This is a genomic window from Paenibacillus sp. 2KB_20, assembly GCF_052115765.1.
Taxonomy (GTDB): Bacteria; Bacillota; Bacilli; order Paenibacillales; family Paenibacillaceae; genus Paenibacillus_AQ.
This window is the reverse complement of sequence record NZ_JBFRHH010000007.1, coordinates 575,992-633,662: the sequence shown is the minus strand read 5'-3', so window position 1 is coordinate 633,662 and position 57,671 is coordinate 575,992. Positions and strand designations below refer to the sequence as shown.

Below are 57,671 nucleotides of genomic sequence, written 5' to 3'. Positions count from 1 at the left end.
CGTGAACAGGACGAAGAACAGCACGGAAAACAGGATGCCTAGCACCGGCTCGGTCGGTTTAATCCGAGTGGCTGGTTCCGGAATTGCAGGCAATTCCGAGGGTTTCCATGGATCATTGGAGACTTGGCGAGCCCCACGGTATTCGATAAAGGCAAAAATAACGGTTACCCATGCAAATCCGTGGATTCCCACGCTAAGTAGCGAGACAAGGTATTCCAGCAGCTTCTCGGCAGTGGGTTCCGTGCTTGTAAAGAAATCAACGATATAGACGATGCCAAGAGCAACGGCTATCGAATACAGAACGATCCTCAGGACGGACCAATAGCTGTCAATCAAACCGGGACCAATAAGATAACGCTCTCTCCCTCTATATCTTGCTGCCATTTCCCCGGGTGGCCCGAGTTCCAGCAGCACCTGTTCTACAGCTTCAGTGCTTGCGATCTCACCACCAGCGCCCCTGTCTTCCAGCATATCTTCGATGAGTCCATGAAGTTCCTTTTCAATATCGGCCCTTTGCGATTCGGGCAGTTTCTGCGTCACTGCATAAATATACCTGTTAATCAGATCCATTACCTGAGTCCCCCTTGTCATCAACAAGTCCCTCCAGACTTGTCATCATAACCTTCCATTCATGATATAGCTGCCGATATATATCCTTACCTGTCTGACTTATGATGTAATATTTTCTCGGACGAGCCTCATTCGTATCCCACTCGCTATCCAGCAAGCCTTGTTTCTCCAACCGCCGCAGCAAGGGATACAGGGTACCCGCTTCCACGCTGATCCCCTTCTCCTGCAGTATGGTCACCAATGAATATCCATACTGAGGTTCCGACAATTGGCTGAGGACACCAAGAATGATGGTTCCTCGCCGAAGCTCCTGCACCAAACTGTGCAGAATGTCTTGATCCTCTGACATATCATCAACTCCTGAAAATTATTATACTGTATGCCACACACTAATGTAAATAAACCAATAATGTTTTTTTAACAATATTTTCGAGTACTGCATGTACAAAGACTACCAACTTAACAGCATGCCATTGTCGTGGGCCTCCCCCATGTAAGCAAAAAAAGTTATCCTACGGTCCGAACTGACCATAAGATAACCCTTCTATACGCTCCTCTAAATTACATGTTTACAGTGATGTTTCCTGCTGCAATCGAATCCCAATGTGCAAGCCATCGTTTCGTTTAGCTTATTACATGATAATCTGCCTTATCTTGATTTTCTGGGAAAACCGTTCTGGTATTGGGTGGGAATCTCAACCTCTTTTTGAAGAACTGTCGCGGCCTCCAATGCCCAGTACGGGTTGCGCAGCATCCCTCTTCCCACAGCGACGAGATCCGCGTCTTCGTTGCCGATCACCGCATTCGCCAGAGCAGGCTCATCCAAGCGGCCAACGGCAATGACCGGTATTTGCAGCGCTTCTTTAATTTGTCTGGCAAGCGGAACTTGATAGGCTACATGAGTGCCCGGTCTTCCTTCCGCCGCAATTGGTCCTTCACCGCCTGCGCTGATATGGAACATGTCAACGCCCGCAGCTTGATATTCCTTGGAGAACGCGATGCTCTCTTCGATACCATAACCGCCGGCTACATATTCTCGTGCAGAGATCCGCAAGATTAATGGCATGTCCGCAGGCATTTCGCTTTTTGCAGCTTGAATCACTTCTTTACCGAACTTGGTTAAATCCTGACCATACTCGTCCGTTCTATGGTTGGTCAATGGGGAATGGAACTGATGGATCAGATATCCGTGGGCACCATGCAATTCAATCGCATCAAAACCGGCCTTCACCGCACGTCGTACAGCCAAGCGGAATTTCTCCACCATCTGCTTGACTTCTTCCGTTGTAAGAGCCCTTGGCGTTTTGGAATTCTCGTCAAAAGGAATAGCCGACGGAGCCACTGGCGTTTCAGCGTCCTCCGCTTTCCGGCCGGCATGCGCAATCTGGATAGCTGCCTTTGCACCATGCTGGTGTATCGCATCCACGATGCGAGCCAGGGGCGGAATTTGATCGTCCGACCATAATCCAAGATCATAATCGGTAATGCGGCCATCAGCCTCAACGTCCGTCATTTCTACTATAATGAGTCCCGTTCCGCCGATCGCTCGGCTTGTATAATGCAAATAATGCCAATCGGTAGCGATACCGTCTTTGTTCGTTACGGAGTACTGGCACATGGGAGGCATAACCACCCGGTTTTTCAATTCTAAAGATTTCAATTTGTATGGACTGAATAAATGTTCCATCGAAGCACGCTCCCTCTATCCTCATAAAATTTATATCTTATAAATGCATGCGCATGCATTTAAATTATCAAAATAAAAGCCATTCGTCAAGAATGGTTGTTTGAAAATACGTCTAACCTTTGATCTGCTTTAAAACTTCCTGTAGCCCATGCTTCAATTTAGGCGTTGCGAACTGCTGCTCCAACACGTGTTGAACCGTGTTCTTGGCTTTGCGCAGCTTCTCTTCGCCAATGGGGGTCAGCGAGGTATAAATTCCTCTTCTGTCATTCTCGCATATGGCCCTTTGCATCGCCCCGCAGCCTTTGGCTTCAAAACGGCTGACCAGCCTCGACATCGCGCTTTGGCTCAGCCCCACCATCGTTTGCAGCTGCTGAAGCCGCAATTTTTGCTCGGGGGCCTCAGACAGAAATAACAGCACGTAAAATTCATTCAACGATAAATCGTGTTTCTGTTGAAGTGTTTGTTCCAGTTCGTTGGTGATCAACGCCTGAATCTGCGTCAAAGATAGCCAACTAGTTATAAGATGTTGCGTTTGATCGGCTGACATAAGGTCTCCACCTGTTCCGGTATTTTTCCGCCAGATGGTTCTTCACCATAAAGCGGGTCACTACTAGTTATTAATAATAACAAGCCCCTGTTTCCTTCGTCAAACCTGCCGCTTCAAAAAGATGCTTCAAAGCTGAAAACATGCCAGTCCTTAACGCCCGGCGAGGAGCGAAGACTGACACGCTGCATAACTTTTTATCACAATAAAACTATACGATCTCCTGCGCTTCCTTGCCAAGCAATCCCAACATACGAAGGCCGTACTGTATACCATCTTGATCAACATCCCGGGTTATATATCTGGCCGCCTGCTTGACAATCTCCGGCGCATTGCCCATCGCCACACCGTAGCCCACGTATGACAGCATCTCCAGATCATTCAGATAATCGCCAAATGCGATGCTATCTTCCAAATCGATCTGAAGCAGCTGAATCAATTGTTTGATCCCTCCGGCTTTGGAGCCGCCAGCCGGCAACACATCGATTCCATAAGGGCCCCATCGAACGAAATCGAACCGACCTTCGAATCTGTTCACGTAAGCAGCTTCCTCTTCCTCCGTGCAAAATACAATAGCCTGATAAATATCTCTGCCCAAGTAATATTCGGGATCATATTCCGGGATCGTGAGTTTCAGTTCCCCCCAGCTTGAATCGATATGAACATGCTGAGTTACGTTCATCTTCATGGCCTCACTGCCGGCATATATGATCGGATGATCAAGCTCCACGGCCTGCTCCGTCAGCTGCTGCAAGGCGTCTTGTGCTAATGGATTTCCATATATCGGTTTGCCTTCATGAACCACATACTGACCGTTCAAACAAACATAAGAATTGATACCGAGCTCTTCCCGCAGCTCTTCAAAATGATAAGGAGCGCGCCCTGTCGCTATGGCGACGATGTGCCCGGCTTCCTTTAACTCACGAATGGACTCCTTGGTTGTAGCTGGAACCTTCTTTTCATGATCCAGCAGCGTCCCGTCAATATCAAAAAATATGATTTTCTTATTCAATGAAACTCGCCCCTCTTCCGTATATTCTTGCCAGTAACCATATTGTAAATGATGAAAAGCATTTCAGAGCAAGCCATTATTTCTGCAAGGTCGATCGGACGCTTCCCGTTCATGCATAAAAACCGCGTCGGAGCGCGGTTTTTATGATATCAAAAATCGAATAAATATAAATAATTATTTCGCTTCCGAGCGAACCTCATCGAGCATTTTATCATTGAATCCGAACAACCAAGTCAACACAAAAGTTAGACCCATCGCTGTTAAGTTGCACAAAATGTAAAGTGGAAGCTGACTGTTCAAGTATAAGAGCGTACCGGGAATAACGGTAATCGCCATACCCGTAGCCTCAAGATGGAAGATGGAAGCCATGAAACCGCCCACGCCACCGCCGATCAGGGCGATAACGAACGGTCTGACGTAACGGAGGTTGACCCCGAAGATCGCCGGTTCCGAAATTCCCAGCATGGCCGAGAATGCGGATGGCAGCGATAATGCCTTTAGTTTTTTGTTTCTCGTCTTGAGTCCGACAGCCAGACAAGCTGCGCCTTGAGCTGCCATGGCGCTTGTCACGATCGCATTAAACGGATTGCTTCCTGTCTTTTCGAGAAGCTGAATTTCAAGAAAATTAAAAATATGATGCACGCCGGTGACCACAATAATCTGGTTGAAGAAGCCGATCACAAGACCCGCAATGCCGAACGGCAACTCCAGCAAGAAGGTGGTCACGTTCATGACTACCTCTTCCAGAGAGTGGAACACGGGTCCTATTGCGAACAGACCAAGGATGATCATAACGAGCAGGGTTAAAAATGGCGTAACGATCAAATCAATCGCTTCAGGAATACGCTTTCTCAAAAATCTCTCGAATTTCGCGCCCAGCAGTCCGATGAAGAAGGCTGGCAGGACCGAACCCTGATATCCGACAACCGGAATGAAATCGAAGAGCATGAGCGCTTCGGCCGAACCGTTTGCCACGCTATATGCGTTGGGAAGAGCCGGGTTAACCAGCATCAAACCCAGCACGATACCAAGCACGGGGCTGCCTCCGAACACCCGGAATGCGGACCATGCCACCAATGCTGGCAAGAAAGCAAAAGCCGTATCCGTCAGTACCTGGGTGAAAAGCAGAAAATTAGGCGAAATATCGTCGGGCGTCGCTCCAAACCAGGCGAGGACGGTTTCTTGCGTCAATAATCCCCGTAATCCCATGAACAAACCTGTGGCGACCAATATCGGGATAATCGGCACAAAGACGTCACCGAACGTGCGAATCGCCCGCTGAAACGGATTTCCTGATTTTTTCGCCTCGGATTTCAACTCATCCTTGCTTGTGCTCTCAAGCCCAAGCGATTCTACCGCTTCAAAAATCTGATTAACGGTTCCTGTTCCGAAAATGATTTGATATTGGCCGGAGTTAAAAAAAGCTCCTTTAACCTTATCGATATTCTCGACCTTCTTCTGGTCTATCTTCTTCTGATCGTGAACCATAATTCGGAGTCTCGTAGCACAGTGGGCAAAGGAAGCGATGTTCTCCCTGCCACCGATGGCTTCCACTACCTGCCTTGCAATTTTCCTATGATCTGCTGCCATGTTCATTCATCCCCTTCTATATCTTTTACGGCTTGGGCAAGATCCCACTTCGTGACCTTCAAGCCAGTGCTGCCGTTTTTTGCGAAAAATCGAATATGACGGCTGTCCTGCTTTGGAAATATCCGACTCGTAAACACTTCTTCGCCATCATTGACGAACACTTCTGCCGAAGAAATATCCACAAAGAGATGAAATTTGATTGAGTTTACTTTGGCATGCAGCATACAGGTACGTGTCGTTCCGTAATCACTCACAATCGTTGCACCCGATGATGAGCGATCTAGCGTAACCTTTTGCCTGACGGCGTCATACCAGATGACGGTCCGCTCCGTTTCGCCAGCTCGAAATTCAATGCCAACAACGTCCGCTTCGATCCCATGAAACTCGCATGTCATCTCGAATACGGTTCCCTCAACCCCTGCATAACTCTTCACTTCGCTGTAAAGCGTATCCGCTGCTTCCATAGCTGTCGTCTCACGAAGAAGTTCCAACTCGGGGACAGGCAGCTGAATCAGCTTACCCTCACGGAACGAGAGCGTACGTGGAAGCGTCAAACAATGCGCCCAGCCATGCGAGTCGGTTGGATAGACGACCTCCGGCAAGCCCATCCAGCCTACCATGATGCGCCGGTCTTTCTCATCCACCATGGTCTGTGGTGCGTAGAAATCAAAACCTCTGTCCAGTTCGTAAAAGGAGCCGTGTTCAAACTCCAGCGTCCCCCGATCCAGTGGCTTGCCCGCGATGTAGCCAGATTGGTAAACGTTCCGGAATTCGTCGCCTTGCGGACTCAGCCCCTGCGGCGAAAACAGCAGCACGCCCTGTCCTTCCAGTTCAAAATAATCGGGGCATTCCCACATATAGCCGAAATGTTCAAGACGGGTCTGGATTTCCCCTTTGCATGACCAATCCAGCAAATCCGGTGATTCATACACGACAGCCGTTCCTGTTTGATCGTCCCTTTGGGCGCCGATGACGAACCGGAACAGGTCTTCGTCTTTCCATACCTTCGGATCCCGGAAATGCTCGGTATATCCGTCCGGCACACGGTCAATCAGCGGCTTATCGAGCTTCGTGATGGTGCCAACACGGTCCATCACGGCCATGCATTGATAAGAATGCCTGTTCCATTCCTCATCCCGGGTATTCCCGGTATACATCAGATACAGTTTGTCGTCTTTCACGATCCCGCTTCCCGAATAAGCGCCATATGCATCATGCGAGTACCCGGGCTCAATGGCGATGCCTTTGTTTTGCCAGTGCACCAAGTCCGTGGAGGAGGTATGGTACCAGTATTTCAGGCCGTGAAACGTGCCCAGAGGAAACCATTGATAAAACAAGTGGTATTTCCCGTTATAATAAGAAAATCCGTTGGGGTCATTCAGCAAGCCCATCATGGGCTGTACGTGAAACCTCTGCCTCCATTCGCTTCGTTTTGCTTGCTCCTTCAAGGAGGCAATCTCTTCAGGAGAGGCCTGATCCAGGCGTCGGTATCTCCGTTCTCTGTCCATGTCTCTTCTCCTTGTATATAGGCTTTCTCAAAAAAACAAACGGATCATGCTATGCGTGAACATCAGCCTAACCCATTTATAACGGAACCGGTTCCAATCAGGGTTAAAAATAATGAACTCAGCTCCAATACCAAGCAAAAGTAGTATTGGAACCGGTTCCTTTTTTTCAGTATAAAATACCTATTTTAGATTGTCAACGCTTTCCCGATGAATCATATCGCAATTCATGACCGTCAGGAAATCCACAGGCTCGTCGTTGACCAGCTTTATGATATGCTGAGCGGCGAGGTGGCCCGCTTGGGAATATCCATATTTAACCGTTGTCAATCCGGGATGAATTACCTCGGTAACGTCGTATCCGCCAAATCCGGTAACGGAGAGTTCGTTGGGGATCTGGATGCCCTTCATATGAGCCGCTTTCATAACGCCTAACGCGATGTTGTCGGTAGCGCAGACCATTGCAGTTGGCAGCGTTCGGTTCAACTCAAAAATGGACAATGCGGTCTTTACACCATCCGACATCTTAAACCCACTCTCATAGAGAACCGCCTCCACCTCGTCATACTCGCTTAACGCCTTCAGAAACCCTTCCTTCCGCTGAACTCCGACAGCAACGTCTTTTTCCGTCACGCCGATATAAGATATATGACGGTGTCCCATGGACAGCACATATCGGCCCATGTCATAACCTGCGGCATAGTCGTTATATATCATGCTGTGGACATCCTTATGCTGTTGTCCGAGCAGGATGACGGGGATGCCGATCTCTTTAATCGCTGCAAGATGCGTTTCCGTCACCTGAGTGGCGAATAAAATAATGCCAGATATTTTTTGTCTGGCGAGATCATACAGCGCTTCAATCTCCCTGGATAAGTCCTGGCTCGCATTAATAATGAGAAGCTGATAACCGTGTTTCCTTAATTCTTCATCCATGCCGGCAACGGTCTGCGATGCTGAGAATGAATCCAGACGCGGCACAATGGTGCCGATCATGCTGGTTTTTTTCGCTTTCAAGCTCTGTGCAAACGAATTCGGAATATAACCGGTTTCCTGAATGACCAGCTCTATCTTACGGCGTGTTGCATTACTGACAGAACCTCCGTTTAAGAAACGGGAGACCGTGCTTTTGGCAACTCCGGCTTTTTTGGCAATATCTGCAATCGTGTTCTTCATTCGGTGCTCCCGGGAGCCGCTTGCGGCGCTGCAACGAACAGATTATCCTCCACAGCTCCTTGCTCCGCCACACAACTGGAAATGAGTTGTTTGTGCATGAATCTCTCCCCTTCGATTTTGCTTTTTCCTAACTATACCATGACGTCCAGGGATCCGTGAAATGCAGACTCCACCCCGAGCATTTGATGGGCAATACTTTTCTGCGTTCCAGACTCTAGCGAGGAACGAAGCGATTCAAAGGGGGATTCTCCATGCAAATCCCCTTTCGGGACGCGCAAATGGACCGTGCCTTATCCCGTTTTTACATGGTTACTGTTAACCTTGCACGGTTCGCTCAGCCGATTCAACGGTATGCTTCAGCAATGTAGCAATCGTAACGGGGCCTACACCGGCAGGTACCGGTGTAATCGCGGATGCCACCTTCGCGCAGGCTTCATAATCGCAGTCGCCGATATTGCCTGGATTATAGCCGGCATCCAATACGACGGCTCCCGGCTTGATCCAGTCCCCTTGAATGAAATTAGGCTTGCCTACGGCCGCAACCACGATATCTCCCTGGGACACAATCTCCCCAAGGTTCTTCGTTCTCGAGTGGCAGATCGTAACGGTAGCATTGCGATTAAGCAGCATCATCGATACCGGCTTACCCAGAATCGGACTGCGTCCGACCACCACGGCATGCTTCCCTTCGATCGGCAGATCATAATAATCCATAATCGCAATAATCGCAGCAGGCGTACAAGACGGATAATCGGCAAAACCAAACGCATTCTGCGAGAAACCGAGCGTGGTTACTCCATCCACGTCTTTTTTAATGTCAATGGCATCAAAGGCTGCCCGTTCATCGATATGATGCGGTACCGGATGCTGCAGCAGAATACCGTGGACATTCGGATCCTCGTTCAGCTCTTGGATCGCGGCAATCAGCTCCTCGGTCGTTGTCGATGTCTCCAGTACCACTTTTTTGGATATGATGCCAAGCCGCTCGCAAGCACTTCCCTTCATCCGCACATAGGTCGCCGAAGCAGGATCATCGCCAACCAGAATCGTTGCCAGACAAGGCGTTACCCCCTGCAACTTCAATTCCTGTACCTTTACAGCCAGCTTGGCCTTGATATCGTCGGATACCTTTTTTCCATCTAAAATTACGGGTTCCTTACTCATACTAATCCGCTCCTTCGCCATTGTATTAAAAAACATAAAGAGGCAAGGCGACTGATCGTCTCCTTACCTCTTGCCCAGGCGTACGGCATATGATCCTATGTGCTCCCTCTTGGTACCCCAAGCTACGCCAGTAACACATAGATAACTTTTTTTAATATACCACGACTTTGGACATCGCGCTACCGGGTATGAAGCCGACCGCTTTAAATCACAATCTCTTTGATTCATTTGCGGGAAGCACACATGATTCTGATTAGTCTCTCGGATAATTCACTTCCATAATGTCCATAAAAGGAACCTTCGTAATAACGCCATTCTGTTTCATATGTACCTTCCCTGTTCGGGAGTCCATTTGATCGATTTGCCCGCGGACCGCCTCTTCCCTTCCCCAGACCGTCAGCACGATAACCGATTCCTCCTGGTAAGCTTCGGTAAGCTGATTTCCGAGTTCTTCCAGTACAAACTCATCTCTAGTGGGTCTCTTTGGAACCTTTGCTTTTGCCATTACCTTGTCCTCCTGATTGATGTTGCTCATGCGTCAGCATTACATTCTGAAATACGTTAAAGCTATCATCGAAACATGAATTGGGAATCTTCTTCCTATTCTTCCTATTATACAACAAATACAAAACAGGTGCTCTGGACTTGATAGGTATAAGTTCTGGACAGATAAATAGATTGACCACATCATTAAATGATTTTTTAAAACCCGGTCCTTCTGAAGGGCGCTTTCTAAACAGGGTAATAACTTTTCCTGCAATTGAGTTTTTAAATGATGAATTTCTGCATATTCCCCTGCTTCTTTCGTATTCTTCTTTTGAACTTTTCCATGACAAAAATCCCCTTAAGTAAACTGTAGCGCTCTTCTTCAGCACTGTCTACGCAAAGGGGATTATATTCTAGAAAACCTGTAAAGCCCTCAAGTGGCTCTTTATCCATTCGTAATTATTACGATTAATTTTAATCAAAAAAATATAACCTTACAGTGATAGCTCTTCGATGGCCATCCATGGCAGCGGATTGTTAAACGTCGACCAATCCAGCTGCATTTCCTGATCGGTCAACAGACAATCGTCCAGCTCCTGCTCGATTAGTGACTGTTCCATCCCAATCCCGATCATCACGAGCTCGGTCATCCGATCCCCCCAGACGGCATCCCATTTTCGCTGCACATCCGGCTCACTCAGAATCAGCTCCTGCTGTTCCTGTTCGGTTAAAGCAGCCACCCAATATCCAGCTGGCCCGAACTGAATCGAAGGACCCGCTTGACTTAGACTTGCCGCAACATCCTCAAGCACTGCCAGCCAAGCGATCCCTTTCGCGCGTACGACCTCTTCCGGCCAATAACTCATGAATGCTGCCAGCCGTTCCGGATGAAACGGTCTTCTTCTCCGATAAACAAAAGAGCTGATGCCGTATTCATCCGTTTCCGGTACATGCTCTTCCTTCTGAAGCTCCTGAATCCAGCCGGGGGACTGACTGGCTTTCTCAAAATCGAATAAACCGGTATTCAGAATTTCTGCAGGAGCGACTTGTCCTTTCACGGTACGTATGATTTTGGCGCTTGGCTGAAGCTTATGAAGTATGCCTTCCACCTTGGCCAATTCGTCATCGCTTACCAGATCACATTTGTTCAACAGCAGCACATCACACGTCTCAACCTGGTCGATCAACAGATCCACGACTTCCCGTGTATCCTCTTCGCCAAGCGCTTCCTTCCGATCGAGCAGGCTTTGGCCCGAAGAGAAGTCTTTCCAGAATCGGTTCGCGTCTACAACCGTCACCATGCAATCCAGCCGGGCTAGGTCGGACAGCTGTACACCGGATACCTCATCTGGATAAACAAAGGTCTGCGCAACAGGCACGGGCTCGCTAATCCCCGTCGATTCAATCAGGATATAGTCAAAACGGTTTTCTTGTGCCAGCTTCTGAACTTCCTGCACCAAATCTTCCCGGAGGGTGCAGCAGATGCAGCCATTGGACATTTCGACCAGCTTCTCATCCGTTCGGGACAGGCTCCCTTCCCCTCGAACCAAATCCGCGTCAATATTCACTTCGCTCATGTCGTTCACAATGACCGCAACCTTCAATCCATCACGATTATGAAGCACATGATTCAGCACGGTCGTTTTGCCTGATCCGAGGTAACCGCTGAGTACTGTAACTGGAATCTTATTGTTGTTATTCATCTACTGAACTTCCTCCATTCCTTAATCGTAATAATTACGATTTATACGGTATGATATTATATCTCCTTCAGCGAATTGTCAATCCTTCCGTGCAGAAAATGATCCGGCCAGCAAAATAAACCTCCGGCACTTAGGTACCGGAGGTTTATTTCCTCACCATTTAACTTATCTTGGTAGCCCATTTTCTTATGGTCAAGTGTCACTAATCGTTTGTATACATAATATGAATTATCTCAAGACGAAAAGGAGAAATTCGATGAATCAACAAAACTATAACCTTCAAGAAACTCAACAAAGAGAACCTCAGCCTTATCATCATCATCATGGTCATGGTCACGGTCATGAGCATCACCCCCATTTTCATCCATATAGTTCTCCATCAGGCCATCATATGATCCATCATCATCACCATCACCACTATCACCATCACTATCAAATGAGGAGAGAAGAAGAGTAGTATTAAAAATTAATAACGAAAAACGCAAGGCGAGAAGATCTACGCCACGGTTGCATGTAGCGTTCATGCAGCCGTGCGTGTCATTCTCGCCTTTTCTATGCTTACATAGCATTACGGTAAAACTATCATGTGATGCTCAACATACGGTTAAACTACTCTCGAATTGTATTGTCAAATTACGTTCAGTTACTAACCCTTTGAGGAAAGGCAAGATTCATTTCCGAATATTCCTTTACAAGAATATTCTCATCATGGTATATTGTAACCAATCGTTGGTTAATATTCACAAATTAGGAGGGCAAGATATGAGCCAAGAAGTAATTTCGTTCATCGAAAACCTTAGTCTGCCTTGGCAAGTAGACGTCAGCAAAAAGCTTCGACACATGGTCCAAGAAGCAATTCCGGAAGTAGAAGAACGAATTCAGTACAAAAAGCCACATTTTCTAAAGAACGGACAATATGCAGCTGTGATTTCACCATCAAAAGATGCAATCGCCTTTATGATCATGAACACAACAAATCTAGAAGTCCCCAAAAATTTCGATGGTCCACCCGAACGAAAATGGCTTAAAATTCGAGAAGATGATACTCCAGACTATGAGCTGCTAGCAGAACTTTTAGTTCAAGCATCGAGTTCGTTGTAATAACAAGATCGGGGGTAAGGTCATATGAAACAGACAACTTTGAACGCACTAGCCGAACCTAACCGATTGCAGATAGTCGAACTATTACGAGACGGTCCCTTAACTGTCAGTCAGGTTGCTGATCGCCTTAAAATCCGGCAGCCGCAGACTTCCAAACATTTAAAGATATTGCATGAAGCAGGATTGGTAGAAGTTCAGGCAGAGGCTAATCGACGGATATATAGACTACGACCTGAACCGCTACAAGAGATGGACGAATGGTTGGAATCGTTCCGCGGTATTTGGGAACAGCGCTTAGATCAACTTGAGGATTATTTAGACAAATTACAAAAGAAAGGGTAGCAGCCGCAACCTTTCATATTAGGAGGAATTCAAATGACCGAGCAAAGCAAAAGTGGCTTACTTCTAACCCGTGTTTTCAATGCCCCTCGAGAACTGGTTTTTAAAGTTTGGACGGATCCAGAACACTTCGGTAAATGGTGGGGTCCCCAAGGGTTTTCACTAGATGTTATTAGAATGGATGTACGTCCAGGTGGTATGTTCTTAGGTTGTCAGAAGTCGCCAGATGGTACCCAGGCCATGTGGGGTAAATTTGTATATCAAGAAGTCATAGTTCCTGAAAAACTGGTATTCATCCAATCATTTTCTGATGAAAATGGTAACACCATACGTGCACCTTTTAACGCACACTGGCCACTTGAAATTATGAATATCATCACACTTGAAGAAACCGATGGAAAAACTACTCTGACTATGCAGGGTGGCCCTGTCAACGCAACTGCAGAAGAACAAGCAGCTTTTGATGAAATGGCCCCAATGGTGAAACAGGGATTTGGCGGTACATTTGACCAACTCGCTGAATACCTTGAAAGCCAGCAATAAATACATTGATCAAGGAAGCGCGAAAACAGCGGCGGCGAACCTATTTGTTCGCCGCTTTTTAATTCTTCAGAGCTCAGCGTCATCTTGCTCGAAAACCCCCTTAAGTTTAAGGGGGTTTTCCATACTATCAGCGTCTTAATTATTTTACAACGAATCGTACTGTCACCAGATCCTGCCGAAAAAACAACAAGTTTCCTTGTAAAAGTAACCCGGGCAAATGTATGAATCCGCTGATTACAGCTCGATGCATTTGTGACGACCGCGTTGCCCATGCATTCGCATACATTTTCGTGAAATTACAGCTTCTGGACAACTGCTTGTTCCGTTGCCTGTTCATCGTCTTTATCCTCAGGCTTCTCACCGTCTTTCCAGATGACCCGTTCGCCGTAATCTTTTCCCCAATCGTACATCAATTTCAAGATCGGCATAAGACTCTCCCCGTAGGGCGTGAGCGAATATTCGACCCGAGGCGGAACCTCGGGGTAAACTACACGATGGACCAGTTGATCTTCCTCCAATTCGCGGAGCTGATTGGTCAGCATTTTTTGCGTGATATGAGGAATCATTCGATTTAGCTCACCGAAGCGTTTAACGCCCTCTAAACCAAGATGCCACAGGATGATCAGCTTCCATTTGCCGCCGATGACCGCCAGGGTTAACTCTTTATGGCAGTTTATTTCCTTCAGATTGATTCGCTGTTTGACTTCACTTGCCATAATGCATCACCCCTTCTTCCCTACAGTATACAACGGTCGCGGTTATATCAACAAAGTGGAAAATATCACATGACAGCACCCTACTCCAAATTGGCGTGCAGGCCAAACATTTGGTCCGAGTGGAGCTCACTCTTCTCCATCAATCTCAGGATGACCGCATCCAGCACAATCAGCATCGTCTGTTCAAATAAAGAGGCCATCGGTTGAACAGTGACGAGTGTATCTTGATTCTGATCCTTGGTGCTTCCGGGGAGCTGAACGATCGCATCGGAAAGCTCTCCGATACGCGATTCGGGCTTCACCGTTACGACTGCTATGGCTGATCCGATATCCTTGGCTTTTCGGGCCATAGACACCAAGCTTTGCGTTTCGCCTGAACCTGAACCGATAACAAGCAAGTCACGAGCTCCGATCGCCGGCGTTACCGTTTCACCGACGATATGAACCTTATATCCCATCTGCATTAACCTCATGGCAAAAGCCCGGATCATCAGACCGGATCTGCCGCCCCCTGCCAAGAAGATAGCGTCGGATTGCGCGATCCGTTCAATCAATCCCTCGACCTGGGCAGCATCGACCTGCTGTACGGATTCCGATATCTCCTTGGCAATGACTGCTGCATGTTGAAATATGCTATTGCTCATTGTGACTTAAGCCTGCTTCACAAGTTGGTTCATTTGAGCTGCTGCGGCCTTCTTGTCGGTTTGGCTCGTAATTCCGCCGCCGACGATCACGAGATCGGGATTCGCTTGGATCACCTCAGAGAGCGTCTCCATTTTGATGCCCCCCGCAACGGCGGTCTTCGCATGTTTAACGACACGTTTGATCGCCGCCAATTCCTCGAATGAGTTTTTACCTTCCGCCTGGTGGTCATAGCCGGAATGAACGCAAATGTAATCCACGCCAAAAGCGTCAATCTCCCGTGCTCTTCCTTCAATGTCCTTCACGTTGATCATATCCACCATGACCTGTTTGCCTTGCTTGAAGGCCTCCGCCACCGCGCCTTTGATCGTGGAATCGTCGGATACGCCCAGCACCGTAATAATATCCGCACCGGCTTCGGATGCCTTCATCACTTCATAACCGCCGGCATCCATAATTTTAAGGTCGGCCAGCACACGCAAATGCGGGAACTCCTCTTTAATCGCTTTTACGGCATGAAGCCCTTCATTAATGACAACGGGCGTTCCGATCTCCACGATATCGATAAACTCGGCTACTTCAGCCACCACTTGTTTTGCTTCTGGAATATTCACCAAATCCAATGCTAATTGAAGTTCCATATTGTTAATCTCTCCTTATGAATGTATTGTTTAATGACTACACGATCATTGTAGAGCGACAGTTTACTTTACGGAAGTACGTACTTATAAGTGAGATACTTACGTGGAAGTAAGTAATGTGGAGGGACAATGGGTTAGTTGCTTCATTTTTTTCTGTTAAGCATGCTGTCTCAATGCGGCTGGTAAAAAACAATTAAGCCTGTTTGTTCACTTTCGACTGACATCCGGCTGTGGTTTAATATAATTGTCAGGCCGGACAAAATGATCGGAAAGGAGGCTGAACGAATTGATTCAGAATATGGAGGTGGCATCCGCATAAGCGGGTGTCACGTATAGGGGAGCCCCATATAGGGCTCCCCTTCATTTGCAATCCTATAAAATTGGAGGAAACGCGATGTCATATTTACGTCAACCAGCCGTTATCGTCGTCACTGGCGTCATGGCCTCTGGTAAGTCGACGATAGCCCAGCTGCTAGCGGAGAAGTTTGAACGCGGGGTCCATTTGCGAGGGGACTCGTTTCGGAAAATGATAGTCAGGGGCAGAGAAGAAATGCTTCCGGATGCTTCGCTAGAGGCGGAGAGGCAGCTCGCATTACGGTATCAGCTATCCGCCTCCGCTGCCAGAACCTATGCTGAAGCCGGTTTTCATGTCGTTCTGCAGGACGTCATTCTCGGCCCGGCGCTGCACCAAATAACCGAAATGCTAAACGGCCTTCCTGTTTTCGTCGTTGTGTTAAACCCATCCGAGAATGCCATTAGCGCACGAGAGCAGATACGTGACAAAAAAGGCTACGGGGTATGGACCATCCACGAGCTGAACCGGCGGTTGACTATCGAAACGCCGAGAATTGGCCTGTGGCTGGACACCTCCGATTTATCTCCTGAAGAAACGGTTGAAGAGATTTGGAAGCGGATGTGGGACGAGGGGCAGATCCGTTAACATAAACATGGGTATCATTCATGACCAGGCTTCCTGGTAAAAAACAATTAAGCCTGTTTATTCACTTCATTCCCGCCGCCAGCCATGGTTTAATATAGATGTCCGGCTGGACCAAATGATCGGAAAGGAGGCTGAACGAATTGATTCAGAATATGGAGGTGGCATCCGCGTAAGCGGGTGTCACGTTTAGGGGAGCCCCATATAGGGCTCCCCTTCATTTCATCTTACTCGTAAATCACGGCTTTGATCTCGTCGCTATCGATATTGTTTTTGTCGTACCAGTAGAATCCCGTATCGATCTGCGGTTCAACCTTCTCCCCTTTGATGGCTGTCACAGCGGCTTTTACCGTCTCGTATCCGATGCCGACCGGATTTTGCGTGATGGCTCCCGCCATTGTCCCGTTCTTGATTGCGTCAATCTGTGCTTTTCCGGAATCGAATCCGACCACGATGATCTGACCTTCCTTTTTCATCTCCGTTACTGCGTTAATGACGCCAACCGCAGAACCTTCATTCGCCCCGAATATCCCTTTCAAATCCGGATGCGCCTGCATCATCGCCTTGGCCAGGTCCGTCGATTTCAGGTGATCCCCGCCTCCATACTGGATGTCAACGATTTCGATATTCGGGTACTTCTCTTCGATCTGCTTCTTAAAGCCGTCGCGGCGGCTAACCCCCGTTACGCTGGTCTGGTCATGGACCACCATCGCGATTTTGCCTTCATTTCCGATGAGCTCCGCCATTTTGTCTGCCGCAAGCGCGGATGCAGCCATATTGTCCGTCGATGCCGTCGTGACCGGAATGTCGCTTTCCACGCCCGAATCGAAGGCGATGACAGGGATGTTGTTTTCCTGGGCTTTTTTCAGATAAGGTATGGAGGCCTGGCTATCCAATGCGGCAAAGCCGATCGCGCTTGGTTTCTTATCGAGTGCTGCCTGCAGCATTTCGATCTGCTTATCCACCTGGGATTCCGTCTCCGGTCCTTCAAAGGTAATCCGTACGCCCAGCTCTTCCCCAGCTTGCTCGGCACCGGCTTTTACCGCCTGCCAGAATTGGTGCTGAAAGCCTTTGGAAATGATCGGGATGTAGATTTCTCCTTCGGCTGCAGAACCGGCTCCTGAACCGGATTCGCCCTCGCCTGGACTGTCGGTTCCTCCGGCAGCGTTATTGCTCGATGAACCGCAAGCCGCCAGCATACTTGCAGTCAGCATGAGAATCAGAGCCAATACGGATAGCTTTTTCATAATCTTCATCTCCCCTTGTTTATCAAAATAGTACATCTATAGAACTTCCATCCAAGGAAGCTTCTAACCCGTTAACATTCGGCTAACTTAGCTCGGAACGCATCTCTAACAAGGGCTTACGCTTTGCGTCTGCGCAAAATATCCGCATACACCGCAAGTATGATAACGAACCCTACGACAACGGTTTGCCACTCCTGCGGCACGGACAGAATGCGTAATCCATTCGTCAGCACGCTCATGATCAAAGCGCCGATCACGGTACCGATGATGGTCCCCTTCCCTCCGCTGAGCGAAGTTCCCCCGATCACGACCGCCGCAATGGCTTCCAGCTCATACCCGGCACCCAGGGCCGGATTGGCCGAGTTCAGCCTCGATGCCATCATGACACCGGCCAGGCCGGTAAAAGCGCCGGTTAGGGTGTAAATGACGATTTTCCAGAAGCCCACATGGACGCCGGACAATCGGGTCGCCTCCTCGTTGCTGCCCAGTGCAAAGTTATACCGGCCGATAATGGTCTTCGATAAGATGAGGTAACCTACAACCGCCGCAATGAAGAAAATAACGACCGCATTCGGAATATCAAGGCCCGGTATCAACCAGCCCAGCACACTGCCTTGGGACACCTCGGCAAAGCTTTCTGCGTCGTTGAAATAGACCGGCTTGGCTCCGGAGATAATCAGTGCCAGTCCTTTGGCAATCATCATCATCGCCAGCGTTGCGATAAAAGGCGGGATCTTCATCTTCGCCACCGCCGTTCCGGACAGAAGCCCGCACAGCGCGCCCGTTAAGATGCCGCCAAGGATGCCGACAGGAACCGGTAATCCCCAGAAGGTGATGCATACGCCGGTCATAACGCCGCTCAGCGTCATGACCGTCCCGACGGACAGATCAATGCCGCCGGTAATGATGACAAAGGTAGATCCCAAAGCCAGCACGCCGATCACCGCGGTCGAGAGAAGAATGCCCACGATATTGGAGAACTGAAAGAAATTGCTGGATGAGAACGTAAAGAATAGAATGAGAACGACCAAGCTGGCTAGAGCCAGCACTTGCTGCAGCGCACCCGATTTGATTTGAATGTTCATCTGCTTATTCCTCCTGACGTGTATGGATAACGGCTTACATTCTCGCTGTAGCCAGATGCATAATGCTTTCTTGGGTCGCCTCTTCATGTTCCAGCTCGCCTGTAATCCGGCCTTCACACATCACGAGAATCCGATGACTCATTCGAAGGATTTCAGGCAACTCCGACGAGATCATGATGATCGATTTGCCCTGTGCCGTAAGATCGTTCAGCAAACGGTAGATTTCGCTCTTGGCCCCTACATCGATCCCGCGCGTCGGTTCGTCGAAGATCAGAATGTCGCAATCGCGGGTCAGCCATTTGCCGATGACGACTTTCTGCTGATTACCGCCAGAGAGGTACTTTACTTCCTGGTCCACATGCGGTGTTTTGACCTTCAATCGCGACACTATTTCCTCTGCCTGCTCGCGAATCCTGGCCGTACTCATCCAGCCCCAGGGACGCACGAAGTTACCGTATGACGCAATAGCCACATTGCTCTTCACATCCAGATCGACGACGCATCCATAGCGCTTACGATCCTCGGATAGATAGCCGATCCCTTGGCGCACCGCATCGTGGGGGCCCTTGATCGTTATCTTGCGCCCATGAACGTGGATCTCGCCGGATTGAATACGGTCGGCACCGAAGATCGCCCGGGCAAGCTCGGTCCGCCCCGCGCCAACCAGCCCTGCAACGCCAAGGATTTCTCCCTTTTTCAGAGTGAAGTTAATGTCCTTCAAAAATCGACCTTGATTCAGTCCTTTAACCTCCAATACCGTCTCACGTTCACCTACGCTCCTCTCCGGTTTCGAGGTCTCGTAGATTTGCCGGCCAACCATTTTGGAAATAATGTCCTGGGTGGTAACTTCAGCTGTGGATACCGTATCGATGTACTGCCCGTCACGCATAACCGTAATGCGATCCGTAATTCTCTTGATCTCATCCATCCGATGGGAAATGTAAACGATTCCAACTCCGCCTTCGCGAAGCTGGCGAATGATGCGGAACAAGTCCTCAATCTCGGTTTCGCTTAAAGCCGCAGTAGGCTCATCCATGACCAGCACGTCGGCGCTATAAGACAATGCCTTGGCAATCTCCACCATCTGCTGCTTGGCAACCGTTAGTTCCGAAACCTTGATGGATGGGTCCATGTCCAGTCCCATCCGCTCGAACAGTTCCTTCACTTGTCGGTTTAGCGCATGCTCATCCAGAAACAATCGGAGCTTTCGTCGCGGCTCCCGCCCGATGAATATATTCTGAGCAACTGTCAGATCGGGCGCCAAGTTCAATTCCTGATGGATCATGCTGATCCCCGCGTCTTGTGCCGCTTTCGGATTCGTTAACTCCACGGGCTGCCCCTTGTACGTGATCGTTCCTGCATCCTTCTGGTATACGCCGGTCAAGATTTTCATCATGGTTGATTTGCCAGCACCGTTCTCACCCATAAGCGCATGAACCTCACCGCGCAGCAGTTCAAATCGGCAGTTATTTAATGCAAGCACGCCCGGAAATCCCTTCGTGATTCCTTCCATCTGTATCAATACTTCGCTCAAAACCCCTCACCTCTCAAGCTGGCACCTTTTATGAATCATTGTACAAAGCGTTCCCCTTGCGGAGGAATGGAATATTCTCTGATCGATGTTGAATAATCTATGATCTGTTAACAGGACCCCTTAAAGGAAGAAGCTACTCTTCCACAAAGGGAAAGAGCAGCTTCTGGTTCTCCTCGGTATACATATTGTCTTTGTTGATGACTACGGAATCGGTGTACACGTTGCGTGACACCTTGTCTCCTTCGATGATGGATACGGCTGTTTTGATGCCTAAATAGCCGATGTTGAAGGGTTTCTGAACGATCGTGGCTTGCAGGACTCCCTCTTCGAGCAGCTTGACTTCCTTCACCGAGCTGTCGAATCCGACCAGCTTGACCTTGCCCCCCAGCCCCAGTTCTCGAATTGCTCTGCCTGCCCCCACCGTAGAAGGCTCATTCAGTCCCACGATTCCATTCAGGTCAGGCCTCTCCAGCAGCAGCTTCTTCGTGATTTCATAGGCTCTCTCCTCCTTGCCTTCGCTATAGTAAGTGCCCACAATTTCCGTGCCGCTGCGCGACTCCAAAATACTTCGGACCCCTTGTTCCCTCTCGATCTGCGTCGAGGTCCCCTGTACGTAACTGACGATAGCAACCTTGGCATCTGCCGAGAGTAATGAAAAGAGCTCTTTGCCTGCCTTCTGTCCAGCATTCACATTGTCGGTCGCGATCAAGCTCTGCGCATAATCACCATTAACGGCGGAATCAATCATAATTAGCGGGATGTCAGCCCTACGAATGGACTCTGCTACGGGAACAAGGCGGTTATAATCTCCGGCGGCCATGACAATCGCATCCGGCTTCTGTTTGATGGCTTCCTCCAGCAATTGGATCTGCAAGTCCACTTCGATTTCCTGGGTTGGTCCTACCACCGAGACATCCACACCGAATTCACGAGAAGCCGTGTTCACCCCTTCAATCAGTACCCGCCAGAATTCAATTTCATCCAGTGCTTTAACACCCACGATGATCTTCTTGGCACCAGGCTCTGCCTTGGACCATTGAAAGGCGACATAACCCAGGATTAGCACCGAAATCAGCAGCAGTAAAATATATCGCAGTCTCATGTACGACTTCATGGCACATCCCCCTCCAAGCTCCGCCATTCCTCCGGATGAACAGCTGGAATGAGCACCTTTACACATGTCCCCGATCCGGGCTCGCTCGTATAGCTAAGGCCATATTCCGCTCCAAAATATAACTGAATCCGCTGGTGGACGTTCGCAATCCCAACGCTGTTTCTCGATGGGTTGCCTTCTTTGGACGTTAGCAGAGTCTCAACCTTGGACTGATCCATGCCGATGCCGTCATCCCTGACTTGAAACTCGATCCGGTTATGTTGAAACTTCCCTGTAATCGTGACCGTTCCCGGACCTTCCTTGTTCTTGATGCCATGATAAATGGCATTCTCCACCAGCGGCTGCAGCAGCACCTTCAATGTCAGATACGGGTAAAGTTCGCGATCGATATCCAGGGCAAAACGGATTTTGTCCTGGTATCGCATTTGTTGTATTTTTAAATAATTCGTTATATGTTCCACCTCGGTAGCAATCGGTATCATCTCCCTCCCTTTGCTGAGCGAAGCTCGAAACAACCTTGCTAAAGCCGATGTCATCAGAATCACCTCATCATGCTTCTTGCTCTCGGCCATCCATATGATGGAATCCAGCGTATTATAGAGAAAATGGGGATTGATTTGGGCTTGCAGGGCATTCAGCTCGCTTTTCCTCTTAATTTCCTGCTCTACCACGATCTGATCCATCAATTCCTTAACCTTCAGCACCATCACGTTGAAGCTGCGGGCCAGGCCGGAGATTTCCCTGGAATGCCCCACGGGAACCCGGATATCGAATTTCCCCTTCTCCACTTCCATCATTTTCTCTTGGAGTTTCTTGATCGGACGCGTCAGGTTACGGGAGATGACAACGGAGAACAGCACGCCCACGCCAAGACATAACAACCCCGCTATGGCAAAAGAAAGCTGCATTTGCTTCTTATTGTCCACCAGCTCATTCTCATAAAAAACGCCAACGATTTTCCAGCCGAAATCCGTATCCTTGATGCTGTATATCCGGCTTGCCCCGCCCTCCTTCACGACAAATCCCCCTTGCTTGTCCGAAATGACCTGCTCTAATCTCTCCGTCTTCAAATTGCTGTAGAGCAGCTGCTGCTGCGGGTGATACACAATCCGGCCTTGACGGTCAATCACAAACACGTAACCCCGGTTCCCCAGATCCAGCTTGCTGAGCATATCGTTAATCACCTTGAAGTTGAGATCGATCAACAGAATGCCCAGCCCATTCGAAGGATTCACGCCGCTGAGCTCGCGGCTCAGTGATACGACCCAGCGGTACTCTCCCTTGATGACCGGCTGTACATGGGACGAGGAGATCACTGTCTGCCCCTTGTTTTCCTTCGCCTGCCGATACCAGGGCTGCTCCGATAACGCAATATAGGGATTCAGTTCGGCGTCCGCCCGATCAGAGATAAAGGTGTCGCCGGCTCCAAAAATATTAATCGACGCAATGTCTTTGCGCGAAACCCGAATCGAGTGGAAATATTCCGATATCTTCGCTTTCAATATAGCCAGTTCCGCAGGCTGCAGTTCATCGGCCGAGGCCAGATATTCTCTGACGTTCGGATTGTTCATCGCTGCGAGCGAGATGTCCTTCATGCCCGTAATGTAGGTTTGGATATTTGCATTCACTTGATTGATCAGTTCGGAGGTATAACTCTCCGCCGTTTCGCGAACAGCCGATTCGGACAGCCGATAGGAGATGAAGATCAGCAGCAGCGCCGTAAACAGCACTAACATCACGAAGGAGCTGGCAATGCGGGACTGAATCGTTTTGATTCGCTGCGGTGCCTTCATGACCTTACCTCGTCTGACGCCATTTTATTTCGGTACTCGGTCGGGGTATCTCCGGTATGTTTCTTAAACAGCACGCTAAAATATTGTGGATCCTGATAACCGGTCTTTGCCGCAATTTCATAGGTTTTCATCGAGGAATGCTTCAGCAGTTCCTTTGCTTTTTCCATACGGACTTCCGTTACGTATTCAACGAAGGTTCTCCCGGTATGCGTTTTGAACAGAGCGCTGAAGTAACTCGTGCTCATGAAGATCCGGCTGCACACGGTCTTAATCGATAACTCCGGATCCTCGTAATGTCGCTGGATGAAATCGACCGCCTCCAGCATCTGGGAGCGGGTCAAGTCCTTTCTCGTCTTGGCAACGTCCTTTAGCGCCTGCTCGCACACCTCGTTTAACCAATGCTCAATCTCATCCAAGGACCGAAAAGAATGTAGATCGGATAGCAGACTTTTCTCTTTGCCGATCAACTCGTTCTCATTGCAGCCGATTTCCATCAAAGTTTGAAGAACCGCAAGCATCACTCGTACGATCCGCACATAACAGAGCTCGATCGAAATTGAAGCGCTTCCAAGTTCGCTGATCAACCGCCGGATGCACGTCTTTACTTCGGAGTCTGTACCGGCCCGGATCGCGGAGATTAGCGCTGACTCGGTTTCGATCCCATCCAGGAGAGGAGCGTTCCCCCGCTTTTCAAGATCCGTGATATGGACCACCTGATCGCGGCCGATCAGGAGCCGGTATTCCAATGCAGCCTCCGAAGCCCTGCAGGAATAACGGATGTCCTGAAGTTCACGGCAAATCGTTCCGATGCCCAGCGTGACCGTGAATTTCATGAACTGTTTCGTAGATCCGCGAATTCCCTCCGCCAGCTCCTGCGCCCGAGCGTGCAGCTCCTCCTCGCCAAAGCCCGACAGAATGGCCATAACCTTGTTCTCCTTGTACCGAAAAACGGCTGCACCGGGCTCACCCGCCAATAATTCCTGCATGATATTGTATAAGGCAAAAGCATACAGCTCATTATCAACGTGCTCTTCATCCGAACGAAGCTCATCCCTATCCGCTGCTATTGCGATATAAAGCGGCCCCGGAAGCGGAATATCAAAGTAAATCAGCTTGCTCTCGATCTCGGATCGCTTCATCGGCGATGACGCCAGTCGTTCGAGAAATCGTTCCTTAAGCAAGACCAAGCTCTCATTCAACTGATATTTGAGCCTCTTCAAGTGCTCCGTACGTCCGTGTTCCTCATCCATCTCCAGCTTGAGTTTATCAAGCATCTCCCTTAATTCCGCCGAGGTAACCGGTTTCATAATAAAATCCGTGACCTGCAGCTTCACCGCCTGCTGGGCATATTCGAAATCGTCAAACCCGGTCAGAATGATGATCTTCGTCTTAGGAAAACGTTCCGTAATATGGCGGGACAATTCCAGGCCATCCATGTACGGCATGTTGATGTCCGTTAACACCACATCAGGTGGTTGGCAGGTGACAGCCTCCAATGCATCCCTGCCGTTCTCACAACCTCCGATGCATTCAAAGCCATGGTCCGCCCACTGAATCTGGTTTCGAATCCCTTCCCTTACAATCGGTTCGTCGTCCACAATAAGAATCGTATACAATCAAAGCCTCCCCCGTTCATAAGCAAATCCCATTTGCTTAGGTTCTATCGTGTTACGAGGTGAATATACAGGAAAAGCCCTTTGGCAAGCAACTGCCAAAGGGCTCCATGTCTTCATATTTATTTGCGGGTGTTCATCCATGTAATGAAATTGTTCACCACAATATCGAGGAAACCGATGGTTGGCTCATGGATTAACTTGCCAGCCTCATCCATCTTCTCGTGTACCGCGCCGATGTATACTTCATTGTTCGGAAGCAGCGGCGAAGTAATGCCGACAGAAAACAGAATATCCCGGAGATGCTCTTGAGCGCGAACCGTTCCAAGCTGTCCCATCGACGCCCCCATAATCCATGAAGGCTTCCCGTTCATGACCTTATCAACGCGCGATAACCAATCGAGCGCGTTCTTGAGCACGCCCGGTATAGAGTAATTATACTCCGGTGTGATCCACAATACTGCATCGGCGGCAGCAATCCGCTCTTTGAAATCCTTAACAACCGCAGGAGGATCCAATTCAATGTCTTGATCGTAGAACGGAAGATCACGAAGCCCCAGGATTTCAAACGTGATCCGATCCGAGTAACGCTGCTTCAAATATTCCGCGAGTTTCATATTGTACGACTCTTTTCTAATGCTTCCAACAACGATTGCTACTTTCATGATACCCTCCAGTTCTATGCCTTCTTAGTACATTCCATTCTATTGTTGACAACTAACTTTAGCCTATCACCATATTTTACCATTGTCAAAATATCGTTTATCCTACTTCATCAACGAGAGCAGCTTACACACATCGCGCTCCATATATTCTCTTTGTTCAGGCGGCGCATATTGGAGCAGAGTCAGTGCGGCATAAGGCACTTTGATGGCATGGGGATCTTCATACCGTTTACTCCAATAGGCCGAATCCGTAATCGAAGCTTCCTCTGCAGCCTCAACTCTCTGATTCGATAGCGCTTGTGGCTTTAAACGGTTGAGTTTTATTTGCAGCCGGTGATTGTTTTGACCAAGCTTAGCAAGCTGGGCATAACCGAGCCGTTCCAGCTCAATCAATGCGTGGGCGTGGGTAATGCCATGCTCAAGCTCACCTGCAAAAAAGTAGTACTTCCCTTCAACGTGTTGATCCGGCAGCACATGATCCAACTCGGATAAAGCACGAATGGCCAGATCGGATGCATTCCGGTACGGCGGTATTTCCGAGAGTAAGATCTCCGATCGATCCAGCTTCGTATAATCATCAATTCCGTAATACCTGGCAAGCTTGTGTTCAACTGCTGCATCTTCCATCAGCTTAAGTAAACCTCGCACGATTGACGGCGTCAGTAAGTCCGGACGCTCACGCAATGCTTTCAGTCCCAAGACGGCCAGGGTTACCCCGTGTCCGGAGGTACTCAGATTCGTCAGGTTAGGCAGCAGTCCTTCAATAAATCGATTCATTAATTCAGGCTGCGCAGGTTCGGGAGGATAGGGTTCGAACCAATCTTCATGCTGACTGCGCAAGTGCCAGCAATTGGAAGCCAACCCCTGCAGTACATCTTGCGGCAGATCAAACTCCTTCTGCATGTAATAAGCCGCCAAATACGCTCCGCCAACATGTCCTTCAAACCAGCCAATCTCGCCGCCGCGGCTCAAGGCTGTAAGACCATCCTCCAAATACCGGTCACTAATGACCGAATTCACCTCCTTCCCTTCAATTGCACTTGGCAGATTCAGCCTGGCTGCAATGTCTTTAGGAAAGCTTGTGATCTTTAGTCGGATGCTGTAACCATACATTCTAAAATGCAAACCATCCTCGGTATCGGAAACCATCATCCGCCGATCCAGAGTGGATCGAACCCGGTCCAGAAACCGTTCGTCGGTTACTCCATAAGTTATCTCCAGGGATGGTGCCAGCGCATACATCGAAATCGGAATCCATCTGCGCTTTGTTGATACAACAACGGCATGGGCTGTTCCTCCAATGACAAAAGCGAACTGCTCCGACTCCTTGGCGATCGTTAAACCGAGCGTCTTCTGCATCCATAATCTTGCGGCTATCGGATCCTCCACAGGTAATCCCACCTCCCGCAAATACAGGACGCCATAGGTGCCGTTCGGCGCCAGTACCCCTTCCTTCAGATCATCGTGCGCGATAAACTCAAGCAAGTTTCCATCGCCATCCTTGAAGTACACATTCACGCCGGAATCAAACCGCTCAACCACTTCACCATCAGGCCATTTCAATAAAGGCATCTGCTCTGCGAGCTTCTGGATCATGGATTCAAACTGGGAATAAGGCACTTCAAACGCGATATGGGCAGGAGCTATAGATTCATACGCTTCTTCAAATGCGAGTGTGAAATCCGGTGTAGGCTGGAATACGATCTCAACCTCGCTTTCGCTTGCAATCGGGAAATGAAGCAGTCCGTTGTAAAATTGTTTCACACCCTGAATGGATACCGTTTTTAATTTCAATCCGGCAAAATGAGTGATCATGAGGTTTCAACCTCCTCTTTACCGCTGACCTTCTTTACCAGCTCCATAAAGATGGATAGCGCCTCTTTAGCCCGATAATCCAGCACAATCGTGCCTTCTGCCGCTTCGGATTCGTAAATGGTCCGCTGAGAACCGCCAATGGAGATCCATTCCGGACTATTAATTCCGTGCAAATTGCGTATGGTAGCTTGCATTTGCTGCAGTGAACTCACACCGACCGCCCCTCCCGCCGAGCTTACCGATAACACCGGTTTACCTGAAAAATGCATCTGTCCCAAATGATCCAAGGCGTTCTTCAAAACTCCACTCATTCCTCCGTGGTACTCCGGTGTCGTCAAAATAATTCCATCCGCTTCCATTAATAGACGCTGCAGCTCGCGCACGCCAGCATGGCGGTTGAATATCTCGTCTGGTGAATAGAATGGCAGCGGTGTCTCATACAAGTTAAACAGCTTCACCTCCACGAACAACGTATTCATTTGCGCTTCCAAGGCTTTAGCCAGAACGGTGCTTGTTGCTTCCTTACGATTGCTGCCAGCTATAATCACAATCTTCATGGTACTGCCTCCCTTATGGATATCGAATGTTTTGTTAAGTCCATTGTAGAGGAGGCAAGCCATGGAAATCGTCAACATTTAGAGTGATTTTACGAGCAAAAGCTCTCATGCCTTCGGCTGAGAGCTTCTACAACTATAGTCTTAGATATGATCGTTATGTACGCTAAATACAGCAATCCTTATACGATTCCATGCTTGAGCGCATAAATGGCCGCCTGTGTCCGATCGGCAACCCCCAGCTTATCGAGCAGATGGCTGACATGGGTTTTAACCGTCTTCTCGGTGATGAAAAGCGCTTCGCTGATTTCCCTGTTGTTCATGCCCGATGCAATCAGCTGCAGTACCTCCTGCTCCCGGCGGGTAAGTTTATCCAACTGTGCTGCCTGTTCCTGATGGCCGGACCCGCTGGTCTCATCTGCTCCCGCCGGCGATGTAACATGCGTCATGAGCAGCCCTGCCGCATCCGGATGCAGTTCGACTTGGCCTTCATACACGCGCCTGATCGCAGCCACCAGATCCTCAGGCTCAATATCCTTAAGAAGATAGCCGCGTGCGCCCGCCCGAATGGCGGGGAGAACATGGTCATAATCGATAAACGAGGTCAGCACGATGACTTTAATGTGAGGCTGTTCTTTTTTTAACTGTACGGTCGTATCGATTCCATTGAGGATTGGCATATTCAGATCCATTAATACGACATCGGGATTTAGATGTTTGGCCGTTTCCAACGTCTCCTCGCCATTCGCAGCTTCGCCAACCATCTCGATATCCGGCTGCGTAGCCAGAAAAACCTGCAATCCCCGGCGTACCATGGCATGATCGTCAGCGATCAACAATCGGATCATCCGTTATCCCCCCCTTCTAATGTTGATCTACCCCTTAAGGGCAGCGAAACCTCAATGATGGTTCCCTCTCTGTACACACTGTATAGACGGAATTGTCCTCCGAGCGATTCGGCCCGTTCCCGCATGCTCGACAACCCAATTGAATGCCGCGTCAGCTCGTTCAATCGTTGTTTGGTAATCCCGCGGCCATGATCTTCGATCCGAAGTTCAACTTCATTTTCCTGTAGAGTTAATACGACCGTTACTTCCTTCGTATCCGCATGCTTGCTTACATTATTCAACGCCTCTTGACCGATCCTCCACAAGGCTTCTTCCACGATCCGGGGCAGGTCCTGTATCCCGTTGGTATGTGAACTTACATGAAGCTTCAATCGTTCGCCGTATTGTTTAAGGCCTGTCATAAGCCCTTCTTCAAGTCCGGGTGGGCGAAGCTGCATGATCAGTTCCCGCATTTCCTTAAGTGCGCTTTGCGATAAGAACTGTATATCATGGATGGTGTCCTGCAGCATGCTTTTCCGCTCATGCTGCTCCGCGGCAAGCATTCCCCCCACCCCCTTGGACATCATGACTAACGAGAACAGGGTTTGACTTACCGAATCGTGCAGGTCTCGGGCTAGACGATTTCGTTCATCCATTCTTGCGAGCTCCCGCCGGTTCTCCTCCAGACGGATGCGCTGAAGGGTCATGCCGATATGTTCAGCCAGTGCCTCGATCACCTCCATATCCGCCCGGTACGCATCCCCGTAATGATCGTACCCTATCAAAAGCAGTCCAAAAAAGGTGTCTCCGGCTGCGGCCAGCGGAACCGCAACCGCTCGGGTGATGGAGGATATCCATCCCTGTTCAACCAATAAATCCGCAAGCCGCTGCGCGTCTTCGGCACTGACCGGATCCGCAGAGACCTTTCCCTTGCCAGACTCGATTCGTGCGGTTTCAGGAAGTGGAAATTGGGCATGGGGCAGCGTCGTCTGACCTCCGCTGTATAGGGCACGCAGTGTCATTTCGTTACCGATAGGCTCCAGTAATGCGGCAACATGCCAGTCAAAGTAACGTCCCATTAAACTCATGACTTGCTTCGTTAATTCGGCCCGGTTAACCGCCTGGGAAGCATAAGCACCGAGAGCACTGCTATATTCCCCAAGCCGGGCAAACAAATCCGCGCGGCGCTGCTCGGCTGCGTACAGCCGCATGCGCTCAATGGCGCTGCCGATTTGGTAGGCTACCGATTCCAGCAGTGCCAGTTCCTCTTTGGTGAAATGCAGCTTCCCGGGTGCAGCCACATTCAGTACGCCGAACCTGCGGCTGCCAGATCGTAGCGGAACGGTTGCATGGTGGGTTATGCCCTCTGTATCCCCCCATTGATACCGAACGGCGTTATCCAGACGCTTGCAATTCAAAATGTTCACTGCATTTTTCAGGCGTCCGTCATCGTAACGCTCCAGGCACCAGCAGCTGCCGCATCTCATGGGTTCGTTATCATCCCGGCTCAGGGCAGGCGGCAAATTCCGGCTGGCTACGAATTCATGCGTTCCCCGATCTTCCACCAGGAACAGCCAGCCGGTCGTAAGTCCCGTTAGCTCCAGCAGCTTGGCAATAACAACGTCCAGCATGGGAGCAAGCTCATTGGACTCGTTCAACGTTTCTGCGATCGTTTTCAGCGTAATTAACTCCTGAATATGCGGATCGTGATTGGACATACACGAAAGCTCCTTCTTTTTTTGCATTCTGAAGTAACTATATTATATAATCCTGTCACACACCATCAAAATCCCCTATGAGCCCTTCGGCTTTTCACAGATCATTCACCCCATGAATTTTGGTAAAAAACAATTAATATTGTTTTATCTCTTGCAAATTTCCACCTACATATGGCTTAATATAGAAGTCGGGGCCGACGAAATGAGCTGAAAGGAGGCTGATTGCAATGATTCAGATCCGTGAGGTGGTATTCGCGTAAAGCGAATATCCGTTAAATGGGAGCCCGCTGCGGGCTCCCTATATCTATTTTTAAATCCAAAAATCTAAAAACCCAAAAAAACCAATATCACGAAAGGAGGAGGGCAAGCATGATCAATGCAATTGTTTTGAAACTCAACGATAGCTTAAATATGTATACAGAAAGAGGAGGGCATCGATGGGCCATTACAAGAACGGAAGAGAAGTGCTTCCCCCCGAGCTGCTGCAGCAAATTCAACAGTATATAGATGGAGAATTACTCTACATACCGAAACAGAGCGAGCAAAGAGCCGGCTGGGGAGAGTTAAGCGGTTCCAAACAACGCATCGAAAGTCGAAATAAAGAAATGTATCGCGCTTACTGCAAAGGACGGTCCATTGAGGAATTGGAACGGACCTACTTCCTGTCTGGAGAAAGCGTGCGCAAGATCATAAGTAAACTTACCCGCGTAGGGACCTAAATCGATGAGATTTAACGGTCTGCACACGGATTAACATAGGACTGTTCCCCTGGGGCGCAGTCCTTTCCATTGTATATGAATGCTACTACATAATAGAAAATGCCCGACTGTAGGTGAATCTACAATCGGGCATTTTTTTATATTCTAGTGATCTTCCCGCTTCTCCCCCGCGACATCCCAACGATGGCGAAATTTCTCCAATCGCGGATGAAGCTGCGGCGGCTCGGACAAGAGGATGAGCCTCAGCTTCACAATCCATTCCTCGAATGAAGAAAAAGATGCAAACACATTGGCCATCCCAGGTGTCAGAATAAGAAAATGGGGACTTCCGTATTTCTCTACCAGATGACGAAGCGCGGTATCGATCGGCGTGTATTTTTTCCGTTTCGACTCGAAGGGTTCAATCACAACCGATGATCCTTCATGCTCCTCTATCCATTCCTGAAGCTGTTTCTCCCGCTTGTAATAAGGGCTAACCGGCTCCTTGAACATCCGCCTGGCCGTCTCTTCATGCAGCGGATACAGCACCAATTTTACAAATGACCGTTCTTCTAAAATGGCAGCAGCCTGCTCCAAATCCTTCTGGATCTGCTCGAAGAGGTCGTAGAATATTAAGGTCCCTTTGGTTGTCGGCTTCGGGGGCTCGTAACCGTAAGGAACATACTCCAAATTGCGCGGCATGATGGAACTTCACCTCTCTTTTACTCTGAAGACTGGGATGAAAGCTTTGGTGGTACGCGATGCTGGGTAGCCTGCTCAAAGCCGTAGGCTAACTGGATCAACACGGGTTCGCTATATGCCGTTCCGATGAACGTAATGCCCTGTGGTCCCCTCGTAATATAGCCTCCCGGTGCAATGATGCCACTCTCAGCATAGCCGCCGGGAACGGTAACTGATGGATACCCTGCCCTGGCAGCCAGATCGGGCCCATATTCATTACCTAGAAACAGTAGGGCGTCCAGCTGATATGTCTGCAAAACATGGTCAATCCCTCTCGTTCCCGCCATTCCTTTATTCTTCTGCTTGCTCTCAAGATACTCTGCTTCGGTCAGCGTACCGCTCGTCTCCTCGGCCCAAATCAATGTCCCCTGTCCATATTTCAAGGCAGCATCGGCGTGTGCCTCATTATAAGCGATAACTTCAGCCAACGAATGAACCGGCAGAGACGCGTCTAGGTTCGCCAAATAATCATTGACATATTTCTTGAACTCATAGCGAAGGACATTGGCATCCCACTTGGTATCCTGGCAAGGCAGCTCCACCGGATCAATAATAGTGGCTCCTTGATCCCGCAGCACTTCAATGGCGGACTCTACAATATTTAGTCTATCCCGATCCAGGTGCTTATAGTAGTATCGGGGAATCCCGATTCGAGCTTTCTTCAAATAACTCGAATCCAGAAACTTCGTGTAGTCCTTCACCCTATTTTGAGGATCTATCTTGGTCACTTCGTCCAAATCATCGGTTCCCGCGATCGCGCTAAGCAGAATTGCGGCATCTTCCACCGTTCTGGTCATCGGACCGGCCGTATCCTGCGTATGGGTGATGGGTATAATACCTGACCGGCTTACCAGTCCGATCGTCGGCTTAATGCCAACCAGACTGTTCTGGCTGGAAGGGCTGATAATCGATCCGGATGTTTCCGTCCCGATGGCCGCTGCAGCCAAATTCGCCGCCACCGCAGCACCGGAGCCTGAGCTTGAACCTCCAATGAACATTTCGCCAGGGCCGTATGGATTTAACGTAAGTCCATGTCTTGATGAGTATCCGGCCCACATCGTCGATGACATGAAATTCGCCCACTCGGTCATATTGCTCTTACCCAAAATAACAGCACCCGCCTTACGCAGCTTAGCTGCAATAAAAGAGTCTTTCGTGGCAAACAAATCCGCAAGGGCGATGGTGCCGGCGCTCGTATGCAGCCGATCCCCGGTATCGATATTGTCTTTGAGCAGGATGGGAATCCCGTGCAGCAATCCTCTTGCTCCCTGGTCTTTGCGCTCCCGATCCAACTCCCCGGCAATTTGCAGCGCTTCAGGGTTCACTTCAAGAACCGAACGGAGAATTCCATCGTATAACCCGATCCGCTCCAGATACAATTGAACCAGCTGTACAGAAGTCATCCAACCCTTTGCCATCGCCTGCTGCATATCCGAAATGCTTGCTTCCACAATCCATGTTTTTTTATCCATGATCATATCCAGTCCCCCTGACTTATCTTACTGACCTTACGGTAGGTGATGGGGATTAATGTTTCATATTTTTGCCTCCAGTCGAGTCGGTTATATCCTTATTTAATTCGGAATTCAGGAACAAAATTCCTCTTATTATGCATAATCCAAGCGGTACCTGTATGTTCCGTCTCCCCTGTTCTCTGCTTGTTATCTCTTCATCTCGAACGAAACACAAAACGCGGACCAAGAATAGTTCTTGATCCGCTCCTGTCCCCATTCGAAATCTTCAACTTAAGGTACGATTCTACCGATACCATTGAGCCTGCTTGTTGAACATCTCGGCATAGTGGGCACCCTGCTCAATTAACTCCTCATGTCTTCCCTCTTCGACGATTCTCCCATCCTTGAGAACGAGAATGCGGTCCGCATGTCTGCAGCTCCCCAATCGGTGGGATATGAATATGGCAGTTTTGCCATCGGTCATGGACATCAGATTCTCGAAAATGGCGGATTCCGTCAACGGGTCTACAGCTGCTGTCGGCTCGTCCAGATAAATCACTTCGAAATCCCGATAGAACGCCCGGGCGATCGCTACCTTCTGCCATTGGCCCTGAGACAGTTCACGCCCTCCCGAGAAACGCGTTCCAAGCTGGGTTGTAACACCATCCTGCAGCGAATCCGCAAGTGAGGTCATCGATGCCTTTTCCATGGCATCGTTCAATTGACGATGCGCTTGACGATCATCCGGATCAATCTCCTGCAGCGCTATGTTGGCCTCAAGGGTCAATTCATATCGGTAAAAATCTTGAAAGACCGCCGTTACTCTACTGCGAAAGCTCGCAGGATCATAATCCTGTATCGGGACGCCGTCATAACGCACGACGCCATGCGTCGGTTCATACAGTCCCAGCATAACTTTAACGAGGGTGCTCTTTCCCGCACCGTTCTCGCCGACAATCGCGACCTTCTCTCCGGGCTTGATGCGAATCGTCAAATCCTCAAGAACAGGTTGTTCCTGATTCGGATATCGAAACGTTACGCCTTCCACATCGATTCCTTCCCGTAAAGGCGCGTTCATCGGCAGGGCTTGATCCGTTTGCGGAACCGGCGTATCCAGAAATTCAAACAGTTCGTGGATGAACAAGCCATCATGATAGATTTGCCCGATGTTCTGACTGATGTTTTGTATGGAATAACGTGTGTCCTGTACCGCTTGATAGAGCGCGACATAGCTGCCGATGGTTAGTTTGACGCGGGAACCGATCCATATGAATACAGCTAAAATACTAAAAGAAAAAATCGTAACGGCCGATTCCACGATCAGGCGATTCTTCATATTTTTCCGTTCGACGCCCAGCATTTCATACGTATTCTTGAAATAGATGCCCCGCCATTTGTTCAATAAGTAGTCTTTAGCATGAAACAGCCGGATTTCCTTGGCCGCTTCCTTCGTCTGCAGCAGCTGGTTCATATACGCCGCCATCCTGGATGAAGCGGTCTGCTGATGGATCACCACGAATCGGGAAGTGCCCTCTTTCTTCTGGATGATCAGCAGTGGTATGATCAGAAGCAGCATGACAATAGGCAATATGTAATGAAAGCTAAACAATAGAATGAGCAAACCGACCAGCGTAATGACGCTCTGTGCAATCGAGAACATGTAGAACACCATGTTAATACCGCAGATATTCAGATTGCGCAGAGCCCGCTGCAGCTTATCATAGCTTTCTGGAGATTCAAAGAATACGAACGGAAGCTTGCTTAACTTCTCAGATACCTGAAGGTTAAACCAGAAGGAGACATAAGCATTCATCTTTCGCTCGGTATACTTTTGAAGGGAAGCCAGCACAATGCCAATCAGCATAGCCATCAGTTGAAGAACCAGCCAATATAATGCGTTGATTGGAACTTCGCCCCGGGTCAGAACGCCGGTAATGGTGTTTATGACTTGAGCTGTAACGTAAATCTGTGCTATGGGCAGAAAAGCTTGGAGTAAATATATCATCGTAGATCTAGTAAACATGCGTGGTGAGACACGGTACACCTGCTTCATAACCTCAAACATCAGGTTTGCATATTTCATGTTGTACAACCTTGAGCCTCCTTCGTCATTAAGCCGATTTGTTAAGGGCTGAAGGTTTTGCCTGCGGCAGCTGCTTGATCATTTGTTCAAAATGATGCAAGTAATTGGTTACGCTTTTGTTGATCACGATCTGCTCCTCAGATAAATAGAACGCCAACGGAAACCGGTTCACCTTAAACGAATCGATCAAAGCCCGATCAGCCCAGACCACCTGCAAATCCGTTAATCCGTTGGCACTGGCCATTTCAGCAGCCTCCTCGGCATCCTGGGCGTACAGAAACAACGTAATCGGAAGTTCCGGATGCGATGTCATGAACGTTTTGATGGCTCCGTATGTTTCCTTGCATGCATTGCAATGATTCATCGTGAACAGGAGGATTTTGGACTTATCGTCATACAGATTAAGGGGGTCCCCGTTCATGCTCACATAGGTTGTTCGGGGAATCTGCATGCCGAGCTCTAGTCCCTCCTTCGGAACGGTCGGTTCCTCATCACCGCTTACGGCTGCCTGCGGCCTCAACTTCAACTCTCGAACATGCCGATACAGCTTCATGACGAAGAAGGCCAAACTGAATATCAAGCCATATTGAATCACGAGTACAGTTGTAATCAAATCCATAGATTTTATTCCCCCCTCGCCTGTATGGAATCAAGAGTATAAACATTCAATGCGATTAACGAAATAGCGGCAATCCCGACGGAGGACAGCAAGGTGAGAACCGCCTCTTGGACCGGCATACTGAGTGGATTCACGGGTTCTGAAAAAAGCCAAATTAGCGCATTTAATAAACCTAAGCATGCAACTTTAACAACCGTATTCCTGCCGAGGGTCTCATTAGACCATGAGCCGAAGCAACTGCACGTTATCTCCTGTTTCTGCACGACCCTGGCTTGGTAAACAGCGTAGCCGAACCCCGCCAGCAAAATAAAAATCGCGATTTGCGCAAGTATTCTGCTCCAGGAAAACAATAAACCTGCCCCAGCTGCGATCTCAACGGCGCAAATGAGAACAGGTACAATCGGTAAGTGACCTGCAGGCAGCTGCAGTCGTTCGATTGTCATCCTGAAATCCGCTAACGACAACAGTTTCGACACTCCCGAAAACACAAAAATCAAGCTCAGATACATTAGGCATAGTGCACTCATGGACACCGTTCATTCTCCTTCCCGACAACCAGGGAGACCAAGCCCCCATCCGATGACATTGATATCTTGCTAACACTGCTCCTTGCTGTTCTTCTTCGCTGTTCACTGTCTCTCTTTCATATTGCAATTGCAATGGACCCATCATTATAATTGATACCTCACTCTTCAACGGTGATAAGAAACCAGAGGACCGGCGCTAAATATAAACAGCGGAACAAGGAGTTCCGCTGTTTATGCATGCGCTTTTATAAAATGTTAGCAGCCACAAGTATATCTCTCTTCGGAACCATTGCCGCAGTCCCATACCTCAAGACGAACGCCAAATTTATCACGTCCGCATTGCTCCGTTGTGTTACAGGAAGTATGACGAAGAATACACATAAATGTTCACCTCCTTTCAAGTCATGAAATTCATCCATATATATGAAAGGTGTTGCCGTGCTGAAGGATCGAGGTGTATTAAACGCTGGATGTAGGAGCTTTCATTTCATAAGCCGAAAACACTGTAAGCGGGTTCAATTCAGAAGTAGCGTAAGAGGAGCTTGTCCTAACTAACTAGCTTTCAATATATTACAAATATACTATATTTGTAATATATTACAAGGATAATATCTTACAGTAAAATAATAGAATATTATCCCTGAATAGAAAAAGGAGTCGACCGTGCAAATCCAGATCCGATTATCCAACCATCATCCCAAAGGCATCCAAGGATTACCCGGTAGTGTGATTGTGCCGGAGATCATTGTAATACCGACCACGCTTCGTTATTTTTACGTTTTGATGTCCGAAGTTAATCTGGATGCTCCTTTTGTCATATCTGTCCAGCAATTTACGGATGATGACGGAAACCATACATTTCAGAGCATTGAGGTCGGTCCGAACACCACCTCAACGGTTTATATCAATGGCATGATTCAGGAAGGCAGAATATACACCCTCACGCCGGGAGCACTAACCTTGTATTCTCCCGGCGATGTACTCCTGGCCGGCACGCCGATCTTGCTGGAGGTTTTATACCTCACCGTTCAGGTGGTGGCTTAACACACACAAAGACCCCCCACTCCATTTAGGCAGTGAGGGGTCTTTAGCGTAATTAAATGACAACGCCTTTTTTGAGGATCACATTTGCATACAGCGCCTTTTCACCTGTTGACACGATGGCATAAGCATTCTTCGCCCGTTCATAGAACGAGAATCGCTCTACCTCATCAAATTCTATGGGAACGCTGTGAAACTGCTGAACGATCTCACGGTATTCACCCCAGATCGGAGTTTCCACGGTATCCCCAGGCGTCACAGCCATCAGCGCTACCGGGGACTCAACATACGTATCCAGCGGGAGTAGCGGCAATATCGCGTTTAATAACGCAGGAATCCCGTGTCCGTCTGCCCGGACCAACCGCTGGGCATGACTGGCTGCTGGAAAATTGGCATCACCGAGCACAATTTCATCCGCGTGACCCATCTCCATCAGGATCTTCAGCAGCTCAGGCGAGAGCAAATGAGATATGCCTTTTAGCATGGTATGACATCCTTCTCTATCAAATTTAAATGTAAGGCTTGGATTACATTAGGAGACCGTCAGTCTCCAAAGATCCCTGAACCTCACTGTTGTACCTGCTGCTGTTCGACAATGGTCTTGTAATGTTGGAATGCTGCCTCCCAATCCTCGTTGGACTCAGGCTCGTACCAGGCAAGCGGAAAAGACCGCTTGACGAGTTCTACTCCCTCTTCCCGAGTGCGCAATGTACCATTCGCCACAAATTGAACCAGCATATTCCCGATGGCACTTGCTTCAATCGGTCCGGCCCACACCGTACGGCCCATGGCATTGGCCGTATACCGGCATAACAGCTCGTTTTGAATGCCGCCGCCAACCATATGAAGCCCATCGTAATACTGTCCTGTAAGAACCTCCATCCGCTCAAGCACTTCACGGTATCTTAGGGCCAGGCTCTGCAGTATGCACTGGACATACTCTCCGGTGCTATGCGGAATAGGTTGCCCTGTCTCCCGGCAGTAATCCCGAATTTCAGCCGTCATATCCGCCGGATTCATGAAGCGCAGGTCATCCGGGTTTATGAAGCTGCGGAACGATTCCGCAGCCTGCGCGAGTTCAACCAACTCTGCAAAAGAATACGTTAATCCTTGATTCTCCCATTGCCGCTTGCACTCCTGAAGAATCCAAAGGCCCATGATATTCTTCAGCAATTGAAAGGTTTGATAAGCTCCACCCTCATTGGAGAAGTCTTCTTCCAGCACGTCTGTATGGACAAGCGGCTCCGGAAGCTCGGTTCCAAGAAGCGACCAAGTTCCACATACAAGATAGGCAAAACGGGATGTGTTTGCCGGAACGGCTACCACGGCGGATTCCGTATCATGCGAAGCTACAGCAATCGCTTTAATCGCCGGAACGCCCAGCTCTTGCGCCACGGTATCCTGCAGCCTTCCAATCACGGTTCCCGGCTGCACAGGATCAATGAACAGGGATGCGGGAAGCCCCAGCTCCTCCATTAACGGTTCATTCCACTTGCCTTCAGTAACATGGTATAGCTGAGTAGTGGTTGCCATAGTAAACTCGCACGCCTGGACCCCCGTCAGAAAATAGTTCAGAAGATCCGGAGTGAGCAGAAACTTATCCGCAATTTCCAGCATCGGGGATTTTGACTTCAGCATCGCATTTAACTGGAAGATCGTGTTAAACGACATGAATTGCAGACCGGTTTCTTGAAACAGACGTTCTCTGCCGACCTGGTCGCATGTTTCCTCCACCATGCCTTCCGTCCGCAGATCCCGGTAATGATAAGGAACTCCGATGAGCTCTCCATTACGGTCAATCAGTCCATAATCGACGCCCCATGAATCGATGCCATAACTGACCGGTTGATAGCCGGCCTGGAACGCTTTGCGGATGCCATGCTTAACCTCCTGCAGCAGCATCGGGAAATTCCAGTGCAAATGCTTTCCCATCTGGACGGGTATATTGGCAAAGCGGTGAATCTCGGTAATCTTTAGCGTGCCGGGTGATTCATGATCAGAAGAGGTGATCTCGCCCAGCAGCGCCCGGCCGCTGCTGGCCCCCAAGTCAAACGCAAGCACCGCAGATGATTTGCTCATAAGCCGCATCCTTTCTCACCTTTAGTACTATACCGATCCGAGTTTTGAACAACCGGATCTGTTCCACAATCTTTCTATTTCATCTTCTGCAGAAGCTGAATACGATAATCTTCGCTCTCCAGCGCAGCAATATCATCCACTTCCTGGTCTGTCAGCGGCACCGGTGTGCCGGCTGCCTTGGCGCTCAGATAAATTTTGGCGCTCTCTTCAACTACCTGAGTTCGGTAATACGCTTCACGCAGATTCCGGCCAGTTGTGACCAGTCCGTGGTTCCCCAGCAGGATTGAACTGGCTGCAGTTACTTTCTCCGCGACGGCATCTGCCAGCAAATCCGTCGTAGGAATGATGTAAGGGATATAGGCCGTACGTCCAACCAATGCCGCCTGATCCGGGAACATCACCGGCAGTTCCTTCTCCACCAACGTAAAGGCAATGCAATGCGATGGATGCGTATGCACCATCGCCCCGATATCGGGGTTGCTGCGGTATCCATACAGATGCATCAGCACTTCGGAAGATGGTCGTAGACCTATATCGGTAATATCGCCGGTCGGGATATCCACTTCAATCCATTGCTCCGGTCCAATCTCCTCCAGCGCAAAACCGCTCGGGGACAAATACATTTTGTCCCCGGCTCTGGCGCTGATGTTTCCTCCAGGTCCTACAACGAGTCCACTGTCAACGATTTTTTTAGCATACTTGCAGAGCTCGTTTCTCGTGTCCATATTCAGCATGATGTCCTACTCCTCTCGATTGGCCTTATTTATATAGAGGACCGAAGTTCTGACAAGCGCGGAAATCGGCGCTCTCCGGATCGGTCGTTCCGAACATCCCCCATGCACGCGGGCGGAACACCTCTTCGGCAGGCACATTATGCATGTTGACTGGAATACGCAGAACTGAAGCCAGGGTGATCAGATCCGCTCCGATATGTCCGTAACTGATCACGCCATGGTTAGCCCCCCACTGGTTCATGACCTCATAAACGCTTGAGAACGCACCCTGTCCCGTAAGGTTCGGTACAAACCAGGTTGTTGGCCATGTTGGGTCGGTACGCTTGTCGAGCGTGTCGTGCACCTCCGCCGGCAGGTCCACGGAATAACCTTCAGCGATTTGCAGGACGGGTCCAAGCCCTTTTACCAAGTTTAGACGGAACATCGTCATCGGCATGCCGCCGCGCGTCAAGTAGTCGGTTGAGTAACCGCCGCCTCGGAAATACTCCAGGTTAGCCGGTCTCCATTGCGTGGCCTTCAGCGTGCGATCAACCTCTTCATCCGTGATCTCCCAGAACGGTTTCATAGCAGGTTTGCCGTCAATCTCCTGCTCGCCCGTTCCATCCAGTGCAGCCGAGCCGGAATTGATCAAATGCAGGATGCCGTTCTCCGCTTTGCCTTCAAGCTTATAGCCGGTCACCCGTTCAACCGAAGCCGGACTCCAGTACGTCCGTACATCCGCAAAAATCTGTGCCGTATTGGTTAACAGGTATCCGAACAGCATGCCGACTCCATTGAGGCTGTCATTCTCCGTTGCCACGATATAAGGCGAACGTCTGCCGTTCCAATCGAAGGAGGAATTGAGGATGGTCTCCAGGAAGTCACCGTTAGGGGAATGATCCGTCCACTGGCGCTGACCTTGGAATCCGGAAGCGATTGCGCTGTGGCCCTGAGCTTCCTCTTCGAAGCCAAGCTCCTTCAGACGCGGATTGCCGATCATCAAATCACGGGTGATCAGCGTCATTTTAACGACGGTTTCCCACTCCAGATCCTTGCGCTCCCGGCTGTTCTGTATATGATCCGGATTGTTATCCGCTCCTTCGGTACAGTTCTCCTTCACCCAAGCAAGCGCCTGCTCATACTCTTCAGGATCATAAATGCCTTCTTCCAAGCGGCGCGTAAACTCGCTCATGTCCACATATTCATTCCGCATGCCCAGATACTCCTGGAAGAAGCTGTCGTCCACGATCGAGCCGGCGATGCCCATCGACACCGAGCCCATAGATAAATACGATTGTTCGCGCATATACGCAGCAGCCAAGCCGCTCCGTGCAAAACGCAGAAGCTTCTCTTGAACGTCATCCGGAATACGGGTATCCCCTTCATCCTGAACGTCTTCGCCATAGATACCGAATGCAGGAAGCCCCTTCTGGGCATGGGCCGACAATACAGCGGCCAGGTAAACCGCCCCTGGACGTCCTGTTCCGTTGAAGCCCCATACCGCCTTCGGACGGGAAGGATCGGCATCCATCGTCTCGGTGCCGTAACACCAGCAAGGCGTAACGGTTATCGTCAGGCCGACCTCGGCATTCTTGAATTTTTTGGCGGCTGCAGTCGCTTCGGCAACACCACCAATGCACGTATCCGCAATCACGCATTCAACCGGCTCGCCGTTCGGATATTTGAGCTCCTTCGTCAACATCTCGGCGACAGCCTTAGCCAGATTCATGGTCTGTTCCTCGAGAGATTCCCGTACCCCTCTCCGTCTTCCATCTATCGTAGGGCGAATGCCGATTTTCGGAAATCCGTCCCGCCATCTGTAATCGTTTTCAATTGTCATGTGTGTCACGCCTCCCTATTAGGAATATGACATCATTGTAAGATTATTCGGTGCAAGAGATAACCCACTATTTTGTTATATCGGATCTTAATTTCAGCAAGACAGTGAACTTTTCTGGATAAGGAAGTAAACGATTTCTGCATCGAAGGGTGTTATGCATTATAATAAGTAGAGGATGTTGCTTTCCAGGAGGGACAAGAACGTGCCAAAGATCGAAATCTCGCATAGCAAAAGCGATCACTTCCGCTTCATCAAAAATCCGCAGCTGCTCTTTGCCGGGCAGGTTGTGGACGAGGACTTCTTTTATGGACCGCCGCAAATTCATAATTTCTGTGAAATCATCTATATAGTAGAAGGACGCGGAGAATTCACTATTGCAGGAAAAATATACGAACTCCACAAAGGCGATGTCGCGATTTATAACCCCGGCATTCCTCATGAGGAGAGATCTATCACGGATGGACCTTTTAAGGTGATCTACTGCGGCGTGGATTCGCTTCACATTGAAGGGGTTCCCCAGGGGATGCTGCTCCCGGCTTATGTGGAGCCAGTCATATCCTGTGAGAAATACGCCTATAAAGTAGAGAGCTATCTTTCCGAGATCCTCCGTGAATGCGATTCTCAGGTGCTGGGGTATGAAACGCTGAGCACCAACCTGCTGATGTCATTGATTACCGTGATCTATCGCATTGTGGACGTGAAGCACCAATTCCAGTCCTTGAAGGGCAAGAACGAAATTGCGCTGCGGACCAAACACTTTATCGACACCAACTATACCCAGAGCATCAGTCTCAAGGACATTGCCGATACGATGTATGTCAGTCAGCATTATTTATCCCATCTGTTCAAAAAAGAAGTCGGCGATTCCCCCTTCAATTACTTGATATCCCGCCGGATTGAAGAGGCCAAGCGCCTGCTGGCAGATTCCGAAATGCCGATACATGAGGTTGCTTCTCAAGTGGGTTACGGCAACGATAAGTACTTCTCGATGTTATTCAAAAAAATTACCGGCCAAACGCCGAGCTCGTTCCGGGAACAGAGCAAAATGGCCATGGAGTAAAGGGATTCATATGTGTAGACAGTTTAACGTGAATCCACCTTTAAGCAGCCTAGTTCGGTACACAACCGCACTATGGTTGTTTAATTTTTCACAAAAAATGGTTTTCCCTTGCGACATACTCGCTTTCTACGCTTCAAAAAGGCATGCAAAAAAGGCTCATTTCTCCTTATCCAAGTTGGAATGAGCCTTTGAGAGTTTATCAAGTGTTGGTTACTTAAATGATTATCCAAAACTTTCTCTAGGATTTTTATAACACCAATCTGAGTCAAATGGTAGGGATTTTAATTGTTGCACGTCTTCCCAGCTGTAAACCCAATCATAATCCGCAACCCAAAAATAGTCATTAGGATTTATTTTGAGATAATGATATATAAATTGAAATACCAACTCTTCGACGCCAAAAATATCTTCAATTGCTCCTACTTGATATAGTTTATGATTGGAATCCAAACCCACATCCTCATAGTAAAAAAAATCAAGTTGTGGATTATCCAATGCATCTACATAAAGTATAAACGATTCATTATTTTCTCGTACTTTCTTATCATTAATATTCAACGTCGTAGAAAGCAATTGTCCATTGCTGGCATAGTTTTTACTGTTATGAAAGTTCAGCATTACATCCGCATGGAAAGCAGAAATGATGGAATCAGCTAAAAGACGCTCCGGTGTATATTTTTTGTGGTTCATTAAGATAAAAGCAGAAGTCCCCATCCGATTATAAAACCCCCTTCAGTTTCTCTAGTGAGTTAACGATCGTAACACCTTTAGATTTTATGGTTTCCAGCATAGCTTGTTGTTCGGGTCTTAAATTACTCAAAGGTTTATCAATATACAAAATAACCTTTTTGTTCTCTGGATTAAAGAATAAATCATGGGTTGGATCCGTAAATTTATTAAATTGATCTACTTTTACTGCTTTAATGGATGCTTTGACTTCAATAATCGCATCTTTTGTTACAACATCTAAATCACCGGCAGCTTGACCATCACTCCTCATCACTTTTTGCGCATACGCTTTTACCTCTGTTTCATTTCTTACAAAGTCCGCAACCTTAGCCTCAGTTGCTTTACCAACGTCTTTACTATTTAAGAATTGGTCAATATCTCGATTAATATTTTTCGGAGATTGATCAACCCAAGTAAGTTCATTTCCAGCTGGATTCGTGTATTTCGTTTTATTTCCTTCCTTAACTACGTCTCCAATGGTCTCATCTTGTTCCGTCCCCTCATCGGCTTTATCCTTATTCGGTGGCGAATCGTCATCCGACTTCTTGGGATCGTCATCTGGCTTCTTGGGACCGTTATCTGGCTTCTTGGGGTCGTCCTGATGCTTACCCGGGCCGTCATGCTTCGGAGGTTTCGGTTTAACCGGGACGTCGATATTTGGCTTCCGGGAACCAAGCTTATCCAGAAGCTTGCTCACATAATCGCGTCCTTTTTTACCAGCCCAGCTTAGCGCTTTGCCGAATGGAATTCGGCTTAATATAATGCCTGCAGCCACGGAAAGCGCATTTTCGGGAGTCATCAACTTCTTCGGATCGCGGATATAACCGGCAATCTCATGTCCGCTCCCGGCGATTCCCATCCCTGTCATTGCGATGCCAAAAGCCGGCCAGAATCCGACGAATAGCAGTGACAAGGCAAGAGCTCCAAGAAGGATCGCGCCCTGTTCATACCAATCCAGCCGATCCCACCAATCTTGCAGCGAGTCGAACATACAGGCGAAACATGCCGTTTCTCCACCGCTCGCATGTGTCCCGATACCTGCGAACAGACCGGCCACGAGCAGAATTATAGCGAACCCGGTTAACGCCTGGCAAAGAGCTTTTACCCGAGCATCGATAGGTTCCTGTCTACTGGCTGCTTCTTCATTTCCATAAAGCAAATGAAATCCAAGCTCCCTGCGCTCCCGGTAAAATCCGAGCCAATAGATGAATTTTCCCCGGTCCAGACAAAAAGAGCGGGTCATATTCCACAGCTCGGTAAACGGATTAAGCAGCGGCTCGTTCGGTAGCGACGGCAGACGGTTTCGTATTTTGTTCAGCGACCAGTAGTCGGCAAAAATCGATGCGGCGAGCATCAGCAGGAAGGTCGGCTGAGTTTTATAACCGCTGCCGGTCCAATCATGAAGTTGGAGCACCCAACCCGGCAGCTGATGCTGACCGTTATATGCCGCGTGATCCAGGATGGCCCACAGCAATATGATTACCGGGAACAGAAAAACCCATTTCGTCAGTTTTGTCCGCAGCCGATAGGCTATTCCGCACGCAAGCGCGATCATGGCGGTATGCACAGGATGACCGACGGTCATCAGCGTCGGAAAGACACTTTCTTCGAAACGCCCAGGAAACAACGAGAACAAATCCCAATGGATCGTTTCGCCGCCCAGCCATGTAAAGCTGTAGCCGAACTTTTCCTCAAGCGGGCCGGAACTTAGCCATCTTCGGGAGAGCTCTTCCATCAGTTGGAAGCCAACGCCAGTCGCCGCGCCGATGAGCGTGTAATCGCTTAAAGTCAAAGCGGAAGCTCGACGCGAGAACAACAGAAATATGCCTAGCGGAAGGAGCTTCCAAAATTCTTCCAAAATTGGCGTGATCACGGCAATGGACCAGGTGTCAGATGTGCTTCCGCCGAAAAGCACGTGGAGAGCATTGACCGTAAGCGTCGTAAAAGGTACGACAAGAAAAACGCCCGCCAGAACAAACAGCACAATCTGCTTCCACGGTATCGTTTTGCTTCGGCATAGAAACCAAAATTGCAGGAGTACATAAAACGACCATAAATATTGAACCATCATGGTACGCGATTCTTTAACGAAAAACAAGCTTAAAACAAACAGGATTAGCGACAACCAGGAAAATATCGTATACGCCGTTTTAATAAACGGATATTTCTCAATCCAGGACCGGCCAGTTCGATAGATAGACTCCAGGAAATCCCGAATTCCGGTTCGGATGGACCAGATCGAATTCATAACGGTCGCCTCCTTTGAAAGCGGCTTCGTGCGAGCAGGACGTCTCCCTTGATGTCGGTCCGGCCACGAGTAATGATAAGAACTCATAAAAACATGGTCACTGATCGATCGCAGCGGAGTTTTTTTGAGTTTCTCCGCAAATTATCTATAGTCTGTTTTTTACAAGATATTAGTAGTATAGTCATTCTAGTAAAATGTGGCAAAAGGCGCTAGTCTCAAATCTGATGGATATTTTCAACAATATCCCGGGAAACGAAGTTTGATTATCGAGGGTGGCTTACTTTTGTTCCCCATGAAATTCCCCATGAAAAATCCCCTCCAAGTAAACGGATGTGCTCTTTCTTCGCACTGTCTACTTGAAGGGGATTATATCCATTGTACGGCTGCCTGATTTTTTAAATATGAACGGCATCCGCCTTCTATGTCGTCAAAAGTATGGGGAATGCTTGATTTTGATGGGACCGACCGCTTCGATCTTGCTCTGGCATCCCAGACGATATCCTTCTTCGATCTCCTCAGGATCCAAGCGTTGTTCTTCGGCCAGATTGGGCTCGGACAAATACTCGATTCCCTCCGCCACCATGCAGCGGCAGCGCGCACAAGTTCCTCTTTTGCAAAAAGAGTTCCAGTCCACGTCATTCCGTTCGGCCAGATCAAGCACCGTCATGCCAAGAACAGGCGCCACACTGCGGCGAACCTCGCGACCTGTTAGTTCAATGATCCGATCCGGTACGGCTTCGATCTCTTCCGGGATGGACGAGTTGTTGTCTTCGCTATTCCTACCCTTTTTGTTTTTCCAGAATTTAAACACGCGCGTTATCCCCCTATGCATGTAATCATCAGGTTATGTATAAAATCCTTCATTTATTATACCGGAAAGTTTAAAAAATCAACATGCTTACTCTTATCTATTCTATGACATTGACATCATGGAATTGGAACCCTATGAAAATTTTGCTATACTAGCGTATGCTAGACCTAATTCCATATTCTATGAAATCATTCTATTATTTAATGGATCGGAGGAAATACCAAAGCATGCTGCATAAACAAATAGGAAAAACAGCTGTCGCTGCCGTTCTTGCCTTATCCTTGCTCGGCACCGCACCCCATGTTGGTCAGGTATATGCTGAGCCTGCCATATCGGTAAAGCTGGATGATGTTACGCTAACCTTCGATGCGGCTCCGCGGGTAGACAAAGGGGTCACCTACGTTCCATTCCGGACGGTCGGTGAAGCGCTGAGCATTCAAATCACCTGGAATAGCAAGACGCAAACCGTAAAGGCCATCGGCAGTGTGAAAGGCCAATCGACTGAAGTGTTACTTCAGGTGGGAAGCACGACAGCAACGGTCAATGGAAAACAAGTGAAGCTTGCGGCCCCGCCGGTTCAACGGGAAGGCCGTGTACTGATCCCGCTTAGCTCGTTCAGCAGCCACTTCGGTGTCGATGTGGGCTGGAATCAGGCAACTCGCACGGTCTCCCTTGTATCGCCGCAGCGCGAGATGCATTTGAGAGCCTTCTATGCATTGCAATCTTTCCAAGAACGGGATCTTGTTGCATCTATGAATTCAGTCGCCTTTGGATGGAGCCGCATCGATCGTGAAGGTCAGTTCACGCTTCAAGGCGACGAGTACCGCCTGCCCGCTGCGGCCGGTGACGTTACGCCGCAATCGATGGTAGCAGATGCTACGGACCAGAAGATTAAACCATACCTCATGGTCTATGCCTTAGATGGAAACGGCGAATTAACCAAAGTACTGAGCGACAGCAGCCTGCGCCAAAAGTCCATTGAAGGCATCACATCCGCGGTAACGGAGAACGGCTTCGGCGGCGTTGTACTTGATTTTGAAGGGCTCGGTTTTAAACTGGATGTCGTAAACCAGCAGAAGCTGCTCAATGATTATGTCAAGCAATTAAAGGCAGCATTGCCGCATGACATTGCTCTGTCCTTAGCGGTGCCGCCATTGAACAGCGCCTATAAAGGTTACGATTACAAAGCGCTGGCCTCCATCGCCGATGATCTCATCGTTATGGCTTATCAGTACAATCCGGTCGGAACCAAATCTCAGGTACCCGAACCAAACAGCCTGGTGGACCAAGCGATCCAGTTGGCACTCCAAGCAGGTGTCCCGAAGCAGAAGCTTTTGCTTGGCATCAGCTTAAGCAGCGAAACAGCCACTTCCGTGGACGATAAGCTCGGTTTGGCCAAACGCTATGATCTGAAAGGCGCTGCTTTCTGGCGTCTTGGCTTGTTCCGTCTCTATAATAACGGGATGGAAGCAGCTGTGAATGCCTCTGTTGTTAAGGAGTAACCGAACAACCCCTGTGGGGATTGACAGACTTATAGTAAGAAAAACTTCTATCGACGCTACTTTCACAGATGACAGACCGCAGTTAGTAGACGTTTTTCTTGCGATATCAGGAAGTCACAAGCTTCGAAGTTTATACTTTCTGATATCTAAAAAAAAGAAAGCCTGACAAGGACAACCCTTTGTCAGGCTTTCTGGTTATGTATTGAACCCTAAACTGCAATGTAATCCAATTAGCTTGCGCTTCCTACCAGTCTCGCATAATTTTCTTGACTCAACACACGACGTGCCGTGACATAACGTGGCTCGTAATATGAATCGCTAAGCTTGCTGATTCTGACTCCCTTGCTGCTGGAAGCATGCGCAAATTGTCCGTCACCAATGTAAACGCCTGCATGAGAAATTCCGCTGCCGCTTGTATTGAAGAATACCAAATCTCCAACCCGCAGATCTTCGCGATCCACATGTTCACCGGCTTGAGCCTGGCTTTGGGAAGTGCGTGGAAGATCCATATCAAAATTTCTAAACATGTACAGAATAAATCCGGAGCAATCAAACCCGCTAGTGGTCGTTCCGCCCCATTTGTATGGAGTTCCTACCAATTGCTTCACTTGATACTGAAAATTCGGTTGTTGATCAGCAAATGCTGATACGGCACCGGAAGAAAAAATAATTGCAGACCCTAGCAAAGTGATGACAAACTTCTTCAAAATATGTTCTCTCCTTCGATGCCTACGGAGTTAGCTAAGGGTTCGGTTGAAGGTTCCCTATACTCTCTATACAAGAGTAATTCACCCAAGACGGTTCCCCCGTTTTCCAAACGAAATTCGGCAAAATTCATTAACGTTTTGTAACCTTCTCTTAATATAGTATACAAGCAAGGATGCTGTCAATCATATCCTAAAAATCTATCGTTTTATGTTTGGAGCTGTCGTAAAGATGGTTAATTCCGGCCGACTATTTTTTAACCATCTTCACACAGTCATGACAATTATGTAACTCTGCTTTCCTTCTCGAACTGCTTTTTTTAATAATCTAGCAACTTTTTACAAACCTATGCGTTTACATAATCAGTAATGAAATTAAAGAGGTGATCGATCACTTATGAGACAAATCACGATGGCTGAAGCTTTGGCAGTCCGGGCAGCAATCAACCGTCTCTTGAATCAATTGATGTCGGAACGCTTGAACAACAGCAGCACAATCATTGAAAAAGGGGAAACGGCGGAATATCCTGCACGCAGTGTGGATGCCATTACGGAAGAAATCGAAGCCGCCGCCGCGGATTACAGAAAGCTGGATTTGCTGATGGCAATCTCCAATACAACGCAAACCATTAGCTGGAACGGCTCCGACATGACCATCATGGAAGCGATCGAGCTGGCCAAACAGATCCGCAGCGATATCGGACAACTTGCTCATCTCGGCTCCCGCAAGAAGCTGGAGCGGCAGAGCAGCCGTGGCAGCGGAGATGGTGCCGTAACGCTGTTCAACGTCGCTTTATATGATCCGGAAGCTTATCAGGCGCAAGCGCGGAAGAAGGAACGCGAAGTAACCAAGCTCTCTTCACTGATTGAACATGCCAATCATACGTCCATGATTACGTTTGACGCATCCAAGTACATGGAATAGCGGCAGCCGCCGGCTCCAAGCCTGCAGGTCATCCCACGTGCGGGTTTGGAGCCGGCGGTTTCCGCCGGCATCGCGGGAAAGTGTGAGCAACCGCTTATTGTTTGTCGGATACAAACAAACCTAACCAGGAAACCAAAAACTCGCCTCCAGTGAAAACGGATGACGGCTTACGGTTCACGCCTATCACTTGTCACATGTTACGGACTTATAACGAAAAAAATGATCGCTCCGTTTCCCGCTCTCTATGAATAATTGGAAAGCCGCCCCCTGAAGGGCGGCTTTTGTCTAATTCGCTTAAGCTCGGTTAACATGAAACTACGTCGCCGATCCGAACGCTTTTTATCTAACCTCTATTCCATCCTTTATTCTATCCGTAACGTTCTCTTTACACCTATGCTACTGGAACAAGGCCGCAGCTCCAACCAGACCAACATCGTCCCGAAGTCCTGCAGGAACGATCTCGTACGTGCCTAAATAGGATGGCATGACCAGCTTATCTGTCATTTCCCGCAGCTGCGGAAATAAAAGATCGCCCGCTCTGCTTACTCCCCCTCCAATCACGATGCGATCGGGGTTGAAGCTGTGAATGACGTTAACCAGTCCTAGCGCCATATAATAGATGGCTCGATCGATGACCTCTACTGCGACGGGGTCATGAAGACGTTTAGCCTCGAAAACATGTTTAGCGTTCACTCCCGCCTCGGCTGCGGCCAGTTCAGAAATTACGCTGGGCTGGGTGAGCATCCGCTGGGATGCTGCCTGGCCGATGGCCGTTCCTGAAGCAAATACCTCCCAGCAGCCGTGGCTCCCGCAATTGCACTGCGGACCGTTCGGATCAATGATATGATGTCCCAGTTCCCCAGCAAATGAACTGCTGCCCAGGAACAGCTTCCCATCCAGCACGATCCCTGAGCCGATGCCGGTGCTTAGCGTCACGTACACCATGTTCGTCGACCCTCTTCCGGCACCTCTTACATACTCTCCCCATGCGGCTGCATTGGCATCATTCAGCACCTGTACTTCCGTATGCAGATCACGTTCCATCCAGGCTTTGAGGGGGACATTCGTCCATTCCGGCAGATTCGTACCATGAATGACAATCCCCTCCCTACTGTTAACTGTTCCGGGTGAAGCCATCCCTACGCCTCGAAGAGGGTGGCCGTCCGACACACTGCGGATCATGTTCGTAATTCTCGCGACCACTTCTTCAGCCGTACGCGCACCCGCTGTCTCCATTTGCTCCCGGTTCAGCAGCTGTCCTTCGGAATCAAAGAGCGCTGCCGCGATCTTCGTACCCCCAAGGTCAACGCCAACCACAAATTCTTGCTGTTTATTCCATACGGTTTGCAATTTTTGTTCACCTGTTTCCGATAGGTTTGCTACTTCTATTGATGTATGCTCTCAGCCAGCGATCGCAGCTCGACCGGATCGATGGGCTTCAGCCCTGATCGACCGTACCGAACAGCTGAGCCGAAATGGACCTCGCTCACACCGGTCCGGTCGATAAAATCGTGTATGATTTCCCACTTCAGACCATTGCCGGCCAATATTTTAAGTTCACTGCCTGCCGTTTGTTCTACAAGCTCCCGAATTCTCGGGATGGCCTGCGGTGCAGGCTCCGGCCCTCCTGACGTTAGGACACGGGTAACCGACGGGTATTTCTGCAATGTACGCAGTCCTTCGAACTGATCCTTCAGTTCATCAAAAGCCCGGTGGAACGTGACTTGCATATCTCCTGTCCATTCCAGCATTTTGACCAAGGAGTCCTCGTCAATCTTCCCTTCCGGAGTCAGCATGCCAAGCACAACGCCAGCTGCACCTGCCTTGCGGACCGCCTTAACTTCGGCCATCATGGTAGCTATATCATGTTCGTTGTACACAAAGGATCTGCTATGTGGTCTGACCATGACATGTACAGGAATCTGAACGGCTTTCACAACCTCTTCAACAAGCCCGATTCCCGGCGTAAGCCCGCCTTCGGTTATCGCTGTGATCAATTCCAGACGGTCCGCGCCATTCTTCTCTGCTGTGATGGCATCATCCACGCATGTTGCGATTATTTCAAGCAGCATCGTCGTCACTCCTTACTGAAGTTGATTCTTTATGCATGGAGAAACTGCTTCTCCACATAATCGGCGAGCAATCTTGCACCATAGCCGGTAGCCCCCGCTGCGGAGTGGGGAAATTCTCTTTTATACTGAACCGTGCCCGCCATATCGATGTGCACCCATTTCATGGAATCCGCCACAAAATAACGGATAAACAGCGCAGCCGTTATAGCGCCTGCCAAAGTTGACGTACCCACATTTTTCAGATCGGCATAATCGCTTCTGAGATCCGATTCGTACTCGTCCATCAGCGGCATAGGCCATAGGCGCTCTCCGTTACGCTCACCGATCTCAACCAAATCGGCTGTAATCTGTTGATCACCCCAGATGCCCGCAATCTCCAAGCCCAGTGCGGCTCCGACATTACCGGTAAGGGTTGCGATATCAATCACCTTATCTGCGCCAAGCTTCGCTGCATGCAGCAGCGCATCCGCAATGATCAATCTCCCCTCCCCATCCGTATTCGCTACCTGAACGCTTAAACCATTCGGATAATGAACAACGGAAGAAGGAAGCATTGCATCCGGTCCCGATAAATTATCCGCAACGGCTATAAGCGCCGTTACGCGTACCGGAGCTTTTTGCGATACCAGAATATCCATGGCACCCACGACGGCTGCAGCGCCTCCCATATCCATACGTGCATCGCTGATGTCTCGGCCGATTTTGACGTTCATCCCGCCCATATCAAAGGTTACGCCTTTGCCAATGAGCACAATATGAGGACTTTCCTTCTCGGAATCCACCCCATTATAGGAAATCTCAATCATGGCAGGCTCGTATTTGCTGCCGGCACCCACAGCGATCAGACCGTTCATCTGCCGATCATGGAGCTCTTGTCCGCGATACGCATGAAGCTGAACGGGTGCCTTCTTGAAACGATCCTCGACAACCACAACAAACGCTTCCGGATTTAGCGTTTCCGGTGATTCATTCACCAGGTCTCGGGTGAGCTGCGTCCCTTCGATTCGGATTTCTGCCGTCTGTATGATGGCTTCCATCTCTTCACGGGAAAGCCCCTGCCAATCTTCCTGTCGAAGATTTAGGGACAGAACTTGCAGATTGGCCGTAACCCCACGATGCTTATTGAATTGATACAATCCATACATCCATCCTTCAACCCACGCCTGGAGTTCTTCTTCTATAGATATCCGAGAAGAAGCCCCACCATCACGGGCTGAAGCTCGGATCAGCGCTGCACTTGATTTGTTTTCCTTGAGCAGTGCTCTCGCAGCGGATGCGCCTGTTCTGCGCACTTGCTCCAACGTAAGGTTCGAGCGTTGCCCCATTCCAACTACGAGATCGTCCGCTTCTTGATCAGAGCGGCCATAGAACCAAGTCAGCTTCATACTATGCTTTCGAGATTCCGTTAAACGGAAATGAGACTCCTCGCCCTCATAAACCACATAAATCGAAGTATCTGCCAATGAAGCTTCATCTATTGTGATATTCATATCGAGGCCTTCCCTCCTATATAAGAGAATCAACGCTGTTAAGCATTTTTCATGATTTCTTCGTCATATAAATGGCATGCCACCTGATGGCCCGGCTCCACCTCACGATAAACCGGTGTAATCTGCTTGCACACTTCCATGCAGGATGGACAGCGTGTATGGAAGCGGCAGCCTGTGGGCGGATTCACCGGACTCGGCAGATCTCCCTTCAGAATGATCCGTTCCTTCTTCTGCTTCGGATCCGGAACAGGTACCGAGGACAGCAGGGCTTGAGTATAAGGGTGCAGTGGGCGGTCGTACAGCGTATCTTTATCGGCCGTCTCCACGAGCGCGCCCAGATACATGACACCAATCCGATCGCTGATATGCTCAACCACGCTGAGATCATGGGAGATGAACAGATAAGTCAGGCCGTATTCCTCCTGAAGATCCTGCAGCAGGTTCAGCACCTGCGATTGGATGGAAACATCCAGCGCTGATACTGGTTCGTCGGCTACGATCAGATTCGGACGCACGGACAGCGCTCTGGCAATGCCGATCCGCTGCCGCTGACCGCCGCTAAACTCATGGGCAAAGCGTTCGGCATGGAAGCTGTTCAATCCGACCGTTTCCAGCAGCTCGCAAGCCAGTTTGTCCCTCTCTTTGGTGCTCAGCTTGGTATGAATGAGCAAGGGTTCTGCGACCAGTTCTTTGACCTTCATCCTTGGATTAAGGGAAGCGTAAGGATCCTGGAAAACCATCTGCATGTCTTTGCGCAGCGGGCGCATCTGATTCTCATTGTATCCGCTAATATCTGTTCCGTTAAACAGGACCTCGCCGCTATTTGGCGCCAGCAGACGGGTCACCAAGCGGCCTGTCGTCGATTTGCCGCAGCCGCTTTCGCCAACCAGACTGAAGGTCTCGCCCTTATGGATCGCGAAGGAGATTCCATCCACGGCACGAAGCTGCTTGGACGTACCGAAGAATCCTTTTTTCACCGTGAATGATTTCTGCAAATTCTTTACTTCTAATAAAGGTGTTTCTTTCATGCGGTTTCTCCTCCCTTCGAGTGACCTTCCTGTGTCAGCCAGCAGCGGCTCTTACGGTGTTCTTCCTGTGCAACAGGGAGAAGCTCCGGCTCCTGGGAGAGGCACTGCTCCATCACGAACGGACACCGCGGGGCAAACTTGCAGCCTTTCGGCATGTTCCGCAGATCCGGCACATTCCCTGGAATGGATTCCAAACGGCGCACCTTTTGTCTAAGCTTGGGCACTGAATTTATGAGTCCTTTGGTGTACGGATGCTGAGGATTCTCGAACAGCTCTTCAACCGTCGCCTCTTCCACGACTCTGCCTGCGTACATGACAACCACCCGGTCGCACATTTCGGCCACGACGCCAAGATCATGGGTAATAAGCAGCATGCCCATTTCCTGCTCGGTCTTCAGTCGATTCATCAGATCCAGGATCTGAGCCTGAATCGTGACGTCAAGGGCGGTGGTCGGCTCGTCGGCAATCAGCAGCTTCGGATTGCAGGACATCGCCATCGCAATCATGACCCGCTGTCGCATACCGCCGGACAATTGGTGCGGATAGTCATCCACAACTTCATCAGCCCGCGGAATACCCACGAGTTTGAGCGAGTCGATGGCATGCTGCCGCGCTTTCTTGCGGCTATAGCCCAAGTGCAGCATGATGGATTCCTCCAGCTGTTTCCCGATACGAAGGACGGGATTCAGCGATGTCATCGGCTCTTGAAAGATCATGGCCAGCTCATTTCCGCGATAGCGGCGCATTTCTTTTTCCGACATTTGTACGAGATCCTTACCCTCAAAGCTTACCGAGCCCCCGGATATTCTGCCGGGCGTATCTTTAAGGAGCCTCATGATGGACAGGGAGGTCACGCTTTTGCCGCATCCGGATTCACCCACGAGTCCGAGCACTTCGCCTTTATTGATGTGAAAATCGACCCCTGCTACGGCAAGCACCGATGAGCCATCGCGTTTGAACTCGGTTTTGAGGCCTTTTACTTCAAGCAATGTTTGCGTCACGATCTATCCCCCCTATTAGTTTTTCGTTTTCGGATCAAGGGCATCATTCAGTCCGTCACCGATCAGGTTAAATGCAAGCACGGTCAGGAATATCAGAAGTCCCGGGTAGTACACGATATGCGGTGCAATACTCAAGTAATCGCGCCCCATGCTAAGCATGGCGCCCCAGTCCGGTTCCGTCGGCTTGGCACCGAGTCCGAGGAAGCTTAACGAAGAAGCTGCCAGAATGGCGCCGCCGATTCTCATCGATACGTTGACAATGATGCTGGGAACCGTCTCAGGAAAAATATGCTTCCATATAATCCGGTTATGTTTGGCGCCCATGGACCGTGCTGCCTCTACATATAAAGACTCCTTCGCGGAGAGTGTCACGCTTCGGATGATTCTGGCAAACGACGGCGTCCCGAAGACCGCCACCGCGATCACCACATTGGATAAGCCCGGCCCCAGAATCGCTACGATTCCGATGGCAAGCAGCAGGTCAGGAAATGAGAACATGACGTCACTGCCTCGCATGATAAGACGGTCGATCCAGCCGCCATAGTACCCGCTGATCAGTCCGAGAATCGTACCGAGAATTGCGGATATAAATACGGCGCTTAAGCTGACCACCATGGTCAACCTTGTTCCGTCAATCAAGCGGCTCAGAATATCACGACCGTACTCATCCGTACCTGCCCAATGGGCAGCCGACGGGCCTTGCATCATCGCATCATAGTTCGGCTCATTCGGAGGATACGGAACGATTTGCGGACCGATCACCGCCAGCACTAGTAGTAACAAGATAAATCCGCTTGATATAACAGCAAGCTTTTGTTTCATGAATTTAGACGTGAACGCTTTAAATTTGCCAGTTGCCTGACTCTTCGCAAGCGTATCCTCCGGTACGGAGGAATTGACCGTCACTGTTGAATTGTCGCTCATGGGTTCCCCCTCCTATTTCGATGCATACCGGATTTTTGGATTCAGTACACCGTACAATAAATCGACAATCAGGTTAATCAGAATAAATTCGGCTGCAAACAGCAGTAATAGCGCTTGAATGACGGTATAATCACGGAACGCGATCGAATCTACCAAGAGTCGCCCCATGCCGGGAATACTGAATACCGTCTCAACCATAACTGAGCCGCCCAGCAAAAATCCGAACTGCAGTCCCGCTACGGTCACGACCTGAATCAGGGAGTTGCGCAGTGCGTGTCTTCCGACTACAACGAATTCCCGCAGACCCTTCGCGCGTCCCGTCCGGACATAATCCTCACGCATCGTCTCCAGCATAGATGTACGGGAGTACCTTGCCAGCATGGACATAATTCCGGCCCCCAGCGTAAAGGAAGGCAGAATGTAGGACTGCCAGCTGTCGACACCGCCTGTCGGGAACCAGCCAAGCTCGACAGAGAAAATTTGAATAAGTACAAGACCAAGCCAGAAGCCTGGCAGGGAAATACCGGATATTGCCGTCAACATCCCGATATAGTCCGGCCATTTTCCGCGATTAACGGCAGATACGATACCAATGATCAGACCAATGACCAGTGCCCAGCCAAGGCTGGTAAAGGTCAGGACAATCGTCGGAAAAAAGCGGCTTTCCAACATGTCCGTCACCGGCAAACCGGAAGTAACGGATACACCCAAGTCACCCTTCAACAGATCACCCATGTAGTTCACATACTGCTGCCATAGCGGCAAGTTTAAGCCTAGCTGCTCTCGAATCCCGTTGATCTCCTCAAGGGTGGCATCCTTACCTGCAACAAGTCGTGCCGGATCTCCAGGAATAAGGTGAATGAACATAAATACAAGAATAGATACAACGAACAACAGCGGGATAACACCCAGCAGCCTCTGAATTGCATATCTTCCCAAAGGATGTGCCTCCTTTCAACATGCCAGCTTTTAAAATACGATGGGCCGCTTCCTTATTGATTCAAGAGGCGGCCCACCACAAGGTATACGTTTAGCAAGCTCTTCGCTGCCTGATTATTTGA

Annotated in this window: 56 protein-coding genes and 2 riboswitches (2 of these 58 only partly in view); of the genes, 9 read left to right on the top strand and 47 right to left on the bottom strand. The window is 49.2% G+C overall.

Translation table 11 applies throughout. From position 1 onward, the window contains the following. The 12 genes from AB4124_RS21875 to AB4124_RS21820 all read right to left on the bottom strand — a co-directional run. Positions 1-570 carry the 5' portion of a hypothetical protein gene (locus AB4124_RS21875; RefSeq protein WP_441974141.1) on the bottom strand. Its footprint begins 447 nt before the window's first position, so only the first 570 of its 1,017 coding nucleotides appear in the window; the start codon lies at positions 568-570; the stop codon falls past the left edge of the window. Then, positions 557-919, bottom strand: coding sequence for a PadR family transcriptional regulator (locus tag AB4124_RS21870; protein ID WP_076321959.1), 363 nt, complete (start codon positions 917-919; stop codon positions 557-559). Before AB4124_RS21870 ends, AB4124_RS21875 begins: the two co-directional genes overlap by 14 nt. 300 nt (positions 920-1,219) lie before the next feature. Beyond that, complete coding sequence (locus tag AB4124_RS21865; RefSeq protein WP_441974140.1) at positions 1,220-2,257, bottom strand: NADH:flavin oxidoreductase/NADH oxidase; 1,038 nt, start codon at positions 2,255-2,257, stop codon at positions 1,220-1,222. Between the two features lie 112 nt (positions 2,258-2,369). Next, positions 2,370-2,804, bottom strand: coding sequence for a MarR family winged helix-turn-helix transcriptional regulator (locus AB4124_RS21860; RefSeq protein WP_441974139.1), 435 nt, complete (start codon positions 2,802-2,804; stop codon positions 2,370-2,372). A gap of 208 nt (positions 2,805-3,012) precedes the next feature. Beyond that, complete coding sequence (locus tag AB4124_RS21855; protein ID WP_215154433.1) at positions 3,013-3,813, bottom strand: Cof-type HAD-IIB family hydrolase; 801 nt, start codon at positions 3,811-3,813, stop codon at positions 3,013-3,015. A gap of 174 nt (positions 3,814-3,987) precedes the next feature. Beyond that, on the bottom strand, positions 3,988-5,409 hold the full coding sequence (locus AB4124_RS21850) for a sucrose-specific PTS transporter subunit IIBC (protein ID WP_441974138.1): 1,422 nt from the start codon (positions 5,407-5,409) through the stop codon (positions 3,988-3,990). Then, positions 5,406-6,911, bottom strand: a complete 1,506-nt coding sequence (locus tag AB4124_RS21845; protein WP_441974137.1) for a glycoside hydrolase family 32 protein — start codon at positions 6,909-6,911, stop codon at positions 5,406-5,408. Before AB4124_RS21845 ends, AB4124_RS21850 begins: the two co-directional genes overlap by 4 nt. A gap of 180 nt (positions 6,912-7,091) precedes the next feature. Further along, on the bottom strand, positions 7,092-8,084 hold the full coding sequence (locus AB4124_RS21840) for a LacI family DNA-binding transcriptional regulator (protein WP_379404292.1): 993 nt from the start codon (positions 8,082-8,084) through the stop codon (positions 7,092-7,094). Between the two features lie 315 nt (positions 8,085-8,399). Next, positions 8,400-9,248, bottom strand: coding sequence for a bifunctional 5,10-methylenetetrahydrofolate dehydrogenase/5,10-methenyltetrahydrofolate cyclohydrolase (locus AB4124_RS21835; RefSeq protein WP_441974136.1), 849 nt, complete (start codon positions 9,246-9,248; stop codon positions 8,400-8,402). Between the two features lie 65 nt (positions 9,249-9,313). Beyond that, a riboswitch (ZMP/ZTP riboswitch) is annotated at positions 9,314-9,393 on the bottom strand. A 108-nt stretch (positions 9,394-9,501) separates the two neighbouring features. Then, positions 9,502-9,753 (bottom strand): YolD-like family protein, encoded by a 252-nt coding sequence (locus AB4124_RS21830; protein WP_076321967.1) that lies wholly within the window; start codon positions 9,751-9,753, stop codon positions 9,502-9,504. Between the two features lie 475 nt (positions 9,754-10,228). Continuing rightward, positions 10,229-11,437, bottom strand: coding sequence for a GTP-binding protein (locus AB4124_RS21825; protein ID WP_441974135.1), 1,209 nt, complete (start codon positions 11,435-11,437; stop codon positions 10,229-10,231). A gap of 233 nt (positions 11,438-11,670) precedes the next feature. After that, a complete protein-coding gene (locus AB4124_RS21820) occupies positions 11,671-11,961 on the bottom strand; it encodes a hypothetical protein (RefSeq protein WP_430205419.1) in 291 nt (96 codons plus the stop codon). 238 nt (positions 11,962-12,199) lie between these two features. On the opposite strand from AB4124_RS21820, the gene AB4124_RS21815 reads away from it, so the two are divergent. Genes AB4124_RS21815 through AB4124_RS21805 form a run of 3 tightly spaced genes read left to right on the top strand, consistent with a single transcriptional unit; the run spans position 12,200 to position 13,420 of the window. Continuing rightward, positions 12,200-12,538: a DUF1801 domain-containing protein gene (locus tag AB4124_RS21815; RefSeq protein ID WP_430104792.1), complete on the top strand. Its 339-nt coding sequence runs from the start codon at positions 12,200-12,202 to the stop codon at positions 12,536-12,538. Positions 12,539-12,562: 24 nt separating this feature from the next. Next, positions 12,563-12,880, top strand: coding sequence for an ArsR/SmtB family transcription factor (locus AB4124_RS21810; RefSeq protein ID WP_215154063.1), 318 nt, complete (start codon positions 12,563-12,565; stop codon positions 12,878-12,880). Between the two features lie 33 nt (positions 12,881-12,913). Beyond that, the gene (locus AB4124_RS21805) at positions 12,914-13,420 is read left to right on the top strand and encodes an SRPBCC family protein (protein ID WP_441974134.1); all 507 of its coding nucleotides are present in this window, start codon (positions 12,914-12,916) and stop codon (positions 13,418-13,420) included. Between the two features lie 296 nt (positions 13,421-13,716). On the opposite strand, the gene AB4124_RS21800 is transcribed toward AB4124_RS21805, so the two are convergent. The 3 genes from AB4124_RS21800 to hxlA all read right to left on the bottom strand — a co-directional run bounded on the left by AB4124_RS21800 (position 13,717) and on the right by hxlA (position 15,419). After that, entirely contained in the window at positions 13,717-14,136 is a 420-nt protein-coding gene (locus AB4124_RS21800) for a winged helix-turn-helix transcriptional regulator (RefSeq protein WP_441974133.1), read from the bottom strand. Positions 14,137-14,216: 80 nt separating this feature from the next. After that, a complete protein-coding gene (gene hxlB / locus AB4124_RS21795) occupies positions 14,217-14,780 on the bottom strand; it encodes a 6-phospho-3-hexuloisomerase (protein WP_441974132.1) in 564 nt (187 codons plus the stop codon). 6 nt (positions 14,781-14,786) lie between these two features. Beyond that, positions 14,787-15,419 (bottom strand): 3-hexulose-6-phosphate synthase, encoded by a 633-nt coding sequence (gene hxlA, locus AB4124_RS21790; protein ID WP_076321975.1) that lies wholly within the window; start codon positions 15,417-15,419, stop codon positions 14,787-14,789. A 394-nt stretch (positions 15,420-15,813) separates the two neighbouring features. Here hxlA and AB4124_RS21785 point away from each other — a divergent pair, with 394 nt between their 5' ends. After that, complete coding sequence (locus tag AB4124_RS21785) at positions 15,814-16,359, top strand: phosphotransferase-like protein (RefSeq protein WP_441974131.1); 546 nt, start codon at positions 15,814-15,816, stop codon at positions 16,357-16,359. A gap of 224 nt (positions 16,360-16,583) precedes the next feature. Here AB4124_RS21785 and AB4124_RS21780 read toward each other — a convergent pair whose 3' ends face one another. The 11 genes from AB4124_RS21780 to AB4124_RS21730 form a co-directional block, all read right to left on the bottom strand. After that, a complete protein-coding gene (locus tag AB4124_RS21780) occupies positions 16,584-17,612 on the bottom strand; it encodes an ABC transporter substrate-binding protein (RefSeq protein WP_441974204.1) in 1,029 nt (342 codons plus the stop codon). 107 nt (positions 17,613-17,719) lie between these two features. Beyond that, the gene (locus AB4124_RS21775) at positions 17,720-18,688 is read right to left on the bottom strand and encodes an ABC transporter permease (RefSeq protein WP_076321977.1); all 969 of its coding nucleotides are present in this window, start codon (positions 18,686-18,688) and stop codon (positions 17,720-17,722) included. 34 nt (positions 18,689-18,722) lie between these two features. Then, positions 18,723-20,222 (bottom strand): sugar ABC transporter ATP-binding protein, encoded by a 1,500-nt coding sequence (locus tag AB4124_RS21770; RefSeq protein ID WP_441974130.1) that lies wholly within the window; start codon positions 20,220-20,222, stop codon positions 18,723-18,725. A 133-nt stretch (positions 20,223-20,355) separates the two neighbouring features. Then, entirely contained in the window at positions 20,356-21,336 is a 981-nt protein-coding gene (locus AB4124_RS21765; RefSeq protein WP_430104805.1) for a substrate-binding domain-containing protein, read from the bottom strand. Beyond that, positions 21,333-23,129, bottom strand: coding sequence for a cache domain-containing sensor histidine kinase (locus tag AB4124_RS21760; protein WP_430104806.1), 1,797 nt, complete (start codon positions 23,127-23,129; stop codon positions 21,333-21,335). Before AB4124_RS21760 ends, AB4124_RS21765 begins: the two co-directional genes overlap by 4 nt. Then, a complete protein-coding gene (locus AB4124_RS21755) occupies positions 23,126-24,745 on the bottom strand; it encodes a response regulator (protein WP_430104808.1) in 1,620 nt (539 codons plus the stop codon). Before AB4124_RS21755 ends, AB4124_RS21760 begins: the two co-directional genes overlap by 4 nt. A 119-nt stretch (positions 24,746-24,864) precedes the next feature. Beyond that, positions 24,865-25,407 carry an NADPH-dependent FMN reductase gene (locus AB4124_RS21750; protein WP_098746456.1) on the bottom strand — a complete coding sequence of 181 codons (543 nt, stop codon included), beginning with the start codon at positions 25,405-25,407 and terminating at the stop codon, positions 24,865-24,867. Between the two features lie 102 nt (positions 25,408-25,509). Further along, complete coding sequence (locus AB4124_RS21745) at positions 25,510-27,222, bottom strand: VOC family protein (RefSeq protein ID WP_441974129.1); 1,713 nt, start codon at positions 27,220-27,222, stop codon at positions 25,510-25,512. Continuing rightward, positions 27,219-27,779 carry an NADPH-dependent FMN reductase gene (locus AB4124_RS21740; RefSeq protein WP_098746458.1) on the bottom strand — a complete coding sequence of 187 codons (561 nt, stop codon included), beginning with the start codon at positions 27,777-27,779 and terminating at the stop codon, positions 27,219-27,221. Before AB4124_RS21740 ends, AB4124_RS21745 begins: the two co-directional genes overlap by 4 nt. Positions 27,780-27,958: 179 nt before the next feature. Then, positions 27,959-28,624 (bottom strand): response regulator, encoded by a 666-nt coding sequence (locus AB4124_RS21735; protein WP_441974128.1) that lies wholly within the window; start codon positions 28,622-28,624, stop codon positions 27,959-27,961. Next, positions 28,621-30,321: a GAF domain-containing sensor histidine kinase gene (locus tag AB4124_RS21730; RefSeq protein ID WP_441974127.1), complete on the bottom strand. Its 1,701-nt coding sequence runs from the start codon at positions 30,319-30,321 to the stop codon at positions 28,621-28,623. Before AB4124_RS21730 ends, AB4124_RS21735 begins: the two co-directional genes overlap by 4 nt. 437 nt (positions 30,322-30,758) lie before the next feature. Between AB4124_RS21730 and AB4124_RS21725 the strand changes: the two genes are divergently transcribed. Next, positions 30,759-31,040 (top strand): CD3324 family protein, encoded by a 282-nt coding sequence (locus AB4124_RS21725; protein ID WP_006211013.1) that lies wholly within the window; start codon positions 30,759-30,761, stop codon positions 31,038-31,040. A gap of 144 nt (positions 31,041-31,184) precedes the next feature. On the opposite strand, the gene AB4124_RS21720 is transcribed toward AB4124_RS21725, so the two are convergent. From AB4124_RS21720 to AB4124_RS21700, 5 genes are all read right to left on the bottom strand, one after another. Continuing rightward, complete coding sequence (locus AB4124_RS21720; RefSeq protein WP_441974126.1) at positions 31,185-31,721, bottom strand: hypothetical protein; 537 nt, start codon at positions 31,719-31,721, stop codon at positions 31,185-31,187. 20 nt (positions 31,722-31,741) lie between these two features. Continuing rightward, entirely contained in the window at positions 31,742-33,238 is a 1,497-nt protein-coding gene (locus AB4124_RS21715) for an amidase family protein (RefSeq protein WP_441974125.1), read from the bottom strand. Positions 33,239-33,518: 280 nt separating this feature from the next. Beyond that, positions 33,519-35,297, bottom strand: coding sequence for an ABC transporter ATP-binding protein (locus AB4124_RS21710; protein WP_441974203.1), 1,779 nt, complete (start codon positions 35,295-35,297; stop codon positions 33,519-33,521). Between the two features lie 28 nt (positions 35,298-35,325). Then, complete coding sequence (locus AB4124_RS21705) at positions 35,326-35,916, bottom strand: hypothetical protein (protein WP_215154040.1); 591 nt, start codon at positions 35,914-35,916, stop codon at positions 35,326-35,328. Positions 35,917-35,921: 5 nt separating this feature from the next. Then, positions 35,922-36,443, bottom strand: coding sequence for a MauE/DoxX family redox-associated membrane protein (locus AB4124_RS21700; protein WP_441974202.1), 522 nt, complete (start codon positions 36,441-36,443; stop codon positions 35,922-35,924). A 663-nt stretch (positions 36,444-37,106) separates the two neighbouring features. Between AB4124_RS21700 and AB4124_RS21695 the strand changes: the two genes are divergently transcribed. Then, entirely contained in the window at positions 37,107-37,487 is a 381-nt protein-coding gene (locus AB4124_RS21695; RefSeq protein ID WP_339290608.1) for a DUF4183 domain-containing protein, read from the top strand. Positions 37,488-37,539: 52 nt separating this feature from the next. On the opposite strand, the gene fucU is transcribed toward AB4124_RS21695, so the two are convergent. The 4 genes from fucU to AB4124_RS21675 all read right to left on the bottom strand — a co-directional run bounded on the left by fucU (position 37,540) and on the right by AB4124_RS21675 (position 42,116). Beyond that, positions 37,540-37,968, bottom strand: a complete 429-nt coding sequence (fucU, locus tag AB4124_RS21690) for an L-fucose mutarotase (RefSeq protein WP_441974124.1) — start codon at positions 37,966-37,968, stop codon at positions 37,540-37,542. Positions 37,969-38,051: 83 nt separating this feature from the next. Beyond that, positions 38,052-39,563 (bottom strand): rhamnulokinase, encoded by a 1,512-nt coding sequence (locus tag AB4124_RS21685; protein ID WP_441974123.1) that lies wholly within the window; start codon positions 39,561-39,563, stop codon positions 38,052-38,054. A 74-nt stretch (positions 39,564-39,637) separates the two neighbouring features. After that, a complete protein-coding gene (locus tag AB4124_RS21680; protein ID WP_339290613.1) occupies positions 39,638-40,297 on the bottom strand; it encodes a class II aldolase/adducin family protein in 660 nt (219 codons plus the stop codon). Positions 40,298-40,322: 25 nt separating this feature from the next. Continuing rightward, positions 40,323-42,116 (bottom strand): L-fucose isomerase, encoded by a 1,794-nt coding sequence (locus AB4124_RS21675; protein WP_441974122.1) that lies wholly within the window; start codon positions 42,114-42,116, stop codon positions 40,323-40,325. Positions 42,117-42,318: 202 nt separating this feature from the next. On the opposite strand from AB4124_RS21675, the gene AB4124_RS21670 reads away from it, so the two are divergent. Continuing rightward, positions 42,319-43,176, top strand: coding sequence for an AraC family transcriptional regulator (locus AB4124_RS21670; protein WP_441974121.1), 858 nt, complete (start codon positions 42,319-42,321; stop codon positions 43,174-43,176). A 222-nt stretch (positions 43,177-43,398) separates the two neighbouring features. Here AB4124_RS21670 and AB4124_RS21665 read toward each other — a convergent pair whose 3' ends face one another. The 3 genes from AB4124_RS21665 to AB4124_RS21655 form a co-directional block, all read right to left on the bottom strand. Continuing rightward, positions 43,399-43,890, bottom strand: a complete 492-nt coding sequence (locus AB4124_RS21665; RefSeq protein WP_441974120.1) for a hypothetical protein — start codon at positions 43,888-43,890, stop codon at positions 43,399-43,401. A 4-nt stretch (positions 43,891-43,894) separates the two neighbouring features. Then, positions 43,895-46,153: a PrsW family intramembrane metalloprotease gene (locus tag AB4124_RS21660; protein ID WP_441974119.1), complete on the bottom strand. Its 2,259-nt coding sequence runs from the start codon at positions 46,151-46,153 to the stop codon at positions 43,895-43,897. Positions 46,154-46,580: 427 nt separating this feature from the next. Continuing rightward, a complete protein-coding gene (locus tag AB4124_RS21655) occupies positions 46,581-46,964 on the bottom strand; it encodes a 2Fe-2S iron-sulfur cluster-binding protein (RefSeq protein ID WP_430104828.1) in 384 nt (127 codons plus the stop codon). 227 nt (positions 46,965-47,191) lie between these two features. On the opposite strand from AB4124_RS21655, the gene AB4124_RS21650 reads away from it, so the two are divergent. Then, positions 47,192-48,466 (top strand): stalk domain-containing protein, encoded by a 1,275-nt coding sequence (locus AB4124_RS21650; protein ID WP_441974118.1) that lies wholly within the window; start codon positions 47,192-47,194, stop codon positions 48,464-48,466. 230 nt (positions 48,467-48,696) lie between these two features. Here AB4124_RS21650 and AB4124_RS21645 read toward each other — a convergent pair whose 3' ends face one another. Beyond that, a complete protein-coding gene (locus AB4124_RS21645) occupies positions 48,697-49,173 on the bottom strand; it encodes a C40 family peptidase (protein ID WP_076321999.1) in 477 nt (158 codons plus the stop codon). A 3-nt stretch (positions 49,174-49,176) separates the two neighbouring features. After that, positions 49,177-49,306: riboswitch (cyclic di-AMP (ydaO/yuaA leader) on the bottom strand. A 261-nt stretch (positions 49,307-49,567) separates the two neighbouring features. Between AB4124_RS21645 and AB4124_RS21640 the strand changes: the two genes are divergently transcribed. After that, positions 49,568-50,095 (top strand): hypothetical protein, encoded by a 528-nt coding sequence (locus AB4124_RS21640; RefSeq protein ID WP_441974117.1) that lies wholly within the window; start codon positions 49,568-49,570, stop codon positions 50,093-50,095. A 396-nt stretch (positions 50,096-50,491) separates the two neighbouring features. On the opposite strand, the gene AB4124_RS21635 is transcribed toward AB4124_RS21640, so the two are convergent. The 8 genes from AB4124_RS21635 to AB4124_RS21600 form a co-directional block, all read right to left on the bottom strand. Further along, positions 50,492-51,445, bottom strand: coding sequence for an ROK family protein (locus tag AB4124_RS21635; protein WP_430104834.1), 954 nt, complete (start codon positions 51,443-51,445; stop codon positions 50,492-50,494). 35 nt (positions 51,446-51,480) lie between these two features. Further along, positions 51,481-52,167: a copper homeostasis protein CutC gene (locus AB4124_RS21630; RefSeq protein WP_430104835.1), complete on the bottom strand. Its 687-nt coding sequence runs from the start codon at positions 52,165-52,167 to the stop codon at positions 51,481-51,483. A 29-nt stretch (positions 52,168-52,196) separates the two neighbouring features. Then, a complete protein-coding gene (locus AB4124_RS21625) occupies positions 52,197-53,657 on the bottom strand; it encodes a leucyl aminopeptidase family protein (RefSeq protein ID WP_441974116.1) in 1,461 nt (486 codons plus the stop codon). A 38-nt stretch (positions 53,658-53,695) separates the two neighbouring features. After that, entirely contained in the window at positions 53,696-54,685 is a 990-nt protein-coding gene (locus AB4124_RS21620; protein WP_076322004.1) for an ABC transporter ATP-binding protein, read from the bottom strand. Continuing rightward, the gene (locus AB4124_RS21615) at positions 54,682-55,686 is read right to left on the bottom strand and encodes an ABC transporter ATP-binding protein (protein ID WP_441974115.1); all 1,005 of its coding nucleotides are present in this window, start codon (positions 55,684-55,686) and stop codon (positions 54,682-54,684) included. The genes AB4124_RS21620 and AB4124_RS21615 overlap by 4 nt, the downstream gene beginning before the upstream one ends. Before the next feature lie 15 nt (positions 55,687-55,701). Further along, positions 55,702-56,610 (bottom strand): ABC transporter permease, encoded by a 909-nt coding sequence (locus AB4124_RS21610; RefSeq protein WP_339265936.1) that lies wholly within the window; start codon positions 56,608-56,610, stop codon positions 55,702-55,704. Positions 56,611-56,622: 12 nt separating this feature from the next. After that, positions 56,623-57,549 carry an ABC transporter permease subunit gene (locus tag AB4124_RS21605; protein ID WP_076322007.1) on the bottom strand — a complete coding sequence of 309 codons (927 nt, stop codon included), beginning with the start codon at positions 57,547-57,549 and terminating at the stop codon, positions 56,623-56,625. A 114-nt stretch (positions 57,550-57,663) separates the two neighbouring features. Beyond that, positions 57,664-57,671: the 3' portion of a glutathione ABC transporter substrate-binding protein gene (locus tag AB4124_RS21600; protein WP_339265938.1), read on the bottom strand. Its footprint extends 1,582 nt past the window's final position; the window shows 8 of its 1,590 coding nt (coding positions 1,583-1,590); its start codon lies off the right edge, out of view — the gene reads right to left on this strand; the stop codon is at positions 57,664-57,666.

What these genes read in the sequence shown, in the direction of transcription:
- AB4124_RS21640 (WP_441974117.1), top strand. Translation starts at nt 49,568, where the DNA reads ATGAGACAAATCACGATGGCTGAAGCTTTGGCAGTCCGGGCAGCAATC.
- AB4124_RS21765 (WP_430104805.1), bottom strand. Translation starts at nt 21,336, where the DNA reads ATGAAGTCGTACATGAGACTGCGATATATTTTACTGCTGCTGATTTCG.
- AB4124_RS21620 (WP_076322004.1), bottom strand. Translation starts at nt 54,685, where the DNA reads ATGAAAGAAACACCTTTATTAGAAGTAAAGAATTTGCAGAAATCATTC.
- AB4124_RS21665 (WP_441974120.1), bottom strand. Translation starts at nt 43,890, where the DNA reads ATGGGGACTTCTGCTTTTATCTTAATGAACCACAAAAAATATACACCG.
- AB4124_RS21800 (WP_441974133.1), bottom strand. Translation starts at nt 14,136, where the DNA reads ATGGCAAGTGAAGTCAAACAGCGAATCAATCTGAAGGAAATAAACTGC.
- AB4124_RS21810 (WP_215154063.1), top strand. Translation starts at nt 12,563, where the DNA reads ATGAAACAGACAACTTTGAACGCACTAGCCGAACCTAACCGATTGCAG.
- AB4124_RS21705 (WP_215154040.1), bottom strand. Translation starts at nt 35,916, where the DNA reads ATGGATTTGATTACAACTGTACTCGTGATTCAATATGGCTTGATATTC.
- fucU (WP_441974124.1), bottom strand. Translation starts at nt 37,968, where the DNA reads ATGCTAAAAGGCATATCTCATTTGCTCTCGCCTGAGCTGCTGAAGATC.
- AB4124_RS21680 (WP_339290613.1), bottom strand. Translation starts at nt 40,297, where the DNA reads ATGCTGAATATGGACACGAGAAACGAGCTCTGCAAGTATGCTAAAAAA.
- AB4124_RS21785 (WP_441974131.1), top strand. Translation starts at nt 15,814, where the DNA reads ATGTCATATTTACGTCAACCAGCCGTTATCGTCGTCACTGGCGTCATG.
- AB4124_RS21745 (WP_441974129.1), bottom strand. Translation starts at nt 27,222, where the DNA reads ATGATCACTCATTTTGCCGGATTGAAATTAAAAACGGTATCCATTCAG.
- AB4124_RS21870 (WP_076321959.1), bottom strand. Translation starts at nt 919, where the DNA reads ATGTCAGAGGATCAAGACATTCTGCACAGTTTGGTGCAGGAGCTTCGG.
- hxlB (WP_441974132.1), bottom strand. Translation starts at nt 14,780, where the DNA reads ATGAGCAATAGCATATTTCAACATGCAGCAGTCATTGCCAAGGAGATA.
- AB4124_RS21835 (WP_441974136.1), bottom strand. Translation starts at nt 9,248, where the DNA reads ATGAGTAAGGAACCCGTAATTTTAGATGGAAAAAAGGTATCCGACGAT.
- AB4124_RS21825 (WP_441974135.1), bottom strand. Translation starts at nt 11,437, where the DNA reads ATGAATAACAACAATAAGATTCCAGTTACAGTACTCAGCGGTTACCTC.
- AB4124_RS21685 (WP_441974123.1), bottom strand. Translation starts at nt 39,563, where the DNA reads ATGAGCAAATCATCTGCGGTGCTTGCGTTTGACTTGGGGGCCAGCAGC.
- AB4124_RS21815 (WP_430104792.1), top strand. Translation starts at nt 12,200, where the DNA reads ATGAGCCAAGAAGTAATTTCGTTCATCGAAAACCTTAGTCTGCCTTGG.
- AB4124_RS21740 (WP_098746458.1), bottom strand. Translation starts at nt 27,779, where the DNA reads ATGAAGATTGTGATTATAGCTGGCAGCAATCGTAAGGAAGCAACAAGC.
- AB4124_RS21830 (WP_076321967.1), bottom strand. Translation starts at nt 9,753, where the DNA reads ATGGCAAAAGCAAAGGTTCCAAAGAGACCCACTAGAGATGAGTTTGTA.
- AB4124_RS21750 (WP_098746456.1), bottom strand. Translation starts at nt 25,407, where the DNA reads ATGAAAGTAGCAATCGTTGTTGGAAGCATTAGAAAAGAGTCGTACAAT.
- AB4124_RS21715 (WP_441974125.1), bottom strand. Translation starts at nt 33,238, where the DNA reads ATGATCATGGATAAAAAAACATGGATTGTGGAAGCAAGCATTTCGGAT.
- AB4124_RS21625 (WP_441974116.1), bottom strand. Translation starts at nt 53,657, where the DNA reads ATGAATATCACAATAGATGAAGCTTCATTGGCAGATACTTCGATTTAT.
- AB4124_RS21840 (WP_379404292.1), bottom strand. Translation starts at nt 8,084, where the DNA reads ATGAAGAACACGATTGCAGATATTGCCAAAAAAGCCGGAGTTGCCAAA.
- AB4124_RS21630 (WP_430104835.1), bottom strand. Translation starts at nt 52,167, where the DNA reads ATGCTGCTTGAAATAATCGCAACATGCGTGGATGATGCCATCACAGCA.
- AB4124_RS21775 (WP_076321977.1), bottom strand. Translation starts at nt 18,688, where the DNA reads ATGAACATTCAAATCAAATCGGGTGCGCTGCAGCAAGTGCTGGCTCTA.
- AB4124_RS21820 (WP_430205419.1), bottom strand. Translation starts at nt 11,961, where the DNA reads ATGAACGCTACATGCAACCGTGGCGTAGATCTTCTCGCCTTGCGTTTT.
- AB4124_RS21710 (WP_441974203.1), bottom strand. Translation starts at nt 35,297, where the DNA reads ATGAAATATGCAAACCTGATGTTTGAGGTTATGAAGCAGGTGTACCGT.
- AB4124_RS21725 (WP_006211013.1), top strand. Translation starts at nt 30,759, where the DNA reads ATGGGCCATTACAAGAACGGAAGAGAAGTGCTTCCCCCCGAGCTGCTG.
- hxlA (WP_076321975.1), bottom strand. Translation starts at nt 15,419, where the DNA reads ATGGAACTTCAATTAGCATTGGATTTGGTGAATATTCCAGAAGCAAAA.
- AB4124_RS21700 (WP_441974202.1), bottom strand. Translation starts at nt 36,443, where the DNA reads ATGAGTGCACTATGCCTAATGTATCTGAGCTTGATTTTTGTGTTTTCG.
- AB4124_RS21865 (WP_441974140.1), bottom strand. Translation starts at nt 2,257, where the DNA reads ATGGAACATTTATTCAGTCCATACAAATTGAAATCTTTAGAATTGAAA.
- AB4124_RS21650 (WP_441974118.1), top strand. Translation starts at nt 47,192, where the DNA reads ATGCTGCATAAACAAATAGGAAAAACAGCTGTCGCTGCCGTTCTTGCC.
- AB4124_RS21780 (WP_441974204.1), bottom strand. Translation starts at nt 17,612, where the DNA reads ATGAAGATTATGAAAAAGCTATCCGTATTGGCTCTGATTCTCATGCTG.
- AB4124_RS21610 (WP_339265936.1), bottom strand. Translation starts at nt 56,610, where the DNA reads ATGAGCGACAATTCAACAGTGACGGTCAATTCCTCCGTACCGGAGGAT.
- AB4124_RS21860 (WP_441974139.1), bottom strand. Translation starts at nt 2,804, where the DNA reads ATGTCAGCCGATCAAACGCAACATCTTATAACTAGTTGGCTATCTTTG.
- AB4124_RS21845 (WP_441974137.1), bottom strand. Translation starts at nt 6,911, where the DNA reads ATGGACAGAGAACGGAGATACCGACGCCTGGATCAGGCCTCTCCTGAA.
- AB4124_RS21720 (WP_441974126.1), bottom strand. Translation starts at nt 31,721, where the DNA reads ATGCCGCGCAATTTGGAGTATGTTCCTTACGGTTACGAGCCCCCGAAG.
- AB4124_RS21660 (WP_441974119.1), bottom strand. Translation starts at nt 46,153, where the DNA reads ATGAATTCGATCTGGTCCATCCGAACCGGAATTCGGGATTTCCTGGAG.
- AB4124_RS21735 (WP_441974128.1), bottom strand. Translation starts at nt 28,624, where the DNA reads ATGATCCGATTGTTGATCGCTGACGATCATGCCATGGTACGCCGGGGA.
- AB4124_RS21850 (WP_441974138.1), bottom strand. Translation starts at nt 5,409, where the DNA reads ATGAACATGGCAGCAGATCATAGGAAAATTGCAAGGCAGGTAGTGGAA.
- AB4124_RS21805 (WP_441974134.1), top strand. Translation starts at nt 12,914, where the DNA reads ATGACCGAGCAAAGCAAAAGTGGCTTACTTCTAACCCGTGTTTTCAAT.
- AB4124_RS21675 (WP_441974122.1), bottom strand. Translation starts at nt 42,116, where the DNA reads ATGACAATTGAAAACGATTACAGATGGCGGGACGGATTTCCGAAAATC.
- AB4124_RS21760 (WP_430104806.1), bottom strand. Translation starts at nt 23,129, where the DNA reads ATGAAGGCACCGCAGCGAATCAAAACGATTCAGTCCCGCATTGCCAGC.
- AB4124_RS21730 (WP_441974127.1), bottom strand. Translation starts at nt 30,321, where the DNA reads ATGTCCAATCACGATCCGCATATTCAGGAGTTAATTACGCTGAAAACG.